The 57671-nt window shown below is 61.6% G+C and carries 44 protein-coding genes (1 of these 44 running past the window's edge); 14 read left to right on the top strand and 30 right to left on the bottom strand.

What is annotated here, in order from left to right:
- The 5 genes in view from carB to pyrR are tightly spaced (each overlapping or abutting the next) and all read right to left on the bottom strand, a layout consistent with a single transcriptional unit that may run on beyond the window.
- Positions 1–867: the start of a carbamoyl-phosphate synthase large subunit gene (gene carB, locus KEM60_RS10820; protein ID WP_219107629.1), read on the bottom strand. It extends 2514 nt beyond the left edge of the window; 867 of the gene's 3381 nt are visible here — the first part of the coding sequence; the start codon lies at positions 865–867; its stop codon lies off the left edge, out of view.
- Positions 867–2096, bottom strand: coding sequence for a glutamine-hydrolyzing carbamoyl-phosphate synthase small subunit (gene carA, locus KEM60_RS10815; protein WP_255574528.1), 1230 nt, complete (start codon positions 2094–2096; stop codon positions 867–869). The genes carB and carA overlap by 1 nt, the downstream gene beginning before the upstream one ends.
- Positions 2093–3382 (bottom strand): dihydroorotase, encoded by a 1290-nt coding sequence (locus KEM60_RS10810; RefSeq protein WP_219107628.1) that lies wholly within the window; start codon positions 3380–3382, stop codon positions 2093–2095. Before KEM60_RS10810 ends, carA begins: the two co-directional genes overlap by 4 nt.
- Positions 3379–4317 carry an aspartate carbamoyltransferase catalytic subunit gene (locus KEM60_RS10805; RefSeq protein WP_219107627.1) on the bottom strand — a complete coding sequence of 313 codons (939 nt, stop codon included), beginning with the start codon at positions 4315–4317 and terminating at the stop codon, positions 3379–3381. The genes KEM60_RS10810 and KEM60_RS10805 overlap by 4 nt, the downstream gene beginning before the upstream one ends.
- The gene (gene pyrR / locus KEM60_RS10800; RefSeq protein ID WP_219107626.1) at positions 4317–4985 is read right to left on the bottom strand and encodes a bifunctional pyr operon transcriptional regulator/uracil phosphoribosyltransferase PyrR; all 669 of its coding nucleotides are present in this window, start codon (positions 4983–4985) and stop codon (positions 4317–4319) included. Before pyrR ends, KEM60_RS10805 begins: the two co-directional genes overlap by 1 nt.
- 555 nt (positions 4986–5540) lie before the next feature.
- Here pyrR and pflB point away from each other — a divergent pair.
- From pflB to KEM60_RS10765, 7 genes are all read left to right on the top strand, one after another.
- Entirely contained in the window at positions 5541–7835 is a 2295-nt protein-coding gene (gene pflB / locus KEM60_RS10795; RefSeq protein WP_219107625.1) for a formate C-acetyltransferase, read from the top strand.
- Between the two features lies 1 nt (position 7836).
- A complete protein-coding gene (pflA, locus tag KEM60_RS10790) occupies positions 7837–8688 on the top strand; it encodes a pyruvate formate-lyase-activating protein (protein ID WP_370626370.1) in 852 nt (283 codons plus the stop codon).
- Between the two features lie 146 nt (positions 8689–8834).
- Positions 8835–10517 (top strand): glucose-6-phosphate isomerase, encoded by a 1683-nt coding sequence (gene pgi / locus KEM60_RS10785; protein WP_219107623.1) that lies wholly within the window; start codon positions 8835–8837, stop codon positions 10515–10517.
- A gap of 228 nt (positions 10518–10745) precedes the next feature.
- Entirely contained in the window at positions 10746–10907 is a 162-nt protein-coding gene (locus KEM60_RS10780) for a hypothetical protein (RefSeq protein WP_219107622.1), read from the top strand.
- 15 nt (positions 10908–10922) lie between these two features.
- The gene (locus KEM60_RS10775; RefSeq protein ID WP_219107621.1) at positions 10923–11522 is read left to right on the top strand and encodes an RNA polymerase sigma factor; all 600 of its coding nucleotides are present in this window, start codon (positions 10923–10925) and stop codon (positions 11520–11522) included.
- Complete coding sequence (locus KEM60_RS10770) at positions 11519–12016, top strand: hypothetical protein (RefSeq protein ID WP_219107620.1); 498 nt, start codon at positions 11519–11521, stop codon at positions 12014–12016. Before KEM60_RS10775 ends, KEM60_RS10770 begins: the two co-directional genes overlap by 4 nt.
- Before the next feature lie 49 nt (positions 12017–12065).
- Positions 12066–14822: a CHAT domain-containing protein gene (locus KEM60_RS10765; protein ID WP_219107619.1), complete on the top strand. Its 2757-nt coding sequence runs from the start codon at positions 12066–12068 to the stop codon at positions 14820–14822.
- Here KEM60_RS10765 and KEM60_RS10760 read toward each other — a convergent pair.
- The 4 genes from KEM60_RS10760 to efp all read right to left on the bottom strand — a co-directional run bounded on the left by KEM60_RS10760 (position 14710) and on the right by efp (position 18595).
- A complete protein-coding gene (locus tag KEM60_RS10760; RefSeq protein ID WP_219107618.1) occupies positions 14710–15729 on the bottom strand; it encodes an MvdC/MvdD family ATP grasp protein in 1020 nt (339 codons plus the stop codon). The two genes, KEM60_RS10765 and KEM60_RS10760, sit on opposite strands and share 113 nt — an antisense overlap.
- Positions 15726–17348, bottom strand: a complete 1623-nt coding sequence (locus KEM60_RS10755) for a serine protease (RefSeq protein ID WP_219107617.1) — start codon at positions 17346–17348, stop codon at positions 15726–15728. The genes KEM60_RS10760 and KEM60_RS10755 overlap by 4 nt, the downstream gene beginning before the upstream one ends.
- A 183-nt stretch (positions 17349–17531) precedes the next feature.
- Positions 17532–18035 (bottom strand): transcription antitermination factor NusB, encoded by a 504-nt coding sequence (gene nusB, locus KEM60_RS10750; RefSeq protein WP_219107616.1) that lies wholly within the window; start codon positions 18033–18035, stop codon positions 17532–17534.
- Complete coding sequence (efp, locus tag KEM60_RS10745; protein WP_219107615.1) at positions 18035–18595, bottom strand: elongation factor P; 561 nt, start codon at positions 18593–18595, stop codon at positions 18035–18037. The genes nusB and efp overlap by 1 nt, the downstream gene beginning before the upstream one ends.
- Before the next feature lie 188 nt (positions 18596–18783).
- On the opposite strand from efp, the gene KEM60_RS10740 reads away from it, so the two are divergent.
- Entirely contained in the window at positions 18784–20580 is a 1797-nt protein-coding gene (locus KEM60_RS10740) for an ABC transporter substrate-binding protein (protein ID WP_219107614.1), read from the top strand.
- A gap of 80 nt (positions 20581–20660) precedes the next feature.
- On the opposite strand, the gene KEM60_RS10735 is transcribed toward KEM60_RS10740, so the two are convergent.
- The 8 genes from KEM60_RS10735 to alaS form a co-directional block, all read right to left on the bottom strand.
- Entirely contained in the window at positions 20661–21449 is a 789-nt protein-coding gene (locus KEM60_RS10735) for an ABC transporter permease (RefSeq protein WP_219107613.1), read from the bottom strand.
- Positions 21446–22390, bottom strand: a complete 945-nt coding sequence (locus tag KEM60_RS10730) for an ABC transporter ATP-binding protein (RefSeq protein ID WP_255574527.1) — start codon at positions 22388–22390, stop codon at positions 21446–21448. Before KEM60_RS10730 ends, KEM60_RS10735 begins: the two co-directional genes overlap by 4 nt.
- Before the next feature lie 69 nt (positions 22391–22459).
- Positions 22460–24052: a 3-dehydroquinate synthase gene (gene aroB, locus KEM60_RS10725; protein ID WP_219108173.1), complete on the bottom strand. Its 1593-nt coding sequence runs from the start codon at positions 24050–24052 to the stop codon at positions 22460–22462.
- 26 nt (positions 24053–24078) lie between these two features.
- Positions 24079–25302, bottom strand: coding sequence for a chorismate synthase (gene aroC, locus KEM60_RS10720; protein ID WP_219108172.1), 1224 nt, complete (start codon positions 25300–25302; stop codon positions 24079–24081).
- A 41-nt stretch (positions 25303–25343) separates the two neighbouring features.
- Positions 25344–26273, bottom strand: a complete 930-nt coding sequence (locus KEM60_RS10715) for a shikimate dehydrogenase (RefSeq protein ID WP_219107612.1) — start codon at positions 26271–26273, stop codon at positions 25344–25346.
- On the bottom strand, positions 26267–27409 hold the full coding sequence (gene mltG, locus KEM60_RS10710) for an endolytic transglycosylase MltG (RefSeq protein ID WP_255574526.1): 1143 nt from the start codon (positions 27407–27409) through the stop codon (positions 26267–26269). The genes KEM60_RS10715 and mltG overlap by 7 nt, the downstream gene beginning before the upstream one ends.
- 10 nt (positions 27410–27419) lie before the next feature.
- The gene (gene ruvX, locus KEM60_RS10705) at positions 27420–27917 is read right to left on the bottom strand and encodes a Holliday junction resolvase RuvX (RefSeq protein WP_219107611.1); all 498 of its coding nucleotides are present in this window, start codon (positions 27915–27917) and stop codon (positions 27420–27422) included.
- A gap of 1 nt (position 27918) precedes the next feature.
- Complete coding sequence (gene alaS / locus KEM60_RS10700) at positions 27919–30621, bottom strand: alanine--tRNA ligase (protein WP_219107610.1); 2703 nt, start codon at positions 30619–30621, stop codon at positions 27919–27921.
- A gap of 443 nt (positions 30622–31064) precedes the next feature.
- Here alaS and KEM60_RS10695 point away from each other — a divergent pair, with 443 nt between their 5' ends.
- From KEM60_RS10695 to KEM60_RS10675, 5 genes are all read left to right on the top strand, one after another.
- Positions 31065–32675 (top strand): ABC transporter substrate-binding protein, encoded by a 1611-nt coding sequence (locus tag KEM60_RS10695; protein ID WP_219107609.1) that lies wholly within the window; start codon positions 31065–31067, stop codon positions 32673–32675.
- A 195-nt stretch (positions 32676–32870) separates the two neighbouring features.
- Positions 32871–33797: an ABC transporter permease gene (locus KEM60_RS10690; protein WP_219107608.1), complete on the top strand. Its 927-nt coding sequence runs from the start codon at positions 32871–32873 to the stop codon at positions 33795–33797.
- Positions 33751–34776 carry an ABC transporter permease gene (locus KEM60_RS10685; protein ID WP_255574524.1) on the top strand — a complete coding sequence of 342 codons (1026 nt, stop codon included), beginning with the start codon at positions 33751–33753 and terminating at the stop codon, positions 34774–34776. Before KEM60_RS10690 ends, KEM60_RS10685 begins: the two co-directional genes overlap by 47 nt.
- A gap of 13 nt (positions 34777–34789) precedes the next feature.
- Positions 34790–35833, top strand: coding sequence for an ABC transporter ATP-binding protein (locus tag KEM60_RS10680; protein WP_219107607.1), 1044 nt, complete (start codon positions 34790–34792; stop codon positions 35831–35833).
- Complete coding sequence (locus KEM60_RS10675) at positions 35826–36950, top strand: ABC transporter ATP-binding protein (protein ID WP_219107606.1); 1125 nt, start codon at positions 35826–35828, stop codon at positions 36948–36950. Before KEM60_RS10680 ends, KEM60_RS10675 begins: the two co-directional genes overlap by 8 nt.
- Before the next feature lie 331 nt (positions 36951–37281).
- Here the strand turns inward: KEM60_RS10675 and KEM60_RS10670 are convergent, their stop codons facing one another.
- The 5 genes from KEM60_RS10670 to KEM60_RS10650 form a co-directional block, all read right to left on the bottom strand.
- On the bottom strand, positions 37282–38997 hold the full coding sequence (locus KEM60_RS10670; RefSeq protein ID WP_219107605.1) for an ABC transporter family substrate-binding protein: 1716 nt from the start codon (positions 38995–38997) through the stop codon (positions 37282–37284).
- Positions 38994–41153 (bottom strand): ABC transporter ATP-binding protein, encoded by a 2160-nt coding sequence (locus KEM60_RS10665; protein ID WP_219107604.1) that lies wholly within the window; start codon positions 41151–41153, stop codon positions 38994–38996. The genes KEM60_RS10670 and KEM60_RS10665 overlap by 4 nt, the downstream gene beginning before the upstream one ends.
- Positions 41150–42241, bottom strand: a complete 1092-nt coding sequence (locus KEM60_RS10660) for an ABC transporter permease (RefSeq protein WP_255574522.1) — start codon at positions 42239–42241, stop codon at positions 41150–41152. Before KEM60_RS10660 ends, KEM60_RS10665 begins: the two co-directional genes overlap by 4 nt.
- A 1-nt stretch (position 42242) precedes the next feature.
- Complete coding sequence (locus KEM60_RS10655; protein WP_219107603.1) at positions 42243–43232, bottom strand: ABC transporter permease; 990 nt, start codon at positions 43230–43232, stop codon at positions 42243–42245.
- Positions 43233–43599: 367 nt separating this feature from the next.
- Positions 43600–45012, bottom strand: a complete 1413-nt coding sequence (locus KEM60_RS10650) for a replication-associated recombination protein A (protein WP_370626356.1) — start codon at positions 45010–45012, stop codon at positions 43600–43602.
- Between the two features lie 160 nt (positions 45013–45172).
- Here KEM60_RS10650 and KEM60_RS10645 point away from each other — a divergent pair, with 160 nt between their 5' ends.
- The gene (locus KEM60_RS10645) at positions 45173–47383 is read left to right on the top strand and encodes an MMPL family transporter (RefSeq protein WP_255574521.1); all 2211 of its coding nucleotides are present in this window, start codon (positions 45173–45175) and stop codon (positions 47381–47383) included.
- 52 nt (positions 47384–47435) lie between these two features.
- Here KEM60_RS10645 and KEM60_RS10640 read toward each other — a convergent pair whose 3' ends face one another.
- From KEM60_RS10640 to KEM60_RS10605, 8 genes are all read right to left on the bottom strand, one after another.
- Positions 47436–48665 (bottom strand): DUF480 domain-containing protein, encoded by a 1230-nt coding sequence (locus tag KEM60_RS10640; protein ID WP_255574520.1) that lies wholly within the window; start codon positions 48663–48665, stop codon positions 47436–47438.
- Between the two features lie 38 nt (positions 48666–48703).
- Complete coding sequence (locus tag KEM60_RS10635) at positions 48704–50170, bottom strand: hypothetical protein (RefSeq protein ID WP_219107602.1); 1467 nt, start codon at positions 50168–50170, stop codon at positions 48704–48706.
- 72 nt (positions 50171–50242) lie between these two features.
- Positions 50243–51640 (bottom strand): hypothetical protein, encoded by a 1398-nt coding sequence (locus KEM60_RS10630; RefSeq protein ID WP_219107601.1) that lies wholly within the window; start codon positions 51638–51640, stop codon positions 50243–50245.
- A 125-nt stretch (positions 51641–51765) separates the two neighbouring features.
- Positions 51766–52389 carry an HAD family hydrolase gene (locus KEM60_RS10625; protein ID WP_219107600.1) on the bottom strand — a complete coding sequence of 208 codons (624 nt, stop codon included), beginning with the start codon at positions 52387–52389 and terminating at the stop codon, positions 51766–51768.
- A 59-nt stretch (positions 52390–52448) separates the two neighbouring features.
- Entirely contained in the window at positions 52449–54260 is a 1812-nt protein-coding gene (aspS, locus tag KEM60_RS10620; protein ID WP_219107599.1) for an aspartate--tRNA ligase, read from the bottom strand.
- Positions 54261–54412: 152 nt separating this feature from the next.
- Entirely contained in the window at positions 54413–56431 is a 2019-nt protein-coding gene (locus KEM60_RS10615; RefSeq protein ID WP_219107598.1) for a PhoX family phosphatase, read from the bottom strand.
- Positions 56432–56597: 166 nt separating this feature from the next.
- Positions 56598–57032 (bottom strand): YchJ family metal-binding protein, encoded by a 435-nt coding sequence (locus tag KEM60_RS10610; RefSeq protein ID WP_219107597.1) that lies wholly within the window; start codon positions 57030–57032, stop codon positions 56598–56600.
- 4 nt (positions 57033–57036) lie between these two features.
- The coding region (locus tag KEM60_RS10605) for an NUDIX hydrolase (protein WP_219107596.1) at positions 57037–57671 on the bottom strand (635 nt) is incomplete at its 5' end.

Genomic DNA, 57671 nt, shown 5'->3' with positions numbered 1-57671 from the left:
GTCGACGGCGAACTGGATGTTGCAGCCGCCGGTGTCGACGCCAACCTCGCGGATGACAGCGAGGGCGATGTCACGTAACCGCTGGTATTCGCGGTCGGTGAGGGTCATCGCTGGGGCGACGGTGATGGAGTCACCGGTGTGCACCCCGCAGGGGTCGAGGTTTTCGATGGAGCAGACGACCACGACGTTGTCGGCGGTGTCGCGCATGACCTCGAGTTCGTATTCTTTCCAGCCGAGGATCGATTCTTCGAGGAGGACTTCACTGGTGGGGCTGTCGTGCAGGCCGGCACCGGCAATGCGCGCCAAGTCTTCTGGGGTGTAGGCGAATCCTGAGCCGAGCCCGCCCATGGTGAAGCTCGGCCGCACCACCAGCGGATAGCCGAGATCCTCCGCGGCCGCCCAGACCTCTTCCATGGTGTGGCAGATGTGGCTGCGGCAGGACTCGGCTCCGCAGCGTTCCACGACGCCTTTGAAGGCTTCGCGGTCTTCGCCGAGCTTGATGGCGTCGACATTCGCGCCGATCAGGGGGCAGTTGTAGCGGTCGAGGACGCCGTTCTCGTGCAGTGCCATGGCCGCATTCAGTGCGGTCTGTCCGCCGAGCGTGGCTAGGACGGCGTCGGGGCGTTCTGCGGCGATGATCGTCTCGATGACCGCCGGGGTGATCGGTTCGACGTAGGTCGCGTCGGCGATGTCCGGGTCGGTCATGATCGTTGCCGGGTTGGAATTGACGAGGATGACGCGCAGGCCTTCCTCGCGCAACACCCGGCAGGCTTGGGTGCCAGAGTAGTCAAATTCTGCGGCTTGGCCGATCACGATCGGTCCGGAGCCGATGACGAGGACGCTGGTGATGTCGTCTCTTCGAGGCATCAGGCTTCCCCCTCGGACGTCGTAGTGGTGCCATCAGTCATCTGGTGCATAAACCGGTCAAATAGGTGTGTCGAATCGTGTGGACCGGCGGCGGCTTCGGGGTGGTATTGCACGGAGAATGCCGGGATGTCCAGGCAGCGCAGTCCTTCGACGACCTGGTCGTTGAGGCCGATGTGGGAGACCTCGACCCGACCGTACGTCGTACCGTGCGCGGCGTCGCTCGGAGCGGCGACCGGCCCGTCCAGAGGCGCGTCCACGGCGAATCCGTGGTTTTGTGCCGTGATCTCGACTCGCCCGGTGGTGCGATCGAGGACGGGCTGGTTGATCCCTCGATGGCCGAAGGGCAATTTATAGGTTGTGAAGCCAAGGGCTCGCCCGATCAGTTGGTGACCGAAGCAGATCCCGAAGCCTGGGATGCCCGCATCGAGGACCGCTCGGACCAGGGCGACCTGGTCATCGGCGGTGGCGGGGTCACCTGGTCCGTTGGAGAAAAAGACCCCGTCAGGGCCTCCTGCGCGCGCGGCGGCGCCAGCGGTGACACCGGGAATGGTCCACAACTGCTGATATGTCGTCGCGGCGGGCAGGACATGCACTTCGACGCCTCGTGCCGCGAGCTGGCGGGGCGTGGTCGCTTTGATGCCAAGATCGATCGCGGCGACCACGGCGCGACATTCGCCGACCGCGGGGACGACGTACGGCTGCGAGGTGCTGACCTGCTCGGCGAGTCGAGCACCGGACATGCGAGGCACGGTCAGCACCTCGGCGGTCAGGTCGGTGAGGGGGCGGCGGGCGACGTCGCCCGTGAAGATCCCGGCTCGCATCGTCCCGGCGTCACGTAAGTGCCGGGTTAAGGCGCGGGTGTCGATGTCGCAGATCCCGACGATCTGGCTGTCACGCAGGTCGTCCTCGAGAGATCGACGGCTGCGCCAGTTGCTGGGTCGTGGGGCGGGGTCACGGACGACGAACCCGGCAGCCTGGATGGCCTCGCTCTCCTGATCCTCATCATTGATACCGGTGTTGCCGATGTGTGGGGCGGTCATCACCACGATCTGGCGGTGGTAGCTGGGGTCGGTGAGGGTCTCCTGGTAGCCGGTCATCGCGGTGCAGAAGACGATTTCGCCGAGGGTGGTGCCGGTGGCACCGAAGGCACGTCCGGTGAAAGTCCGGCCGTCCTCGAGAACGAGGACGGCCGGGCCCCGGACGATCCGCTGAGCGGGGATCGTCGTCACTGGAGTCGGCCCTCCAACAGGGTCGGGACGCCACGCAGCAGGGTAGTCATGACCCGGCCGTGCAGAGTACGGCCGTGATAAGGGTTGTTGCGGGACAACGACCGGGAAGCGTCTCGGTCAACGGTGATTTCTGCCTGCGGGTCGACCAGGGTGATATTGGCAGGTTCACCCGGTTCCAATGGACGCCCGTGATCAGTCAGTTGAGCAATCTCAGCCGGACGCACCGACATGGCATAGGCGACGTCTTCCCAGGTCATGCGGCCAGGACGGACCATCGTTTCGGTCACCACGGCCAGGGCCGTCTCCAAGCCCACCATCCCAAACGCTGCGACCTGGAAATCATGCTGTTTGTCGTTCAGGGCATGGGGGGCATGGTCGGTGGCGACGGCGTCGATGGTGCCATCGGCCAACCCTGCCCGGACCGCTTCGACGTCCTCAGCGGGACGTAGCGGCGGGTTGACCTTATAGACCGAGTCGTAACTAGCCACCAGATCAGTGGTCAACATCAAATGGTGTGGGGTGACCTCGGCAGTGACGTCAATCCCCTGCGACTTCGCCCATCGCACGATTTCCACGCTCCCCGCCGTGGACAGGTGGCACACGTGCAACCGTGATCCGGTCTGACGGGCCAGCATGACGTCACGAGCGATGATGGTCTCTTCCGCCACTGCAGGCCACCCGGGCAGCCCCAGCCGCCCGGAGATCGGACCTTCATGGCAGCACGCAGTGTGCGGCGCCAACCGGGGATCCTGGGCGTGTTGGGCGATGACCCCACCGAAGGTCTTGACGTATTCGAGGGCCCGCCGCATCACCTGCGGGTCGTGCACGCATTTACCGTCGTCGGAAAACATCGACACCTGCGCACGGCTGCGGTGCATCAGCCCCAGTTCAGCGAGCTGCTCACCGGCCAATCCTTTGGTCACAGCGCCGATCGGGTAGACATCGGCGTAGGCGCATCGACGCCCTTGTTCCCACACCCATTCCGCGAGAATCGCCGTGTCAGTGACAGGTTCAGTGTTGGCCATCGCCATCACCGCGGTATATCCGCCGACGGCCGCGGCCTGAGAGCCGCTCTCGATGGTTTCGGCGTCTTCCCGACCGGGTTCGCGTAGATGGGTGTGGATGTCAACGAGACCTGGCAATGCGACCAGACCGTCAGCGTCGATGACCTCAGTCCCAGCGGGCACGTCCAGTGCGGCACCGACAGCTTCGATCTTGCCATCCCGTACCAGCAGGTCAGCACGGCCACGGCCGAGCAGGTCGGCACCTTTCACGAGCAGGCTCATGCCGCGCTCCCTTCACCGGAGAAGACGTGGAACAGGACAGCCATGCGCGTGTAAACCCCGGCGGCAACCTGGTCGAGGATCAGACTGTTGGCAGCGTCGGCAGCTTCAGGAGCGATCTCAAGGCCGCGGTTCATCGGGCCGGGGTGACAGATCACGGTGTGTTTGCCGAGTTTGGCCAGTCGTTGCCTGGTCAGGCCAAACAGAGCGCTGTATTCAGCTTCGCTGGGAAAGAACCCTCCGTTCATGCGCTCGCGTTGGACGCGCAGCATCATGATGGCGTCAACATCCGAGATGACCTGGTCCAGGTCGTACGTCGTGGAAAAACCTTCGTGCGCTGCTCGCGTTTCGATACCTGGGGGCATCAATGTGGGCGGCGCGACCAGGGTGACGTGGGCGCCAAGGGTGGACAGACAGAAGATATTGGACCGGACGACCCGGCTATGCAAGAGGTCACCGACGATGGCGATGTGTTTGCCTGCGAGGTCGCCGAGGCGTTGCCGCATGGCATAGGCATCAAGCAGGGCTTGGGTGGGATGCTCGTGGGTGCCGTCGCCAGCGTTGACGACCGGTAGTCCGGTCCATTCCATCGCCAGTTGCGGTGCGCCTGAAGCTCCGTGTCGGATGACAAAGCCGTCGACGCCCATTGCGGCGATAGTCAGCACCGTGTCCCGCAGCGATTCGCCTTTGGAGGTGGAGGACCCCTTGCCAGAGAACCCCATGGTGTCAGCCGACAAGGATTTGGCAGCTAGGTCGAAGGAGTTCTTGGTGCGGGTGGAATCTTCGAAGAAGGCGTTGACGATGGTGATGCCGCGCAGCGCGGGGATCTTCTTGACCTCGCGTCGACGGACTTTTTCCATTTCTTCTGCGGTATCCAGAAGCTGGGTGATCTGGTCGCGGGTCAGCCCATCGGTGGACAGGAAATGTGGGAGCTTCATCAGCGGTCGCCTCCACTGATGCGGACCTCGTCCAACCCGTCGGACTCCGCGAGCAACACATGGACTCGCTCAGCGCTGGAGGTGGGCAGGTTCTTCCCAACGTGGTCGGCTCGAATGGGTAGTTCACGGTGACCTCGGTCGACGAGAACTGCGAGCCGGACGGCGCGAGGACGGCCAATGTCACCGAGTGCGTCAAGGGCGGCAGCGATGGTGCGCCCGGAATAGAGCACGTCGTCGACGAGAACGACGATTTTGTCGTCAATACCGCACGGCGGGATGACGGTGGGTTCGACCTTGCGGGTCGGTTGTCGTCGCAGGTCATCGCGGTACATCGTCACGTCGAGAGTGCCGACGGGAATGTCTGCTCCCTCGACCTCACCGAGTTGTCCGGCCAGACGGCGAGCCAGCGGCGCGCCTCGGCTGACGATGCCGAGCACGACAAGGTCGTGGGCGCCTTTATTGCGCTCCACGATTTCGTGAGCCATGCGGCGAAGCCCACGGGTGATGTCTTTGCTGCCCAGGACGACGCGGGCGTCGTCGGCGATGTCGGTGTTCTTCAGTCGATCCGAGCCCGGCGGTGGATTATCCGGTGGGATCGGATCGGGAACGGCGACCGCCGTCCCCTCAAGGTCGGTGGCTTGTGTCGTGGCCGAGTCGCGTCGCACCATGGCGCCGGACCTCCTTCCCCGCCTCACAGGACGGTGGTTAAAGGATGTCGAACGTCGAACGGGGCCCACCCTACCGTGTCGATGAGGCACTTGGGTGCATCACCATCGACGAGCCGATGCGAGGGGTATCGCGGCAGTCTTCCCGGGTCATAGCTGGGTCGGCGTACGGCTATCAGCCCCGCGACATGTGGCCGTGCGAAACCCACCTATTAATTCCCTCTTATTTCCGTAAAAATACCGCTGGCCTGCACACTTTTCCAGAATTGGTCTGACCATTGATCTCGCCTCGTTTCCTTGGCTGTTGACCTGCAAGGATGTGCCAAACGAGTAGGACCAAAGTCCTTCCTCCGCCCTGTTCAAGAGGCGTTCAGATCAGGTAGTAGACTCAAAAAAGAGGAGCCCCCAGGCTCCATAGGTACCGCGACAAAGCTGTCGTGATCGGGCTGGGACCCACCGGTTCCCCCGAGGGCCCTATCGGTACGACGCGACGGCGCGGCAATCCCTGACGCGCTCCTTCGCCGTACCCCGAGCGATGAGGAGAGTACGCCTGTGTCGATGACCGACGCCCCCTGCTCCGAGACCCAGAGCAGCGACCTGCCGCCCATTTCCGACCCTGCCGCCTCCGACGTCGCCTGGCGGAGCTTCGAACGCGGGCCCTGGTGCGAGCGCGTCGACGTCCGCGACTTCCTCCAGCGCAACTACACCCCGTACACCGGGGACGCTTCGTTCCTGGCTGGGGCCACCGAGCGCACCACTCAGATGTGGGCCCACCTGACCGCGATGTTCCCCCAGGAGCGCGAGAAGGGCATCTACGACGTCGACCCGCACACCCCGTCGACCATCACGTCTCACGCTCCGGGATATATCGCCAAGGACGACGAGCTAATCGTCGGGCTACAGACCGATGCCCCCCTGAAACGGGCCATCATGCCCAACGGGGGTTGGCGCATGGTCGAAGGTGCCCTCAAAACCTACGGGTACCCGGTCGACGAGCAGGTTAAGACGATCTTCACGGACTACCGCAAGACCCACAATGCTGGCGTCTTCGATGTGTACCCACCGGACGTTCGTGCTGCCCGGTCGGCACACATCGTGACTGGCCTGCCGGACGCCTACGGCCGTGGCCGCATCATCGGTGACTACCGTCGGGTGGCGCTCTACGGCGTAGACGCGCTGATCGAGTCCAAGCAGCACGAGCGGATCGAACTCGACGCGCAGCGTTCCATCGAGGACGTCATCCGCGATCGCGAAGAAAACGCTGAGCAGATCCGCGCGCTCGGTGAACTCAAGACCATGGCCGCAAGCTATGGCTGCGACATCTCCGGACCGGCCCGCACCGCCCGAGAGGCCATCCAGTGGCTGTACTTCGGCTACTTGGCTGCGGTGAAGGAGCAGAACGGCGCGGCGATGAGCCTGGGCCGTACGACTAGCTTCTTGGACGTCTTCATCGAGCGCGACCTGGTCGCCGGGGAGATCACTGAGGAGCAGGCGCAGGAGCTCATGGATGACTTCGTCATCAAGCTGCGCATCGTGCGGTTCCTGCGGACCCCGGAATACGACGCGTTGTTCTCCGGTGACCCGACCTGGGTGACCGAGTCCATCGGTGGCATGGGCGAGGACGGCCGCACCCTGGTCACGAAGAACTCGTTCCGCATGTTGCAGACCCTGTACAACCTGGGTCCGGCTCCGGAGCCCAACATCACCGTCTTCTGGAGCGAGGACCTGCCGCAGGGATTCAAGGACTTCTGCGCGAAGGTCTCCATCGACACGTCTGCCATTCAGTACGAGTCGGATCACCACATCCGGGGCAACTGGGGTGACGACGCCGGGATCGCTTGCTGTGTGTCAGCGATGGCTATCGGCAAGCAGATGCAGTTTTTTGGCGCCCGGGTCAACCTGGCCAAGGCCCTGCTGTACGCCATCAACGGCGGCCGGGATGAGCTGTCCGGCAAGCAGATCGGCCCGGCCCTGCCTGCTGCCACCGGGGACGTCCTGGACTATGACGATGTCCGGGCGAAGTTCGATGTCCTGCTCGACTGGCTCGCCCAGACCTACGTGGATGCCCTCAACTGCATTCACTACATGCACGACAAGTACGCCTACGAGCGCATTGAGATGGCGTTGCATGACCGTCAGATCCTGCGCACCATGGCCTGCGGCATCGCCGGCCTGTCGGTGGCCGCGGATTCTCTGTCTGCGATCAAATATGCGACGGTCCGTCCGGTGCGAGACGAGTCCGGGTTGGTCGTGGACTACGACGTTGACGGCGAGTTCCCGGCGTTCGGTAACGACGACGACCGGGTTGACTCCATCGCCGCGGAGCTGGTTGAGAGCTTCATGAGCAAGATCCGTCAGCTGCCGACGTATCGCAACAGCCTGCACACCCAGTCGGTGCTGACCATCACCAGCAACGTGGTGTATGGCAAGCACACCGGCAACACCCCCTGCGGTCGTCGAGCTGGCGCCCCGTTCGCGCCGGGCGCCAACCCGATGAACGGACGCGACACCCGAGGAATGCTCGCCTCGGCGCTATCGGTCGCCAAACTGCCCTATGCCGAAGCGCAGGATGGGATCTCGCTGACCAACACGGTCGTCCCCTCTGGTCTGGGTCGCACTGAGGATGAGCAGGTCGCCAACCTCGTCGGGATCCTCGACTCGTACATGGGCGCTGAGGGCTTCCACGTCAACGTCAACGTCCTCAACCGGGACACCCTGTACGACGCGATGGAAAACCCAGAGAAGTACCCGCAACTGACGATCCGGGTCTCCGGGTACGCCGTGAACTTCGTGCGGTTGACCCGTGAGCAGCAGCTCGACGTCATCTCCCGGACCTTCCACCAGAGCGCCTGACCTGGTGAAAGATTCATGCACGGGTGCTCCCGGCGCGGCGGTCGCCGCGCCGGGAGCACCCGCGTCTGCGCTTCCCATCGCCACACCACGCCGCCTGGAGCGGGTCCGTTCAGGGCAGCTGGGGTCGGTGCATTCCTGGGAATTGGTGACCGCCGTCGATGGTCCTGGCACCCGGTTGACGGTTTTTCTGTCCGGTTGTCCGCTGCGATGCGCCTACTGTCACAACCCGGACACCATGCGCTCCTTCGACGGTGAACCGACTGACAGCGAAGAGATCATCGCCCGGATCGCTCGCTACCGGGGGATCTTCGCCCGCACCGGTGGCGGGTTGACTGTCTCCGGCGGTGAGCCCCTGCAACAGCCGGCTTTCCTGCACCGGATTCTGCGCGGCGCTAAGGAACTCGGCGTGCACACTGCGGTGGACACGTCCGGTTTTCTCGGCGCCAAAGCCCACGACGACGTACTTGACGACGTGGACTTGGTCCTTCTCGACGTCAAATCCGGACTACCGGACACTTACCGCGAGGTCACCGGCCGTGAACTCGCACCGACTCTTGACTTCGGAGCTCGCCTAGCCCGACGCCGTACCGCCGTGTGGATCCGGTTTGTCCTCGTCCCTGGTCTGACCGATGCGCCCGACAATGTCGCCGCAGTCGCCGACCATGTCGCCGGATGGCATAGCGACGGCGGACACATTCAGCGGGTCGAAGTGTTGCCTTTCCACCAGATGGGTCGGGATAAGTGGCAACGACTCGGCATGACCTATCGGCTGGACGACGTCCGGCCACCGCACGCCGATGAGATCGAAACAGCCCGGGAGGTCTTCCGCTCCCGCGGTCTGACCACCTACTGAACTCTGAAGGGTCGTGACGGCCCCGTCCCCTGCCCGGGGTCGGGGCCGTCTACGCATCCGAGCAGCGAAGACCAGCAGGTCATTAGGATGAGGTCAGGGCCGATTCCTTCAGCCACGGCCCGTCCCACGACGAGAGGTAAAACATCATGCGCGCTCCGGTGGACCCGACCACCACCCTCGCCTGGGCGAAGCTGACCACGCTCGCAGCCGAGGCGGTGCCTGATCTGCGGCAGGCTTTCGCCGAGGATGCCCAACGCGCCACACGTTTCACCGCGACTGCCGGTGACCTGCATGTCGACCTGTCCAAAAACCTCCTCACCGACGACATTCGCGAGGCGTTGCTGGAATTGGCCGCCGAGGTTGGGGTGGAAGAACGACGTCAGGCGATGTATGCCGGGGAGCACATCAACATCACTGAGGACCGTGCCGTGTTGCACACCGCGTTGCGTCGACCACGCGGCATCACCGGTGAGCCGCTGACCGTGGACGGTCAGAATGTCGATTCTGATGTTCACGCCACTTTGCAACGGGTGTATGCCTTCGCTGAGCGGGTACGCGGCGGGGACTGGACCGGAGTGAGTGGCCAGCAGATCCGCACTGTCGTCAATATCGGCATTGGCGGTTCCGATTTGGGGCCGGTCATGGCCTATGAAGCCCTTAAGCCGTATGTGCAAGCTGGGCTGGAGTGTCGTTTCGTCTCCAATATCGACCCGAGCGATATCGCCGAAAAAACCGCTGACCTGGACCCGCAGACCACGTTGTTCATCGTGGCGAGCAAGACGTTCACCACGCTGGAGACGCTCACTAATGCCCGCTTGGCTCGGGCTTGGTTGGTGTCATCGCTGCGAGACGCCGGGGTGATCGACGGGTCAGCAGAGCAGGATGCTCAGGCGGTGGCGCAGCATTTTGTGGCGGTGTCCACGGCCTTGGACAAGGTCGCTGCGTTCGGGATCGACCCGGCCAACGCCTTCGGGTTCTGGGACTGGGTGGGCGGACGGTATTCCGTGGATTCCGCGGTGGGTACGGCGCTGGCGGTGGCGATCGGCCCGCAGGGTTTCCAAGATTTCCTCGGTGGTTTTCACACCATGGACGCTCACTTTGCGCAGAGCGCACCTCAAGACAACGTCCCGTTGCTGATGGGGTTGCTCAACGTGTGGTATGTGAATTTCTTAGGCGCCCACACCCATGCCGTCCTGCCCTACACGCAATACCTGCACCGATTCCCGGCGTACCTGCAGCAGCTGACCATGGAATCCAATGGGAAATCGGTCCGCTGGGACGGCACCCCCGTGACCTGCGACACCGGTGAGGTGTTCTGGGGCGAGCCTGGCACCAACGGACAACACGCTTTCTACCAGCTCATCCACCAAGGCACCCGGCTCATTCCGGTTGACTTCATTGCGGTGGCCAATCCGGCCCATCCGTTGCGAGATGGGAATGCCGACGTCCACGAACTGTTCTTGGCCAACTTCTTCGCCCAAACCGCTGCGCTGGCATTCGGTAAGACCGCTGACGAAGTCCGCGCCGAAGGCACCGCTGAGGCGATCGTCCCAGCGCGGGTCTTCACCGGGAACCGCCCGACGACCTCGATCATGGCCCCGGAGCTCACCCCGGCCGTCCTCGGTCAACTGATCGCGCTCTACGAACACATCACCTTTGTCCAGGGCATCGTGTGGGGCATCGATAGCTTCGATCAGTGGGGCGTTGAACTCGGCAAGCAGCTCGCCCAGCAACTGACCCCGGCCGTAGCAGGAGACAATGGCGCTGTGACCGCGCACGACTCCTCCACCCAGGCCCTGATCGGTTACTACCGCGAGCACCGTCGCTGAGAGACCACTGCTTCGTCTGATGACACGGCGCCGCCACCGGGACCACCTCGGTGGCGGCGTCTTCATGTCCCCAGCTGCGAGCGCCACGATGCCCGGAAATGCCCGCCCGGCTCCTCCCTCTTGCCAATACCCACCAAGGCAGGCCAATGATGTATCAAGACCGTCGTTGCACGCTCCCGCGGAGGTGTGGAGGCATCCTAGCTCCCGCCCGGACAGAAAGGACCCGTCATGGCCGCGACGCGACGTTCCCTCGAGACCTTCGACCCTGAAGACACTCTCCCCGCTGACCTGGAGGATGCCCCTCTCGATGGTGATCGGCCGGTGTGGGTTTACGACACCTTAGGCGACCCAGCTGACGTGTCAGTCGATCCCGACGATCCCCCTGCCTGATCCAGGAGTGCCCAGATGCCCGCCGCGGCAACGACCCTGGGACAACGCGCTGGTGCCATCCTGCGGGATGTGCGCGCCGGGGACGGTGAACGCATGATCGACCTGGTGGAGTTAGTGACGCCACTGTTGTGGCAGGTCGCGCGTTCCGCCGGTCTGGACGCGGCCACCGCTGAGGACGCCGTACAACAGGCGTGGCTCCACCTCGTGGAGCACCAAGACGACGTGCACGACCCTGACGCCGTGGTGGGCTGGCTGCTCACCACGGTACGTCGAGAATCGTGGCGGTTGATGCACCGTTGCCGCCGTACCCTCAGCAGCGACGACTCGGCGCTGTCCCTCGATGGCAGGCCCGTCATCACCGGCAGCATCCCGGTCGACCCTCAGGAACGGGCAGTAGCAAACGTCCAGGCCGACCGACTGTGGATGCACGTTCGTCAACTCAGCCCCCGCTGTCAGGCGCTCCTGCGGGTGATTTGCTTCGCTGACCGCCCCGACTACGCCTCGATATCTCAATCATTGGGTATGCCGGTCGGCTCGATCGGTCCCACCCGGGGACGCTGCCTGGCCACGTTGAGGTCAGCGCTCCTGGCCGACCCCACGTGGAGCGCCCCATGACCCACTCCCACCGTGAATCCGACCTTCTCGACCAGACTGACACTGCGATCCTGGACGCTCTCCGGCATAGCTGCGAACGCGGGGACCCGTTGCCACGGGGAATGACCACCCGGATCGCCTATCGGATGACCCTGGCAGGACTCCATGCCGAACTAGCCGAACTGCAAGAGGGCACCTTGTCGAGCCTCCGCAGCTCCGGCAGCGACAACCCCACCTGCACCGACACGGCAACTTTCCGGGGCAGTGCAGTCAGTCTCATGATCCGGGTCCGACGACAGGACCTGCTCGACGACGATCTCCGACTCGATGTGGAATGCTGGGTCAGCATCCCCGGGACCCGGGTGGAGCTGTGGTTGGACGACAGCCATCCCCGGGCCCTCGACGCCGACCCCGACGGCCGCCTCACCTTCACCAACGTCCTGCCGGGAGCAGCCCGGTTTGTCATCAGGCCTGACAACTCCCCTCCCGTCACGACCCCGACGGTGCAGCTGTGAACCCACGGACCCGGTCAACACCACCACAGTGCACCCGCCGTTTCCCAGAGTGACGGAGGACCCCCCTCTCCTTGCCGAGCAGGTCAACGACCTCCTCGACCAAGCTCGTATCGCTTTCAACGGATATCACCTCGACGACGGGCATCGCTGCCTGCTGCACGCCCAAGAGTTGGCCACCACGTCGAGAACGTCTTTGCCCCACGACCTGCTGATGCGCCTCCGTCTCACTGCGACCTGGGTGACCTTCGACCGGGAAGGACCCGCTGCCGCCTTAGCTGAACTCGACCGAATCAGTGAAGAATCCACCGAAGCCACTCGCACAGATCTGATCGCCGCCAGCGACGTCCAACGAGGCATCCTGCGTGCTCGCTGCGGCGATATCACTGGAGCTCTGGACGCCCTGCGCCGAGCTGAGGAATACCGACTGGATATGCCCCTGGCCGACCAGGTCCGCCTGGTCATGCATCGCGGCATCCTCCACCACCAATGCCACGATATCGCCGCCGCTCGCACTGATTTCGACACCGCGGCGACACTCGCTGACGAGGCAGGACTGACCACCTTGTGGTTCAAAGCCCGACACAACCAAGGATGCGCCGCTTTCATCCAAGGTGACCTGCCCGAAGCGCTTCGGCTCATGGATGACGCCGCCCGCACCGGCATCGCGATGAACTGCGGGATCACCCTGCTCGACCGGGCCCGAGTCCTCTGCGAAGCAGGACTAATCCGGGAAGCCGCTGAAGCCTTCCACGAATCCGCAGCCGCATTCACCGCCGACGGCGTCCATCGGGAGGTCACCGAAATCGACGTCGATCTCGCCCGATGCGAACTCCTCCTCGGCGACCCTCTCCGCGCCGCCCGACGCGCCGAACACGCCGTCCATCAATTCCACCGACGTCACGAACCATGGTGGGAAAACCGGGCCCGACTCGTCCAACTCCAAGCCGCCGCCTACGCGGCGGACCTCGCGGCCACTCCCCCTGACCTCAGCTGCGCAGCCCGCGCCCAGAGCGCACACCACCTGATCAACGCGGCAACAGCGATTGGCGACAGTGACACCGCTGCCGCTGCCCGTCTCGAACTGGCCGAAGCCCTCTGCGACGGATCCGACAATAGTCACGACCCGATACACGCAGCTCACATCGCAGCGCGTGTCCTCGACGACGCCCGATCACTGACGCAATCCCCCCACGTGACCGCACGGCTGGGATACGCCCACGCCCGCATCCGGGTCGACCTCGCCCGAGGACGGATCCGCGCCGCCCGAGCCCGGCTCGCCCGAGCCGCAGACGACCTCGCCAACACCCAATCTCGCATCGCAGGTCTAGATGCCCGTACCGCGCTCGCTGTCCACGCCCGTAGGCTCGCCGACCTCGATCTAGGACTGGCCTACAACTCCGGACGACCCTGGAGCGTGCTTCACCGACTGGAACGGTGGCGACGCGCCATCGACCCTCTCGTTCCCGTCCATCCTCCACCGGACGCTGAAGAGGCCTTTCTGCTCAGTAGGTTGCGCCAAGCCCGCGATGACCTCGCTCACGCTGATTCGACGACGACCGCGCAAGCCCGAGCCGACGTACGACGGCTGGAACGCGCCACCGCCGCCACCCGGTGGCGAGCCCGATGCCGCCTCGACAACGTCACCGCACACGGCCCGTCCCACGCTGAGATCGTCGATGCCGTCACCACGACACACCGACACGGTACGACGGTCCTGGCGCTCCTCCACCTGCACCACCATGTCATGGCTGTGATCTCGCCCCCGACGGGGAACACCCAGATGGTCGATCTTGGTCCCGCCGATCAGCTATGGCGACAGATCGACCGGGTCAGCAACGACATCGACGCTGTCGTACGCGTCGCTGATGACCCCTTCCTCACTCACCTCGTCAGCGATGCCACCCGGCGTTCTCTCAGCGCACTGGATGAGCTCCTCGTCCCCGCCATACAGTTGGCAGGAAGCTCGTCGTTGGTCGTCCTCGGTGGGGATCTGTTCGGCGTCATCCCTTGGGGGATGCTCCCCAGTCGTCGTGGCTACCCCACCACCCTCGCGCCGTCCCTGCTCAGCTGGTCTCGACAACTCAATCGAGAAGAGCAGCAACAACCTCGACCACCCCGGATCGTGTCCCTCCACGGCCCTGGCCTGCCGCACGCGCCAGCAGAGATCCGGCGTGTCCTGACCGTATGGACCGGTCAGGACACGCCGCCCCCATCCCCCGCCACCCGTGACGATCTGCTCGCTGGGCTGTCGACTGCCGATATTGTCCACATCGCCGCTCATGGCGACCATCACCGGCGCAGCCCCCTGTTCAGCTCGCTCCGGCTAGCTGACGGCCCTTTCTTCGCTCACGAATTGGAGAGCCGCACCATCCGAGCGTCCTTGGTGGTCTTGTCCGCCTGCGACACCGGACGGGGCACCGCACGCCCCGGTGAGGAGCCACTCGGGTGGCCGTCCGCGCTTCTCGCACTCGGCGTGCACACCGTGATCGCCCCGTTAACTCCGGTCCGCGACGAACAGACCGCAGCAGTGATGGTCCAACTGCATCAAGGCCTGGCCGATGGGTCACCAGCCGATCAGGCCTTGGCTCTTGCTGCCTCGACACTTCCGCTGGGCACCCCGTTCACCTGCTTCGGGGGCCCTTGGCAGCGGCATCTCCCCCCGCCACGCAATGACACACCAGGACCTGCGCCCATCACCCGACCTGGCATCTATTCGCCATCTCACCTCGCGTCCCACCACGATCAAAGAACACCAACAGATCCGCCAACGCAGCGGAGATCTCCAAGCCCGTCGGCAACTCAGTGAACAACCATTGCCCTGCCGGGTTGACCTCTAAGAAGACATACCGACCCTGAGGGGTCAACCGCAGGTCCACCGCGCCGTACCAAATCCCGAGTGCACGGTGCAACCCCAATAGCGCCGCGGCCACGGGCTCCGGCAACTGGTGCACCGACCAGGTCCGATCCGGATCGACCCGGAAATCGTAGGGATAACCGCCCTCGTCGCACCTCGTGGCAGCCGCAAACACCTGCTCTCCCACCACGGTGACCCTGACATCCGCCCCACCGACATACTCCTGAAAGATCACTGGGGCGCAACGCACCCCGTCCAATAATGCGAGGTCACCAGTGCGAACCGGGCGGGTTTCCCGCCATGTCGCCTCAGTGGCCGAAAACGGTTTGAAGATCACCGCTGACTCGCCAACCAGAGAACCATCGTCGCGGGCGACCCCACCGAAGACGTCGATAAACTCGCGGGCCACCGCCGGATCGCTGGTCATGCAAGTCCGGGGAATATCCAGCCCCAAAGATGCTGCGACCTTCAGCTGGCGCATCTTCCGACTCGCTGCCTCATCAGCGTCCGGATCATTGACCCACCGGGCGTCCAAGCAGGACCACAGCCCTGTCAAGAATGCCGCACACTCACCGCGAGCGAAATCCCGATCAATGGGCTCGGACACCTCCACCGGAATGTCAAACGGTTGCGGTCGACGCCACCACATCGCGTGCAGATCCGTGACATCGACCCGCCCCCCAAAGGTTCCACGATCCCACATCGCCGACCAGGTGTCGTCATGCTGGGTGACAGTCACACTGGTGACCGCTGGAAGTGACCCTGTATCAATCAGGACGTGCTCTGCCCCACGAGCGTCCAGCTCATCCCGGACGACCTGGGCATGCAAGTCATCTGGGGAGGAGACGATACCGATCATGACCGCATCAGCTCCTCCATCGCAGCGTCGAGAGCCTGAGCTGCCTGGGACAACAACCCGAGCAACTCTTCCCGGTCGACGACTACGACGGAGTCGTCCTGCGAGTCGATCGGCACCTCTGACATGTCGCCGTACTGCTGAACTGGACTGAGTACGCGGAAAGCTCCCGCTTGGACAAATGGGCGCAACCGGGTCGTCCTACTGACAGGGTTGACGATCGGATCATGCAGGACCGCCCCCGGGTTCCATGCACCCTCGCAGAAGGTATTCGCGTTTTCGTTCCACGTGTGTGGATCGTCGTCGGAGTAGAACGTGTTCGTGGTGTCACCGGCACGACTGGTGTGACCATGCTGCAGGATGTCCTTGCCACGGCTGGTGTAGGTCCGGTGTAGTACGTCGTCGACATTCGTTCCTTCCTCCTGCAGAACGGTGTACACGCCCTCCCGTGGAGCCGCAGCATGGGCGACGTCACGCCAACCAGTGTTCAGGTCATACGACAGGTGGGTATCCCGTGCCAACGGCGTATCCGCAACGAGATGGGTGTCCTTGGACAGCAGCGTGTCCTGAGCGAGCTGGGAATCCTTGCCTAACCCGGTGTCTTGAGCCAGAAGGGTGTCCTGGGCGAGGTGGGAGTCCCACGCACGAATGGTGTCTCGCTGGAGCAATGTTCCGTTGACATCCTGCGCCAACACGGTGCGCTGACTCAGCTTCGTCACCGTGGGAGACACCGCCAGCACCGCACCGATGGTGACCCCAGAGTTGGCGCCGCCTTGCGCAGCGCACCCTCCGTTGGTGTGCACGCCAACCAGTCTGCCGGTGGTCGCTTGCAGGATGCCCGACCCGGAGTTACCACCGAGGGTGTCAATGTCGCTGTAGGAAATTCGACCTTCACCGATCGCTACTGCCGGGCCCGCTTCGACCCGTTTAGGCTGCCCTGCCGGATGACCGATGATCGCCAACATGTCGCCGACAACAGCATCTGCCGTAGCAACTCTGGTCACCCCGTAGGTCACCCCAGGCGTCCCTGCGAGACGACAGACTGCCATGTCAATTCCGCCGAGACGGTACTCCACGAGCTCGATGATCGGGAAACGCACCTCCGCTCGCAGGTTTCCCGTGGGGTCGATCTGGTAGTCGACGTTGATGTGCATGTTGCTGGCGATCTCGGTGGGGCTGATCGCGGTGGTGGTGCCGTTCTGACGTGGCACCCGCCATCCATGAGGATCCTGGTCAAAGAGGTGCCCACAGGTCAGCATCACGTCAGGAGCAATCAAAGTGCCGCTGCCCCATCTCACTCCAGCGACATCACCGGGATCGGTGTAACGACTGCCAAGGTCGTCGTTCCACTGCACCTGCACCACTGGACGCTGATGGGAAGCGACGAAATCCACACTGACGCCGAGAGTCCCGTCATACTGTTCGACCGGTTGGCTGTCGTCAGTGGAACCGCAGATCGATTCGAGGATGGTCGCGTAGGCAGGTCCTGCGCCGGTGGCTTCGGCCAGCGCGAGGACGTCCAGTCGAGGTGGGAAGAGCACGTTTTCGGCGTTCGGGGGTGGGCATTTTCCTTCGCCCTCTGCTGCCTTCCGGGACGATGACCCGGTGTTCCTGGCGTTCATGGCTGGCTCCCTCCGGGAAGAACGGCGGAGAATATCGCCGTCACCCAGGGGAGGCTGTGACCCGCCGTGGTGATACACCCCTGTCGCAGAGGCCCATCAGACCAGTCGCCGCCACTGTGGAGTGTGGGCCCGAGGAATTTTCCTCGGGCCCACACTCCACACCGCACGATCTCGTCGTACCGGTCAACTGCGGTCGATGGTGTCCTTCACCTCGGACAGCCGAGACAGCAAACCGTTGACGAAGTTGGGTGATTCATCGGTCGACAAGGCCGTCGCCAACTCCACCGCCTGCTGGGTTGCCACGGCGTCCGGGACGTCGTCGTTGAAGAGGATCTCCCAAGCTCCGACTCGCAGGATGGCTCGGTCCACCGCCGGCATCCTGCTGACCGGCCAGCCCTGACTGTAGGTGCCGAGGGCTTCCTCGATGACCCGCCAGCGGTGGATCACTCCTTCGACGAGGGTCACGGTGTAGGGGCGTAACCGTTTGTCGTCGACCGGCCGAGCAGTGCGCTCGGCCAGCAAAGTCCTGGCGTTCAGGCCACGCTGCTCGGCTTCGAACAGCAGGTCTAATGCGGCTCGTCGAGCTTTGGTGCGAGCACCACTGAGGGGTTCTCGCCCACCTCGCCCGCGCGCGGCGGCGCCGCGAGCGCCGGAGGTCTCCTCATGCGGCCCGGACGAGGTCGACATCAGTTGACGCGACCCAGGTAGCTGCCGTCGCGGGTGTCAACCTTGACCTTAGTGCCCTGCTCCAGGAACAGCGGCACCTGGATCTCCGCGCCCGTTTCCAACGTCGCAGGCTTGGTGCCGCCAGTGGAGCGGTCACCTTGCAGGCCCGGCTCGGTGTAAGTGATGACCAACTCGACGGAGGCTGGGAGTTCGACGAACAGCGGCGAACCGTCGTGCGTGGCGACGATGGCGTCCTGGTTTTCCAGCATGTATTTCTCGGCGTCGCCGACGACAGCGCTGCTGACATACAGCTGGTCGAAGGTCTTGCCGTCCATGAAGACGAAGTCGTCGCCGTCCTTGTAGAGGTACTGCATGGTGCGCTTGTCGACGTTGCTGGTCTCGACCTTGGTGCCGGCGTTGAACGTCTTGTCGACGACCTTGCCTGAGAGCACGTTCTTCAGCTTGGTGCGCACGAAGGCACCGCCCTTGCCGGGCTTGACGTGCTGGAACTCGATGACGGTCCACAGCTGACCGTCAATGTTGAGGACCAAGCCGTTTTTCAGGTCGTTCGTGGTTGCCACGTGGTCGTCTCTCTTCTCGACACAAAGGGATCGCCACGATTCTACCGGTGACGACGCTCTGCCCCGGCCTCGATGGGGCTGGACCCGCCGTGGCGGACCAGTTGACGTTCAGCAGTATCGCGTAGGGTCGTGCCATACCCATCCTGTCCCTCGTCAACCAGCGGCCGCCGGTGCCGCAGGGAGGTCGTATGTCGCGTCGACGTTTCGCCGTTCCTTGGGTGGCGACGGTGACGACCGGCATCCTGGTGATCGGTCTGGCCGGATGCAGCAGTGACAACCAGGACCAGCCGTCTCAGCGGGGAGCGGCTGCCTCCTCGCCGTTGAGTCCGGACAAGATCCCGGTCGTGGTGAATGCGGTCGAACCATCCCGGGAGCTGCTTCCTGCTGACGTCAGCGGGGATTTTGGCACCAGGATCGCTTCGTTGATTTATCGAGGTTTGTTGCGCTATGACCCGAAAGGGCGGCTGGTCAACGAGGTGGCCGAGGATGTGTCACAGAGCAGCCCCACCTTGTACACGGTCAAGGTGCGTAAGGGATGGGTGTTTGGTAACGGGCAGCCGGTGACTGCGGCGTCCTTCGTCGACGCCTGGAATTACGCAGCGAACCCTGCCCATAAGCAACTCCACGCTGACCATTTCAGCCCGATCTCGGGGTATCGGGCCATGCGTGGACTACCAGAGCCCGATCCCGAGGTCCCCCCTGGTGGGACGCCCGGATCGTCACCGACAAGTTCTCGTCCGTCGGCTTCCCCGGCACACAGCGCGCCGAGCAGTCCGGCGCCGACTCCTTCCGGTGGGGGCAAGTCCGGACCGGGCACGGTGGATCCCGCGAAGCGCCCGACGGTGCTCACCGGGTTGACCTTGGTCAATGATCTGGAGTTCACGATCCAGTTAGCTGTCCCGGATGCCACCTTCCGGGACCGGTTAGCGCTGCTCTCCTACTCCCCGTTGCCATCGGCGGCGCTGAAGGACCCGGCGACATACGCTGCCGCGCCAGTGGGTAATGGGCCGTACCAGCTCGCCGGAGGCTGGGCCCCTGGCAAGGAAGCTCGCCTCATCCCCAATGCGTCGTACTCCGGGGGCGAACCAACTCACAACGGCGGGTTGACCTTCAGGTTCTTCCCGGATCCGGCGATGACGTATCCGCAGTTGCGCTCCGGCCGGTTGGACGCTTTGGATGCGATGCCGCTGCCTGACGTGGGTCGCTATAAATCGGACTTGGGCTTCCGTGCGCTCAACCAGAGCGTCGGCGCGACCACATCGCTGGTGTTCCCCATGTCGGCTAAGCCATGGTCGACACCGGATGGACTGGCCTTGCGCAAAGCTATTTCTCGGTCCATCGACCGGGCGTCGTTGGCCGGTGGCTTGTACGCCGGGACCCGCGCACCAGCCTCTGATCTGGCGGCACCAGTGGTCGCTGGCTACTCCCCTGACCTGTGTGGGGATACCTGCCGTTTCGACGCCGCTGCAGCCAAAGAGATGGTCGGCAAACTCAAGGATCCGCCCACCTCACTACAAATCGCATACGCCGCTGACGCTGGCGGACTGCCGGTAGTGGAGGCGTTGTGTTCTCAGATCACCCAGGCGACGGGGATCGAATGCACCGGGCATCCTTTCCCCAGCGCTGCCACCTTGGCCAGGGTCGTGGCCAAACACGAACTCGCCATGCCGTTGTTAGATACCCGTCGGATGGTGCGTCCTGACCTGGGTGGTTTCCTCGATCCACGTTTCCGGGCTGACGCATCTGACAACCCAAGTGGGTACGACGGCGCAGCGGCGCAGACTTGGCTCGAAAAAGCCTCGGCCACGAAGGATTCTGAAGGGCGTCGGCAGGCTTACAAGGAAGCAGAGAAAGCCATCCTGGAAGACCTCCCGGAGATCCCACTGTGGTATGTCAATTCGACGGTGGGATGGGGCGAGCGGATGCAGCCCGTCAAGATCGATGTTTTTGGGGCACCGATTTACAGCGAGTTGTCTCGATCCTGAGCGACAGACCTTAGAGATGGCCCTGCCCTGCCCCCAGTGGGGGCAGGGCAGGGCGATGACCGGACTACTTCCTCTGCTTTTTATTTCACCTCACGACGCAATGTGACGATCGTGCCGATGATCATTGGCACGATCAGCCAGACCACCATTGAGCACATCGCCTGCTGCCACTGCTGCGTGGTCACTGAATCCGCATTCCACGGAGCAGACATCACCGAGGGCCCAGCCCATTCAAGGAGCTTGCGGGTCTTCTCAAAAAGCAACAGCGATGAGGCCATCATGGGCAGGACAAAATACAAAGTGATGGCCAACGCGCTATTGGAGAGTAACAGCCCGAAGGCCATCCCCATCAGCACCGACAGCACCAGAGGCACCTGCTGTTTCCCCATCGTGGCAGCATCAATCTTCCACGTCTGGCTGCCAGTGCTAAACAGTGCCGCGCACAGCGCAGCCAGTAGCGCGGTGATCACAAGGAGGATCGCGATCACCCCGAAAGTTGCCAATGCCTTCGCCAGGAGGACCCGGCCCCGACGTGGCTCCAGGGTGAAGGTCACCATGGCGGTACGTTGTTGCCACTCACTGGTCATCGTGAGGATCCCCAACACGGGGACCAAGATCTTTAAGACCTCGCTCGCTGGCGTAAAGAAACCAGTGAAGGTCACCGGATTCGCGTCTTTGGCCGTCAGCTTCAGTACAGTCAAGACGAGGAGGACGAGGGCAAGCAGCACCCCGAGGAACCACCGGCCGGATCGGGTGTCGACGATTTTGCGGGCTTCAACCTGCACCAACCGGGCAAAAGACACCCCGGTGATCTCTTCCTGCACCGCAGCCACTGGTTCCGCCTGCCTCTGAGTCATGTCCTGAGTCATGCCGCCGCCCCTTCCCGAGAGGTTTGCGAGGTGACCTGGAAGAAGAGTTCTTCCAGGCCCGCAGAATGCGCCGGATGGAGCGCGGTCAATGCCACCTGACGATCCCGAGCGATGATGCCGATCGTGGCTGCATCCGCATCGACGATCAATGCGTGATGCTCATCCTGGCGGACACTGAAACCCGCCTGAGCCAGCCCCTCTGTCAGTGACGTTTTATCTTGACCGTCAGCGCAATTCACCACAGTTCCCGTGCCGCCGAGAAGCATCTCTTTCGTGCCTTGCGCCACGATCCGCCCCCGCCCGATGACGATCAGTTCATCGGCGATGGTCTCCACCTCGTTCAACAGATGGCTGGAGAGCAACACGGCTCCGCCCTGGTCGGCGAATCCTCGCAGCAGGTCACGCATCCACCGGATCCCACTCGGGTCCAGACCGTTTGCTGGCTCATCAAGGATGAGGATCTTCGGGTCTCCCAGCAGCGCGTGTGCGATCCCCAGGCGCTGGCGCATCCCCAACGAATAGTTTTTGATCCGCCGTTTGATTTCTTTATCGGATAGGCCCACCATCGCGGCTATTTCTCGGACCCGCCCTCGTGATATCCCCATTGTCATCGCACCCAGGGTTAACACCTCCAGCCCGGTGCGGCCACCATGCTGGGCGGACGCGTCCAGCAACACCCCCACGTGTCGTCCAGGGTTGGGCAGCTGGGCAAACGGTCTCCCACACACGCTCACCGCCCCGGATGTCGGGAGGGTCAACCCCGTGAGGCAGCGCATCGCCGTGGACTTGCCCGCGCCGTTGGGCCCCAGGAACCCGACAACTTTCCCGGCCGGGATGCGAAAGGACACATCGTCCACCGCCCGCACCGCACCGTAATGCTTACTCAGATGACTCGCTTCGATCATGCCCCCAGCTTTCCCTAGCTCAGCAGCGCCCGTCATCCCAGTTCCATGGAATGCCGGGCACGCTCAGGTAACACTCAGCGGACAGTCAGGAGAAGTCTGAAAAGTTCAGGATGGGCCCTGACAGATCGCGTCGTACGCCGCGCGCAGCGATCCCTCATCCGGCCCATCCCACCGCCCCGGCACACCAATCCCATCCAATACCACAAACCGCAGCAACGACCCGCGAGCCTTCTTGTCGCGACGCATCACCGCCAGCAGGTCATCCCACCGACCAGATCGGTACGACGTAGGCAAGCCCACTGCCTGCAGGATCCGTCGGTGTCGGTCAACGTCCTCTGGGGATAGCCGACCTGCGAGTCGGGCGAGCTCCGCGGCATACACCATGCCCACCGCCACGGCGTCGCCATGGCGCCAGGTATACCCTTCTACCTGCTCCACCGCGTGCGCGAACGTATGACCGTAGTTGAGGATTTCCCGCAGCGACGACTCCTTCAGATCGGCCGTCACCACGTCTGCTTTCACCTGAATCTTGCGCCGGACCAACTCCGGCAACACCTCACCCGACGGGTCGATCGCCGCCTGCGGATCCTGCTCGATCAGGTCAAGGATCGTCGGATCCGCAATGAACCCGCCCTTGATCACCTCGGCCAGGCCCGCCACCAGATCAGCGTGCGGCAGCGTCGACAGCAGGTCCAAGTCAGCCAGCACCCCCACCGGCGGATAAAAAGCCCCGACGAGGTTTTTCCCCTCAGCGGTGTTAATCCCGCTCTTGCCTCCGATCGCGGCGTCCACCATGCCCAAGAGCGTCGTTGGCACATGCGCCACTGCGACTCCGCGCAGCCAGGTCGCTGCGACGAACCCACCTAGATCAGTGACCGAACCACCCCCCACAGTGACGACAGCATCACTGCGGGTCACCCCCCTCTGACCCAATACCGCCCATAATCTGGCAGCGACCTGCGCCGTCTTCGCTTGCTCCGCATCAGGCAGCGTCTCCTCATGCACCTGCAAACCAGCACTGCTCAGGGCCTCACGCACCGGCACCGCCACCTGAGGCAACGACTCCGGCCGCACCAGCACGACTTGCTGCACCGCCGACCCCAACATGGCAGGTAGCTGCTCAGCCAATCCTCGACCGACGACCACGTCGTACGCCTCCGGACCCGCACCCACCGAGATCCGCACTGAAGACGCCGCGGCTTGGGGCAGCCCCAACTCAGCCACGATCTGCTCAGCAACCTGCGCCGGGGTGCGCTCACTGGTGTCAATCCGGCACCGGGCCAATCGTTCATACACCGGTCGACGATCCTCCATCAACCGCAACCACGCCGACCTCGGATTCAGTGCCAACAGCGGGCGCCCATGATCCATGCCAGTTCGACGTACGGCTTCCCGTAAGGAAACATCCAAAAACACCACCGGTCGACCCATCAGCGCCTGCTGAGTGTGCGCCGCAAGGATCGCACCACCCCCCAGAGCAAGCACCCCCCGATGCGTGCGGAGTTCCTCGGCAACCACATGGCGTTCCCACTGGCGAAACTGATCTTCGCCGTGGTCGACAAAGATGTCAGCGATCGACATCCCCGCGTGTTGCTCAATGCGCTGGTCAGTGTCGACAACGTCCACCCCGAGAAGCTCCGCGAGCGCCGCAGCAACGGTGCTCTTCCCCGCGCCGGGAGGTCCAATCAGGACCACCATCGGACCATCGCAGTGCGGGTCAGAGGTCACCATGAACGCATTCCTTCCGGGATCGACTCGAGATACCCCTGATGAGCAGCCCGAGTCTGCGCGATCGAGTCACCACCGAATTTGTCCAGGACCGCTTCCGCAAGGACCAACGCGACCATGGCTTCGGCGACCACCCCTGCTGCGGGGACAGCGCACACATCAGAGCGTTGATGGATAGCACTGGCGGGAGCATCTCCGGTGATGTCGACGGTGTCCAAGGCGCGTGGCACGGTGCTGATGGGTTTCATCGCGGCACGAACCCGCAGGATCTCCCCGGTGGTCATCCCCCCTTCAAGGCCCCCAGCTCGTCCGGTACGACGACGGATACGTCCGCTGCTGTCACGTTCCATCTCATCGTGAGCGGCTGAGCCTCGCCGAGTGGCACTGTCGAATCCATCACCAACAGCAACGCCCTTGATCGCTGGGATCCCCATCAGCGCCGCCGCTAACCGAGCGTCGAGCCGGCGGTCCCAGTGCACATAGCTACCCACTCCAGGTGGACAGCCATACACCAGGACCTCGACCACCCCGCCCAGGGTGTCGCCGTCTCGACGCGCAGCGTCGATCTCAGCGACCATCGCCGTCGAAGCCTGCGGGTCATGCGCTCGCACTGGGTCAGCGTCCAGAGCGGCCACATCCTGAGGAGTAGGCCAGGGCGAACCATCAGCGACCGCGGCAGTCCCAATAGCGACCGTGTGCGACACCATAGTGATGCCGCAACTCTGCTCCAGGAAAGCTGCCGCGATCGCACCAAGTGCCACCCGGGCAGCGGTTTCTCGTGCCGAAGCTCGTTCCAGGATCGGTCGCGCATCGGTGAAACCATATTTCTGCATTCCAGCGAGATCGGCATGCCCTGGTCGCGGGCGGGTCAATGGTCGGTTGCGGGCGATCTCCTGGGGCGCGTTGATGTCATTCGCCGCGGCGTACGCGGCATCATCCACCGGATCAGGACTCATCACAGTGGCCCATTTAGGCCACTCGCTGTTGCCGATCTGCACCGCGATCGGTGACCCCAGGGTCAGTCCGTGTCGGATTCCGCCGAGGATTTCCAGGGTGTCCTGCTCAAATTTTTGTCGGGCGCCACGGCCATGTCCCAAACGCCGCCGAGCGAGGCACTGCTGGATCTGGGTGCTGCCCACGTGCACCCCGGCTGGCATCCCCTCCAGGATCGCGACGAGAGCGGGTCCATGTGATTCTCCAGCGGTCAACCATCGCATGATGATCATGCTGCCAGACGACCGAATGTCGGACCGCACCCGTCTCAGGCTGTAGGGCCGCGATCATCGTGGATCAGGTCCACTGCCACGCTCTGCGACTGAGGGGAAGACACTCCGGTCGCCGACTCCAGCGCTGAACGCATCACCCCCGTCGGCGGCCGCATTCCCGTCATCAAAGCCACCTGCTCCACTGCCTGATGCAGCAGCATCTCCGTACCCGGGACCACCAACGCACCATGAGAGCCCGCCCAGCGCGCCACCGGGGTGGGCCAGTGACCGTAGCCCACATCCATCACCACCGATCCCGGAGCGAGAGCGCCCTGCGTGCCCAGCCCCAGATCGGTGCCGGTCGGCAAGGTACTGATCATCACCGGGAAATCGACAGCGTACGTCGTGAGGTCACTCACCGATCGTTGGTGACAGCTCAGCCCGAGGCGTTCGACGAGCTCGACGGTCTGAGCTCGGGCACGACCCCGGACGGCCAAACACACTCCCTCAGCCCCCAACCGAGACACCGCCACACAAGCAGCTCTTGCCGTGGCCCCGGAGCCCAACAGCAGCACGTCCCGCCCCTGCAAGGGGCGTTCGCCACCGAGAACTGATCGGACGGCCTCGACCAGACCGACAATGTCGGTGTTATCGGCGTACCAGCCGTCCACGTGGCGGATCAGCGTGTTCGCGGCACCGGTGAGGGTCACTCCTGCCGAGCAGGAATTGGCGAGCACGGCCGCAGCTTCTTTCCCCGGCATGGTCACTGACAGCCCCACCCATTGCGGACCGAGCCCAGACACGAACTCTTCGACGCTAGGTTCTCCGGCTCCCCCGACTGCGATGGCGTCGTACCGCCACTCAGTCAATCCGAGCGCGGCGTAGGCCGCACGATGCAACACCGGAGATGCAGAATGCCCAATGGGGGAGCCGATCACCGCAGCGCGCCGCAGTGATCGCTCCTCTCCAAACTGGGGTGTCAGCACTTCCCTGGATGCGACTGGCACCACTTCTGGAACAGCAACACGTTCCGGTTGTGCTCCTCCATGGTGGTCGCGAAGTTGGTCTCACCGGTCTCGGGATTAACCGCCACGAAATACAGCCACGGGCCGGACGCCGGCGACACCGCGGCCTTGACCGAGGCCGTCCCAGGGTTGCCGATGGGACCGGCAGGCAGACCGGGGTTGGCGTAGGTGTTGTATCCGTTCTTCGCGGCCCGTTCCTGATCGGTCGTGGTGATCGATCGCCGCTGGACGCCGTATGAGACCGTCGAGTCCATTTGCAGCGGCATCGGCTTGGCCAACCGGTTGAGGATGACCCGGGCGACCTTGGGGCGGTCCGGATCGAAACGCGACTCGGCTTCGATGATGCTCGCGATGGTGAGGATCCGCTCCGACTGGTCGTCATTGACGCCCAGACCGGTCAGCTCTTCCTTGGTCTTACCGATGAGCTCTTTGAGCTGGTTGGCTGCCGACGACTTCTTGTCAAACGAGTACGTCGCCGGGAACAGCCACCCTTCCGGGTTGCCCTTGGACGACGCCGGAAGCCCCAACGACCCGGGATCTGAGGCCGCGGCCTTTTCCGCAGCCTCATACTCCCCCTTGGGGATGCCCGTGGCTTTGGACAGTGCCGCGTAGACATCGGACTTCCACAAGCCTTCACGGATCGTCACTTTGACGACTTCACGACCGGTGCCACGCAGCATCGACAGCGCTGTGCTGGCCTTCATCTCTTTGCGCAGCGTGTACGTGCCCGGCTGCACCTCGTCGCCCGGGTTGGCCTCCAGGGCAGCAGTGAACGCCGCCGGGGTCTTGATCACCCCCGCATCGACCAATGTCTTGGCGATTTGGGTCCCGGAGTCACCCGGATTGACCACGATGCTCACCGACTCGCCGCCTTCACCCTCAAAATCTTTGGGTGCAGACAGTGAGTCATACAACGGTTTGAAGTTCGCAACGGCAAACCAGCCCGCCAGGGCCAGCACCATCATGACAGCGATCCAGGTGAGAACACCATGGCCTTTGCGGCGGGAGCGATGCCCACCACGACGACTTTCGCGGCGTTGCCTGCGCGTCGGCGGTTCTGGTTCACCGAAGATCGACTCGTGTAGGGGGTCGGTCATCTCAGCTTTCCTACGTCCGGCGCCGCGGTGCCCGCGGCTTCCGCGAGTCTAGCCTCTCCCCCGGAGGCGCCCCGGTCGCTCGCTCCTGATCCAGTGCAGATTGAAGGATCAACACCGCCGCGACTTGATCCACGACAGCCCTGTGACCTCGGGTTTCACGGCCACTATCGCGGAGGGCTCGGTGAGCGTCAACCGTGCTGAGCCGTTCGTCGAGAAGTCTCACCGGCACCCCAGACGACGCCAACCGCTTCCCTAATAACCGCGCATAATCCCGGGCTTTGACAGCTGCGGGACCCTGCGCCCCGGACAGGTTCAGCGGTAACCCAACGACAATTTCACAGATCTCGAACTCCTGTGCGAGAGCTACGATCCGGTCCAGATCGCTCTGGCCCTCATGGTCACGTGGCACCGATTCCACCGGGGTGGCGAGGAGCCCACCGGGGTCGCAGATCGCGACCCCGACCCGGGCTTCCCCGACGTCAATCCCCAACCGTCGTCCCGGCCGCACGTCAGCCGGTCACCGCGGCCGCAACGGCCTGATCCACGCCATCAAGAGCAGCCCCGACCTTAGTGACATCGCTGCCACCGCCCTGCGCGACATCTGGCTTGCCACCTCCGCCGCCACCGAGCACCTGGGCTGCGCGTTTGACCAGGTCGCCAGCACGCACCCCAAGGCTCCGGGCACCATCATTGGTCGCTACGACGACCAGCGGTCGCCCACCGGAGACCGCGGCGGCAGCCACCACGACCGGGCGCTCATCGCCCAGCCGGGAACGAAGGTCAAGCACCAGACCACGCAGGTCATCAGCACCGACACCCTCACCGAGATCGTGGGTCAACACGGTTACCCCGGAGACATCGTGCGCCTGGGCCACCAATCCCGCTGCTTGAGCCAGGACTTGTTGCTGACGCATCGCTGTAATTTCTTTTTCAGCATCTTTGAGCTTGCCCAGGATGCTGTTGAGTCGGTCCGGCAGGTCTTCCGGTCGCGCTTTGAGGACATCGGTCAGCTGCCCCACGATGACGCTTTCACGCGCCAAGTAAGAATAGGCATCTGCACCGACCAAAGCCTCAACTCGGCGTACCCCAGAAGCCACTGATGCTTCAGAGAGCAGCTTGACGATGCCCAACTGACCAGAGCGTTGTGCGTGAGTGCCACCACATAGCTCCCGCGACCAGTCCCCCACAGACACGACTCGCACCTGGGCGCCGTACTTCTCGCCGAACAACGCCATCGCCCCGGAGTCAATGGCTTCCTGTTGGGTCATGACCTCAGCATGGACCGGGAGGTCCTCTAGCAAATGCGCATTGACCTCGGCCTCGACATCACGCAACACGGTGGCGGGCACCGGTGAGCCCGCATTGAAGTCAAACCGGAAACTTCCTGGACGGTTTAACGAACCAGCCTGGGTCGCAGTCTCCCCCAGTGCTTCTCGCATCGCCTTGTGCACCATGTGCGTCGCGGTGTGGGCACGGCTGATCCCACGTCGGCGCACGATATCGACCGCGCCTTGCGCTGATTCCCCAAGAACGACCTCTCCGGAGAGGACCCGAGCCCGGTGCACGATCACCCCAGTGACCGGAGACTGGACATCATCGACTTCCACGATTGCGCCACCGGCCAACGTGATCAACCCGCCGTCAGCGAGCTGTCCGCCGCCTTCGGCGTAGAACGGCGTCCGATCCAGGACCAGCTCAATCTGGTCGCCTTCCCGCGCTGAACGTGCTCCAGACCCGTTGACCACCAGACCGGCAACGGTGCCTTCAGAGACGACCTCCGTATAACCGGTGAATTCCACCGGTCGGCCCAAGCTGTCGGCGATCTCCCGGTAGACGGCGACATCGCCGTGCCCTTGTTTCTTGGCCTTCGCGTCAGCCTTGGCCCGCTCCCGCTGCTCCTGCATCAACCGCCGGAAACCGTCCTCATCAACGCTGAGACCCTGCTCGGACGCCATCTCCAAGGTCAAGTCGATCGGGAAGCCGTAGGTGTCATGAAGCTTGAACGCGTCGCCACCAGAGAGTTGGGTGCCACCGTCGGATTTCGTCCGATTCACCGCCGTGTCCAGGATGGTAGTGCCCGACGTAAGGGTGCGCCGGAAGGCCTCTTCCTCGGCGTACGCCACCTGACTGATCCGGCCGAAGTCGCGCCGCAATTCAGGGTAGGAGTTGCTCATCCGTTCCATGGACACCGGCAGCAGCTCAGGGAGCGCAGGGTCATGCACACCCAGCAGCCGCATCGACCGTACGGCGCGGCGTAGCAGACGACGCAGCACGTATCCACGTCCCTCATTGCCTGGGGTCACCCCATCGCCGATGAGCATCATGGAGCTGCGGACGTGGTCCGCGACCACCCGGAAACGGACATCGTCGGGCACAGCTGCGCCATATCGGCGTCCACTGATCTGCTCGGCCCGCTCGATGACAGGGTAGACCTCGTCGATCTCGTAGAGGTTGTCCACGCCCTGAAGCAGGTACGCAGTGCGCTCCAGCCCCATGCCGGTGTCAATGTTTTTTGCTGGGAGCATCCCTGCGATGTCGAAGTCATCCTTCGCACGAACGGCAGCGAGCTCCTCGGTCTGGAAGACGAGGTTCCAGATTTCCAGGAACCGGTCCTCGTCCACCGCCGGGCCACCGTCCGGGCCGAACTCCGCTCCCCGGTCGATGTAAATCTCGGAGCACGGGCCTCCTGGGCCAGGAACACCCATGTGCCAGTAGTTGTCCTTCAGACTGCGGCCCTGGATGCGCTCCTCGGGAATGCCCACTGACTTCCACATCTCGCGAGCTTCGACATCGCCGTCGGGATAGTCGGGGTGGAAGCCCGGGCCAAGCACGGTCACCCAGACCTTGTCGCCATCAAAGCCCAGCCCACCGCACTCCTGGCTGCCGGTGACCAGGTCCCAAGCGAAACGGATCGCATCGTCTTTGAAGTAGTCACCAAAGGAGAAATTGCCGTTCATTTGGAAGAACGTGCCATGCCGAGTGGTCTTGCCGACCTCGTCGATGTCGCCGGTCCGCACGCACTTTTGCACCGAGGTCGCGCGAGCGTACGGCGGCGCCTCCTGCCCGAGGAAGTACGGCTTGAAGGGCACCATCCCGGCGTTGACGAACAACAGGTTGGGGTCGTCGTAGAGCAGGGGGGCGCTGGGCACCACCGTGTGCCCGTGGTTGGAGAAGAACTGCAGCCAACGGCGCCTGATCTCGGCGGTTTCCATGCGGGTGTCCTTGCAAGAGACGACGGTATGCGCACCGGACCTTCTCCGGTGCGATGAGACTTACTAGCCTACTGGGCAGGCCGTGGCAGGCCGCCGCTGGGAGGGCGACGCCACGTGAGACTCCAGCCCACAGCGGCGGAAAGAATCCGGCATTATACATTATTGATCGATCAACGCCGAGATCTATGTATATGTATGCGCTAGGTGGTATACATGGTGCCGTCCGGCTCGCCACCCAGTCACATTTTCGTCTCAACACGCCTACTTCAGCGCAAAAAAGTTCTAAGTTGGCGCACAGCCCGTACGTATGCCTCACCTATGTACGGGGTTCCGCCAGTCATGCCTCACATGTCAGCGGGACGCCGACGAACTCGGGTAGGTCGGCTCACAGCTCAAGAGTCCATTGCCACCCGGGCAAGGACGCGTGCAGGAGGTTCTCACCCATGCGAGCAAAGACCCGTGCGGCCATCGTGGTCGGCCTCTGCGCCACATCTCTTGTTGCAGCTTCCTGCGGCGGCGGAGACAGCTCAGGTGGCAGCTTGGGAAACGCCATCACCGTCCATGGTTGCAACCCACAAAACGATCTCATCCCGGCCAACACCAATGAAACCTGCGCCGGGAACGTGTTGACCACCACGGTCGCCGGCCTCGTCCGCTACAACAAAGAGACCGCCAAACCTGAGAATGACATTGCCGAGAAGATTGAGACCTCGGACAGCAAGACCTTCAACGTCACGTTGAAGAAGGGCTATAAGTTCTCCGACGGCACCGAAGTCAAGGCAGACAACTTCATCAAGGCATGGAATTACGCCGCCTACGGCCCCAACGCCATGGTCGCCGGCACCTTCCTGGAACCCGTTGAAGGGTATGCAGAAGTCTCCAAGAGCGGCGCAACCGTCAAAGAGATGAGTGGCCTCAAGAAGGTTGACGACTATTCCTTCTCGATCACTCTGGCCAACCCGGTCTCCGACTTCCCGTTGCGGCTGGGCTACACTGCGTTCGCGCCGATGCCAGATGCTTTCTTCGCGGACCCCAAGGGTGGTTTCGGTAAAAAACCCATCAGCGCCGGGCCATACATGGTCACCAAATGGGATGCCAACCAGCAAATCGTGGTGGAGAAGAACCCGCACTACTCCGGCGCTTTCAAAGGCAACTCTGACAAGATCACTTTCCGGATCTATCAGGACATCGGGGCGGCTTACAAGGATCTGCTCGCCAACAACCTGGATGTCATCGATGACATGCCCGCTGACGCCATTAACGGCTTGAAATACCATAAGGACCTTCCTGATCGCTGGGCCATGCGTAACGATGTTGGCGTGGTTCAAATGGTCGATTTTGCCGCTCCCAAAGCCGACCCTGCCGTACAGAACCCCAAGTTCAAGAAGGCGATCTCCATGGCGATTGACCGACAGACGATCGTCGACAAAGTCTTCGCCGGCGAACGCCGGCCCCTGGATAGCTGGGTCGCTCCCAAGGTCGTCGGTGACTACCCAGAGGGCACCTGCGGCGACTTCTGCAAATACAACCCAGACAAGGCGCGCGAACTCCTCAAGGAAGCAGGCGGCTTCTCGGGCACCCTCACCATTGGATTTAACGGCGACTCCGCGCACCGATCCTGGGCAGAGCCCGCTTGCCAGTCGATCACCAACACCCTCGGCATCAAATGTGAAGCTGACGCGAAGGTGGACTTCAAGACCTTCCGTAACGCCGTCAAGAACCGCGAAATTAAGGGTATGTTCCGGGCCGGATGGCAGATGGACTACCCCTCCCCTGAAACATTCCTCGCACCCCTCTACGGCACTGGTGGATCAAGCAATGACAACGACTACAGCAATGCTGCGTTCGATGCCAAGCTGAAAGAAGCTGCAGCAGCAAAGTCGACCGCCGAAGGGTTCAAGCTCTACCACGAGGCCGAGCAAATGCTGACCGAGCAAATGCCGTCAGTTCCGCTCTGGACGATGAGTCAGCACGCTGGTTGGTCCACCAAAGTCACCAACGTCAAGATCACGCCGTTCGGCATCGTCGACTACGCCTCGATCAAGCAGAAGTAATCCCCAGGCCTTAGCGACCTGGAACAGGATTCAGCCCTGACGGATCATCGCCAGCGGCCTGCGCACCCCGTGCAGGCCGCTGGCATGCTTCACCGGTGCCCTGCAACGGCAAGGTGCCATGTCGTCGTCGTCCCTGAGCTGAAACAGCCCGTCCTGGCCTGACCCCTACCCGCATGATATGACCTAGGAGGTGCCATGGGAAAGTATGTGGTCCGACGACTGTTGCAAATGATACCCGTCCTTATTGGGGCAACATTCCTCATTTTTGCAATGGTCTTCGCCCTTCCCGGAGATCCCACTGATGGCAAATGCGGCGAGCGTCCATGCTCTGCCGAATATGTAGCGCAATATCGGAAGGATCATCATCTCGACGATCCACTTCTCGTTCAATATGGGAAGTACGTGACTAATCTGGCCCAAGGAGACTTTGGGACCAACTATTTCAACAACACAGTGAGCAGTGAACTACTTCAACGCTACCCAAACACGGTAAAATTAGCGTCAGTAGCCATCCTTTTCGAAATCGTGATCGGCATCGGCGTGGGAGTTCTTGCTGGTACCCGTAAGGGAGGTATCGTCGATACGGCGGTGATGCTAGCAACTCTGATTTTCATCTCCATCCCGATTATCGTGCTAGGCCCCATGGCGCAAATCATCTTTGGCATCAAACTCGGCTGGTTCAAACCGACGGTTTCATCAGGAGCTCCTCTCCAGGAGTTGTTGCTTCCCGGGCTGGTTCTGGCGACTTTATCGGTGGCCTATGTGGCCCGACTCACCCGGACAAACCTGGTAGAAAACCTCCGCGCTGATTACGCCAGGACAGCCATTGCTAAAGGTCTGACTCATCGACGGGCTATTGGCGTCCACACCCTCCGCAACTCCCTCATTCCAGTGGTGACCTTCATCGGAGCTGACTTTGGGGCTCTGCTCGGCGGGGCCATCGTGACCGAGAGGATCTTCAACATTCAAGGCGTCGGAAGCATGATCTTCACTGGCATCGCCAACCGCGACGGAATGTCGGTAGTCGGAGCGGTGACGATGCTCGTCTTAGTGTTCCTGATCATGAATCTCCTCGTTGATCTCCTCTACGGTTTGCTGGACCCAAGGATTAGCCATGACTGACCCGAAAACATTGAAGGTCGAACCGACACCTCTGCACCCACAGGAGATACCGACAGCAAGCGGAGAATCATCCACGCCACAACAGCTGACAGACGGCGGTGCTGCTGCCCCTGGTCGATCCCTGACTCAGGATGCATGGCGTCAGCTTCGCCGCCGTCCGTTGTTTTGGATGGCCGCTTCAGTCATCCTCATCTTCTTGTTGATGGCAATTGCCCCGCAGCTGTTCACTAGAGTCGATCCGACGTACGGTCAGTTGGCTCGGTCAAACAACCCGCCCGGTGACCAAGGAGCAATTTTTGGCTTTGACCGCCTGGGCCGGGACACCTTTGCCCGATGTGTCTACGGCGCTCGGGCTTCGCTGATGGTCGGCTTGCTCACCACTATCGCTACATCTGTGGTCGGTGGGACGCTCGGAATGATAGCCGGATTTTATGGCGGCTGGCTCGACTCGCTCCTTTCCCGGCTCACTGACATGGTATTCGCTATTCCAATGCTGCTGGGCGGCATCCTTTTTATGACGACATGGCCTAGTCGCCCTGGCGATTCCTACCTGCTGATCGTGGTTAAGGTCGTATTCGTCTTGATGATCTTCGGTTGGCCTGCGATCACTCGGCTGATGCGCAGTTCAGTCATTCAAGTGAAACAAAACGAGTATGTGCTGGCGGCTAAGGCTCTCGGCGCTTCACCGTGGCGCATCATCATTCGTCACATTTTGCCAAACTCGCTGGCCCCAGTGATCGTAGTGGCCACCATCAACTTGGGCGCATACATCGCCGCAGAGGCGACACTGTCATTCCTAGGAATCGGGCTTCGCGAGCCTGCTATTTCCTGGGGCAGCGCTATCAATGAATCACTGGACTACATCTATCAGGCCCCTTATGGCCTGCTGTTCCCCTCGCTCTTCCTGAGCCTGTGCGTCTTGGCGTTCATGACGCTGGGAGATGTGGTCCGTGATGCTTTTGATCCCAAGCAGCGATGAGGACGGCACAACGATGACGACCACCACACATCCCGCGGCAGGGGCGCGAGACAGCTCACAGTTCGCCCGGATTGGGGACGCGCCCCTCCTTGATGTCCAGGACCTGTACGTCGACTTCCACACCGACGAAGGTGTAGCCCATGCGATCAATGGAGTCAGTTTTCAACTGCAGCCCGGGGAGACTTTAGCAATCCTCGGAGAATCTGGCTCCGGAAAATCAGTCACTGCCCAGGCAGTCATGGGTATCTTGGATATGCCACCCGCAAAGATTCCCAGCGGGTCCGTGAAATACAATGGTCACGAACTATTGGGGATGCCCGAAGACCGCCGACGTAAAGTCCGTGGCCCCGAGATCTCCATGATTTTCCAAGATGCGTTGAGCTCTCTAAACCCGGTCTTCCCAGTGGGTTGGCAGATCGCCGAGATGTTTCGACAGCACCGCGGAATGAATAAAAGCGATGCCATGGCACGCGCAGTCCAGCTCATGGAGCGAGTCAAAATTCCGGCAGCAAAACAACGTGTCCGTGCGTTTCCGCACCAGTTCTCTGGTGGGATGCGTCAACGCATCATGATCGCGATGGCCATCGCCCTTGATCCGGCAGTACTGATCGCTGACGAGCCCACGACCGCTCTCGACGTCACCGTCCAAGCCCAGATCATGCAGCTGCTGAAAGATCTGCAGGAAGAGCACCAGATGGGGCTGATTCTGATCACGCACGACTTGGGTGTTGTCGCCGATGTTGCCGATCGGATCGCTGTGATGTATGCCGGCCGACTCATGGAGACCGCTGACGTTTACGAGCTGTATCGGCGTCCCGCGCACCCCTACACCAAGGGTTTGCTTGACTCGATCCCACGACTCGATCAGAAAGGTCAAACTCTTGCCGCAATCGGTGGTCTCCCACCGAACTTGTTACGCATGCCTGAAGGTTGTCCTTTTAACCCTCGTTGCCGGTACAAGAACGATACGTGCATGTCTCAGTTGCCTGAGCTGCGTGAAATTGCTCCGGGCCGCATGACCGCATGCCATCTTGCCGAGGAGGTTTACGATGCCTGAGCCTATTCTCGTCGCCACAGACTTAGTCAAGCATTACCCGATTAAAGGCGGTGTGCTTCGACGTACTGTTGGTCATGTCAAGGCTGTCGACGGGGTGAGTTTCACTCTCAACAAGGGCGAAACCCTAGGAATCGTGGGTGAGTCCGGCTGCGGTAAATCGACTCTGGGTCGCCTTCTCATGCGATTGGAGGAACCTACCAGTGGAACAGTGACCTTTGATGGCGCTGACATGTACGCCCAGCGAGGCGCAGCAATGCGCCATATCAGGCGTAACATCCAGATTGTCTTCCAGGATCCCTATACGTCATTGAATCCTCGAATGACTGTTGGCGACATCATTGGTGAGCCTTTCAGAATCCACCGTGATGCCATTCCCGCGGGGGGCTATGACAAAGCGGTGCGAAATCTTCTGGACATGGTCGGGTTAAACCCAGAACACATTAACAGGTATCCGCACCAGTTCTCCGGCGGCCAGCGTCAACGAATTGGCATTGCTCGCGGGATCGCCTTGAATCCTAAAGTGTTGATTTGTGACGAACCAGTGTCGGCATTGGACGTTTCGGTCCAAGCTCAGGTCGTCAACCTCATGGAACGCCTTCAGGATGAGCTAGGCCTTAGTTATGTCTTCATTGCCCATGACCTGTCGGTGGTCAGGCACATTTCTGACCGGGTCGGGGTGATGTATCTAGGAAAGATGGCTGAGCTGGGTGAGGAAGACCAGATCTACGGCCACCCGACACATCCCTATACCCAGGCATTGCTGTCGGCGGTGCCAGTGCCTGACCCGACGTTGCGCGGCAAACGAGAGCAGATTGTCCTAGTCGGTGACGTGCCCTCCCCTGCCAACCCACCCTCAGGATGTCGATTCCACACCCGATGCTGGAAAGCCCAGGAACGCTGCTCTACCGAAGAGCCCATCTTGTCGATGCGGCCAGATGGTGTCAGCGAACATGAGTCTGCGTGCCATTTTGCCGAGCCGCGCACCGTGGTGGAGACCGTCGATGTCACTGACATTGCCGCACCCACTGGCACCATCACCAGTGAAGATGTGCAGGACGGTCACGTGACTGCAGCAGCCGTTGCTGCCGTCGAGGACAACAGCTCCTCGCCCACCTAATCCCTGCGTATGACATGGCTGTGGGTCCGGGAGCGACGCTCTCGGACCCACAGCCATGTCATGGGCCACTGCGCTGGGATGTCGAAGCAACCAGGTGCCTTCGTCGTGATGGATCCATAGCTTATGAGTCCGCTTTAGCTCCAGGGTGCGCAACGATGATGCCTATGGCCACTAGCCAGGAATGATCACTCCCGCCCCCCAAACACGATAGATGATGGCAAAGGGAACCGTGCCTACGGCGCAGTGGGACAGCGCATCCGTCGCAAAAGGAGAGGACCGGACAGAGTCCGATCCTCTCCTCTCTCCTGACATGAGTTTGCCAAAGACTAACTCACTTGTGGTTGCTGCCCTTCTCCCAACCCACATCCTGCCAACGCGGATGCATTCCCGCAAAGGCCGCAGGCCCCCAGTTAGCCAATCCCTTCCGCACCGCCATAATCATTGGCGCTGTCGACATCGGGATCTGACCGTATTCCTTGTTCCACTCGCGCTCGATGGCATTCATCTCCTTGGCTTGTTCTTTCATGTCCGAGATGGATCCGAGCTTCCGCATCCGCTCATCGAGTTCCTTGGAACCGGTGGACGAGTAATTGCTGGCACTGTCGGTACACATCGTCTGACAAAGATTAGTGATCGGCCATGCCGTTGTTGCGCTCCACGCCATTGCTATAACACCAAATTCGTGCTTGCTGACAGTTTCACTGAAGGATGCGGATGGGCGTTGGTCAATTTGGAGATCAATTCCAGCTTTCTTCATCTGGGACTGGGTCGTTTGGGCCAACGCCCTCGCCAGCGGGTCATCTCCAAATGTCGTGTATTTCAAGGTGAGCTTCTTGCCATCCTTGGCGAAGTAGTTGTCAGCTCCCATTTTATACCCAGCGGACTCCAGAGTCTTTTTGGCTTCCGCGGCTCCAAATGCCAGTGAAATAGTTTCTTCATATTCCGGCTGGAATGTAAAGAAGAGACCTGAATTGGTAGGCTTCTCGGTCCAATTCAGTCCATCAAAGCGAACTTTCTTCCATTCTTCGCGATCAAGAGCTTGCCAGTAGGCTTTCCTGACGTTGAGGTCACCCAAGCCTTCAGCTTTAGAGTTGAGGATATTCACGTTAGTGACAAGCCGCTGGCTACGACGCAAATCAAGATCTTTCGCCCCCTGAATCTGCTGGTAGCGCGCCTTGTTGCCCACTGAAGTCGCGTCTACCTCACCGTTTTTGAAAGCAGGTATGGTGGCAGAATCTTCCATTTGCCGATAAATCAACTTATCCAGCAATGGCTTATCCCCCCACCAATTATCGTTCCGCTTAAGGACAATCGTTTTGGCTTGCTGATCAATTTTATCAAGGGTAAATGGCCCAGAGCGCCATTCAGGATGGAAGTCACTCTTCATGGCAGTATTGAAGGTCTTCGCGTCAATGGCGAGCTTGGGATGAATGAGAACCTGAAAGAGCTCCACAGCTGGATAGAATTCTTGCTTCATGGTGACGACGACTTTATTGTCCGCATCGCCTTTCTTCACTGACTCGATGTCTTCGAAGCCAGTGGTGGCTACGTTTCCATATTCGCCTTTATCGACCGGGAGGCGGTAGGCCTTCCAGAATGCCTCGAATGCCGTCCAATCGATCGGGGTGCCATCATTCCACTTAGCCTTAGGGTTGAGCGTATAAGTAATAACCTGCTTACCTCCTTCCTTCTTGTCAACAGGCATTTCTTCCAAAAAATCTTTGTTGGGTTTAATCTTGCCGTCGGCTTCCCACTCAAACAACATTGGGTCAGTGGCGTTGATCACATATCCATACTCAGTGCTGTTGCCGTCGATGTGGTTCTTGTTAAAATTGGAGGGCCAGTCACCAATTTCCTGAGTGAAAGTCCCCCCTTCACTGAGTTCTGCTCTGGGTTTAGGATTATTAGCAACCAGCTTAGAGGCGCCGACAATATCCTGCGTTTCGGGAGCTTTCGATGACTTATCACCCCCGGAAGAACACCCTGCGAGGACGAGGCTGGCACAGGCGATAAGCATGAAGGCGCTGCGTGGGGCGCGTGAGGTCATGATGGTCTCCTTGCGGTGTGAGGCACCGACGAGGTGTCGGCGCGAGGGATGACGCCGGAGGTCGCGAGGACCGGTGACTCGGAGAAAAAGCAGGCTTGACGATGATCTAAGCGATCAACCTGTTCCAGAGATGGCTCTTCGGCGCGGCACCGTTGCTGGTCACGCTCCGGCAGCATGGCGAGCAATGGACAGCGGGAGACGAAGTCGCAGCCGACTGGACGGTCGAGCGGGCTCGGGAGATCTCCGGTGAGGAGAATACGCTGACGTGATTTTTCTAGGGCCGGGTCTGGCACCGGAATTGCGGAGAGTAATGCCCGAGTATAAGGATGCCGCGGATGATCGAAGACTTCATCAACCTGCCCGATCTCGACAATCTTCCCAAGATACATCACTGCAACGCGGTCACTGATGTGTCGCACAACCGCCAGATCATGAGCGACAAAGAGATAAGAGATCCCTAAATCTGCACGCAACCGATCAAGCAGATTAATGATACCGGCTTGGATCGATACATCCAGAGCTGATACCGGCTCGTCAAGGATGAGCAATTTCGGATTAAGCGCCAATGCTCGAGCAATGCCGATGCGTTGTCTTTGTCCGCCAGAGAACTGAGTGGGAAATCTGTTGAGGTGATCAGGCTCCAACCCTACAGTCCGCATTAATGCTCGGACTCGGGACTCTTGCTCTGCTCCTGTGATGCCATAAGCTCGTAAAGGCTCAGCAATGATTTCAAAAACAGTGAAACGGGGGTCGAGCGCACCCATGGGATCCTGGAAAACCAGCTGAATGTTACGACGTAGCGCAGTCACTTCAGATTTTTTTCTGAGATCTTTTACTGAAGTGCCCAGGACACTGATGTCTCCATGCGTTTGAGGAGACAACTCCATAATCTGCTGCAGCGTAGTGGTCTTACCGCACCCCGATTCGCCAACCAACGCCAAACATTCTCCCTCACGGATATCAAGGTCGATTCCATCGACGGCTTTCACGTCCCCCACCTTCTTTTTAAGGAAGGCGCCTTTAAGGAGTGGAAAATGCTTGTGTAAAGCTGAGACTTGAAGAACTTCACTCCGCTCTTGTCGGGGCACAGCTGCCAACGCCATGTCCGGAACTTTCGGGACCGGGAAGACAGCTGATGCGTCGATTACCCCTACAAGATCAGCGTGTCGCCGACAGGCTGATCGATGATCCCCTCCGAGAACAACCAAATCAGGCTCACCATCGAGGCACGAAGATTCCGCCATCGGGCAGCGAGGGGAAAAAGGACATCCAGTAGGGTCGGCTAAGAGGTTCGGAGGGTTCCCTTCAATGGGCACCAGGCTAGCCTTCTCCCGACGGTCTACTCGAGGTATCGCGCCCAACAATCCCAAGGTGTAGGGCATCCGTGGCCGGGTAAAAAGTTCGTTGACACTTCCCTTTTCTACAGCTCGTCCGGCGTACATCACCATGACTTCATCGGCGATGCCAGCGACGACTCCAAGATCATGAGTAATCATGATGACAGCCGCGCCAGTTTCTTTTTGCGCTACCTTAAGTACATCAAGGATTTGTGCCTGAATCGTGACGTCCAGCGCGGTAGTTGGTTCGTCAGCAATGATCACTCGTGGATTGTTGGCGATAGCTATAGCGATGACCACCCGTTGCCGCATCCCGCCTGAGAACTCATGCGGGTAGCAGTCGACGCGGGTTTTCGCACTGGGGATGCCTACGATTTCAAGCAGCTCGATTGCGCGGGCTCGAGCTGCCTCCTTCTCGAGTGTTCCGTGCGCTTGTAATGCTTCGATAATCTGGTCACCGACGGTAAAAACAGGCGTCAGCGAGCTCAACGGGTCTTGAAAAATCATGGCGATGTCGCTCCCTCGATGAGTCGACATCTCTCGGTCAGAAAGGCCAAGGAGTTCTTTGCCACCATATGTGATTGACCCGGTGATCTTCGCGGTATCAGGGAGCAACCCCATCACTGCCAGCGAGGTGACGGATTTACCAGAGCCAGACTCACCGACGATCCCCAGCACTCGTCCCGGGTAGAGATCGAAGTCAATTCCTCGGACGGCATGCACCGAACCAGCTTCGGAACCAAACCGAACATGTAAGTCTCGAACCGACAAGACTGGGGTCGTCCCGGTAGAGAACTCGGCGGTCGACTGGGCGTTCATGCACGGCCTCCGGACTTGCTATTGGGGTCAAGTGCGTCACGCAGACCGTCACCCACGAGAGAAAGGGACAAGGTGATCCACAGCAGACAGCTGACCGGACCCCAAAACAGCCAGGGGTACGCCGACAGTTGGCTACTGGCCTGGCCGATGAGCTGGCCTAGGGACACATCCGGCGGGCGTACTCCCACACCCAAGAAGGACAACGCTGTTTCCGAGATGATCGCGCCGAAGGTTCCAATCACCACATTGAGGATGAGGTAGGAACCGATGTTGGGAATAATGTGTCGGCGAATGATCTCCCAGTCAGAGACACCCAAATAGCGAGCGGAAATCACGAATTCCCGTTCCCGCAGTGACTGAGTGGTTGCTCGGACTACACGGGCAAGTCCCATCCATTGGAACATGGTGAGGAAAATCGCTAAATGGATGGCGCTACCACCGGTAGAGCCCATGAAGACTGCGATGAGCAAGAAGTATGGCATGAGCAAAAGCATGTCTAGGATCCACATCCCCAGACGCTCTCTCGTCCCACCCCAGAATGCGATGGCGGTGCCATATGCAGCACCGATCATCGGAGCGCACAAGCCTACGACCACGGCAATCATCAAAGATTTGCCGGTGCCCCGCACCAGCATCGCCCACAGGTCGACGCCGCCACTATTAGTGCCTAGGCGATGACCACCCTCTCCAGGTCCGACACCAATATTGAGAAGGTCCTGCGTGGTGTAGTCGAATTCGTTTCCGGCATTACCTACAAGCGTGAAGGCCACTGCGACCGTCAACATTGCTAGACCCAGCACGGCGCCCTTGTTACGCAGTAATCGCCTGATGATGAGAGCAGATTTTGACGTCACTGCTACCGAATCATCGTCGCTCTGCGTCTCAGCAGAAGGCATCTGCTGCACTACGGCGGCGGTGGTGATCTGTCCAACCAGTCCTGAGGGTTCGCTCCCGGCGACCCCTTCTGCGGTCGCCATGTCCGGGGTCTTCCCGCCGTCCACGCCATCGAGGGAAGTGGCTTCGATGGGGACTACCTCGGAGATCTCCGGCAGGACCGCGCCATCTGTGCGCGTCTCTTTGTCGGGCATGTCAGCTCACCCTCACTCGCGGGTCGACTACGGCGACAGACAAGTCGGCCAGGATCGCACCAATGGCAAACATGACTCCGCCAAAGGCCACTCCTGCGACGGCGGCATTGACGCTTTGTGTCATCGTGATTGCGTCCAGGGTGTAACGCCCCAGCCCTTGCCAGGCGAAGACGGTTTCGATGATAAACGTGCCAGTGAAGATTAGCGGAATCTGAAAGGCAATTGATTGGGCGACAGGGATAAATGATGTGCGCAGTGCATGTTTACGCACAGCTTGGGATTTGGTTAGCCCCTTAGCTCGAGCAGTGCGGACGTAATCTGCATTGATGTTGTCCAAAAGAAGCGTGCGTTGCAACATCTGATAGCTGACATATCCAACAATCGTTAATGCGATGGTTGGCAGAATGAGGTGTTGCAGCTCATCCACCATGTGCGCACCGGTCCCTTCCGGGGGAATCGGCGATCGCATGCCAGTGACGTAAACAACAGTTCCACCGCTACGTTCATTGAGGCCGATCCCAGTCATCTGCACCATGAGATAGGTCACCGGAGCAGGGATGCAGCTAATGATATAGCTCAGGGTAGTGACCACTCGGTCGGACAACTTGTACTGCCGGGAGGCTGCGAAAACGCCCAGCGAGATGCCTAGCACGATAGAAAGCAATGTAGCCAGGAGTACTAGACGACCAGAGATCAACGCTCGCATGAAGAACTCATCATTGATTCTGCTGCCATCCGGCCCCATCCCCCAGTCGAAGTGCAGGACCACCCCCTTGAGCCAGTCAAGGTACCTCTGTGTCGCACTGAGTTCGGGATCCAACCCGTTGGCCCGTAACTGGGCCTTCACCTGTTCAAACGTAGGCCGAGGAGTGCGCTCTAGCAGCCTGTTCTCCGGCCTCATGAAATTCACAGCGGCGAAATAGGCGATCGAGGTCGCGACGAAGATCATCACGACATAATTCGCCAACCGCCGGAGGATGTACTTAATCATGGTGTCGTCCTCGGACCCCGTCTCGTGTCGCGCTGTCGTGCGGGCGGTGTCGCCGACCTGGCAGGACGTTTCCTGGACCCGGAGGAGTCGACGACGGTGTCGGATCAGCGTCCGAGGGGGGCCGTGACCGTCACGACCCCCCGAGGACCTTGCATGACCTACTGGATCGAAAAGCTAGCACCGACACGCTGACACTCGAGTGCGAATCGCAGGGTTTGCCGAGCTTACCTGTCAACTGTTTTGAGGAAACGGCTGATCACCCTGAATCTCGGAATAAAAAGGAGCAGTCAACGCACCCAGAAGCTGGTGCTGATGTGATAACAGCAGCACCATAAGCCACACACGTCACACCTGGAGTGCGCTCCGATCAATGACTCCGCGTCCCCCCGGACAGCCTCCGCCGTAACCACGCCCACCGCTCCACCAGTCGCCCCTCAAAACCGCGATCTTTCGGTCGGTAATAATCCGCAACCCCGACCAGATCATCCGGCAAATACTGCTGGGCAGCCACCGAATCCACCTCGTCATGGGCATAGACATACCCCACCCCATGACCCAGCCGCGCCGCACCGCCATATCCCCCATCACGCAGATGGACCGGCACGGCACCACCACGGCCGGCTCGAACATCAGCGAGCGCCGCATCCACAGCGAGATACACCGCATTAGATTTCGGAGCCAAACAGTTGTGCACCACTGCCTGCGCTAACACCAGTCGCGCCTCCGGCATCCCAATCTGCGCGACAGCGTGCATCGCTGCGACCGCCGTCTGCAGCGCAGTCGGATCGGCCATAGCGATCTCCTCGCTCGCCGAGATCACAATGCGACGTGCAATGAAACGCGGATCCTCCCCTGCCTCCAGCATCCGCGCCAAATAGTGCAACGCCGCATCTACGTCGGACCCGCGCATGGACTTAATAAATGCGCTTGCCACGTCGTAATGCTGATCACCGGCCCGGTCATACCGCACCACGGCCTGAGCCACCGCTTGCTCGACCTGCTCGACAGTCACGATGACAGGGTTCTCCCGGTCAGGAAGACCCCGCCCACCCGGCATCGCATCCATCGCAACCCCGGCAGCTGCCTCCAATGACGTCAGCGCCCGCCGGGCGTCTCCACCTGCCATCCGCACCAGATGGTCCCGAGCCTGTGGTTCCACCACGAACGCCCCGGACAGACCTCGATCATCCGTCAGGGCCGCATCAATCACTTCGCCGACTTGCTCATCGGTCAAGGACTCCAACCGGATCAGCATCGACCGAGACAACAAGGGGGCAATCACCGAAAACGACGGGTTCTCCGTGGTCGCCGCCACCAGCAAGACGGTGCGATCTTCCACCCCAGGCAGCAAAGCGTCTTGTTGGGCTTTGCTGAACCGGTGGATTTCATCGAGGAACAACACGGTCTGACGACCGTGCAAACTGCGGGTACGACGTGCTGCCTCCATCACGGCACGCACGTCCTTCACCCCGGCAGTGACCGCAGATAACTCGACGAACTCACGGCCCGCCGCTTGAGCAACCAGATGCGCCAATGTGGTTTTACCGGTCCCGGGAGGGCCCCACAGGATGGCACTGAGCGGACCGGCAGCCCCCCCGTGCCCCTCAATGAGCCGCCGCAGTGGGCTACCGGGACGCAACACCGATGATTGGCCTCTGACCTCGTTCACATTCCTCGGCCGCATCCGAACCGCCAACGGCCGCACCCCGGCACCTGAGCTATCGCCGAACGAATTCGTCTCCGGAGGAGGCGTGTCAGAGAACAGATCGACAGAGTCCACAGGTCCAGTCTCGCAGGGCCTGCCGCAAGGACGACCTGCCCCACCAGAAGGTCTGCGTCACCGGCATATCAGCTCTGATCCACCACTACGGCATAGCCACGTGATCACCATCCAGCCCACCGATGTCACGGCCTTTCCGTGCAGATGAGACAGTGGTCACGTGAGCGTCACACATCCGCCTCGACCTGCCCGAACACCATTGCTGCACCGATTCGGAGCAGTCATGGCCCGCCGGGCCCGCATCGTCGTCATCGCCTGGCTGATCATCGCTGCGCTCTGCTACGGCGGAGCCACCGGGGCCTTTGGTACACCCTCCCTCTTCACACGACTCCATCAAGCAGAACCCTTCGTCCCCAGCGAATCTCACGACGCGGCCGACATCCTCGCTCATGCGCCAGATGCCGGCCCGTCCATCCTGCTTCGCGTCGACGGCGTTCGCGCCCAAGACCCCGCCGTCCTGACTGCCGGCAAAGATCTCCAACAGAAACTCGCCGCCACCCCCGACGTCCACCTGGTGCGCTCACCCTTCCTGGCGCCGCAAGCCGCGAAAACACCCCAGACAGCCGCTCTGTTCGCGCAGAACCGGGAGGACTCCTTCCTCATCGTCGCCACGATCAAGGACGATCTGCCCCAAAGCCGCCGGATGGACATCGCCCGCGACCTGGAAAACACCACCAAAACCGCGTTCAGCTCAATCCCGGCCGCGCAGGTCTCCCTCGGCGGCAGCGTGACCTTCCTGCATGACATCACCGCCCAAATCCAACGTGACCTCGCCATCGGTGAGGGGTTGGCCCTCCCGCTATCCCTGGTCGTGATGGTCTTTGTCTTCGGCGGTTTCCTCGCCGCAGGTATCCCTATTATCGGCGCGCTCGCTGCGATCGCTGGTGGATTGGCCAGTCTGTGGGGTTTCTCTTATGTCACTGAGCTGGACGCCACCGTCGTCAACATCACCACTCTCCTTGGGTTGGCTTTGTGTATCGACTACGGGCTGTTAATCGTCAGCCGTTATCGGGAGGAAATCCGGCGGATCGCCCCGGACGTGGCGCATGACGACATTGACCATGACCATCTCGTTGAAGCCGCTGCACATACCGTCGCCACCGCTGGACGCACCGTGTTGTTCTCCGCGGTGATTGTCGCCATCTCCTTAGCTGGGTTGACCGTTTTTCCCGCTCCGGTCATCCGCGCGGTAGGACTGGCTGGGGTCACCGTTGTCCTGGTCGCTTTGGTAGTGGCATTGACGTTAGTGCCCGCCCTGTGCATGCTCGGCGGGCGGCGCTTAGTGCGTCGTCGTACCGATGACTCCCCCGACGACGGGATGTTCGCTCGCCTTGCCCGCGCTGTGGGGAAGTCGTTCATCGCGGTTGTCGTGGTGACGACCGCAGTGCTGCTGGCTGCGGCTTGGCCGTTGATGTCGATGCGGCAGGTTTCTTCCAGTTCTGACCTGTTGCCCGCAGAAAACACCCAGCGACAATTCTTTGATGCGCTGGGACGGGATTACCCGCTGGTCCTCGAACCCACAGCGGTCGTCTTGGCTCGCGCCACCCCGGAGCAGCTGACCGCGTACGGCGCCGAAACTGTGGCGAAGCTTCCCGGCGTCACCAGTATCGATCCGGTACGGCGGGTCGACGACCAGCATGTCGCTTTGGGGGTACGCGCCAAGGACGCCAACGTTGACAACGGTCAAGGTCGTCGCCTTGTCGAAGAGTTACGTGCGCACCGGCCGGCGTACCAGACCTGGGTCTCCGGTGGAGACGCCCGACTTCTCGACTATCTCGAGGCCATCGAATCGCGGGCACCGTTGGCTGCTGGCATCGTGGCGTTAGCGACGATCATCCTGATGTTCTTGATGACCGGGTCGTTGGCTTTACCCATCAAAGCCTTGTTGTTTAACGTCCTATCGCTGGGCGCCAGTCTCGGCATCCTGACCTGGATTTTCCAGGGGGGACATCTGGAAAGCATGTTGGGTTTCACCTCGGCTGGTGGAGTCGAATCAGTGACACCAGTGATCATGTTGGCCTTTGGGTTTGGCTTGGCAATGGACTACGAGTTGTTCCTGCTGTCACGGGTGGTGGAATTGCATGAACAGGGGTACGACGATGCCCGCGCCGTGGAATTAGGTGTGCAACGCTCCGGGCGGATCATCACGTCGGCGGCATTGTTAATCCTCATCGTTCTGGCCGGTTTGGGGATCGCGAAAATGCTGATCGTCAAACAAATCGGCATTGGCCTCGCTGTCTCCGTGGTGTTGGATGCCACCTTGGTGCGGATGCTGTTGGTGCCAGCGACGATGCATCTCTTAGGCCGGTGGAACTGGTGGGCTCCCGCGCCGATGCGCCGCTGGTATGAACGGCACGGCATCACGCACTGACGTCGTGGATGGCCCAGGTGACTGACTATTCTGGGCCATCCACTCCCCCATGTCAGGTGTGGGCTACCCGGGCGAGGACATACAACCGGTCACTCGGATATTCATCGTCTACCGGGCCCCGCAGATACCACTCCACCACCTGCAATCCAGCAGCTTCGACGGTCCCCCGGAACACCACCGGGTCGTGCAAGACCAGATCCAGGTCGACCAAGACACCAGCCAGTTCACTCTCGTGGTGCACCTCTGTGCCAGCGTGCACCGCCAACAACAGCAGGCCGCCAGGCTGTACCACTCTCGCGAGAGCCTGGAGCGCGGCGGGTAATTCTGAGGGTGCGAGATAGACCAGGGAATACCAGGATGTGACCGCCGCCCACCCTGCAGCGGTCGAGGGGCGCAGCAGGCGCCGTAAATCCCCCACCGCGAAGGGTACGTCGGGGAAACGCCGCTGAGCCTGCTCAATCATCGCCGGCGAGAGGTCATATCCGCTGACCTGCACCCCTTGGCTGGCCAGGAAACCGGCCACCTTTCCGACTCCGCAACCCACGTCCGCGACCGGACCGACACCCACTTCATCGGCGAGGCGACTCAATAACCAGGCATCAAAAGGTCTTCCCGTCAGATCATGTGCTTGCCCGTCGGCGTAGGCAGCAGCGGCGGCGTCGTACGACGTCCGAACCTTGGCGTCCCTGGCGTCGTGGCCTGCAGCGAGGACCATCTCACGGTCGATATGCGCAGTCGATGATGCTCCATCATCGTGCCCCCATGCGTCGACCGGCCCCAAGGTATGCACCCATCGGGAATCATGCTGTCCGGGACGTCGCGCCAACTCGCACACGAGCCCACGGTCACGCAATTCATGCAAGGCGTCCTCGACCACAGCCCGGTCAGGGAACTGATGCAACCGTTCACTGCGGGTGCGCAGTTCACCTGCGGTTTGCGGCCCACGGAGCAGCAGCACGGTCAGTAAGGCACGTCCGGGATCGTTCAGTCCGAGCCGCTCATCAAGTCGCTGATGATATTTCAAGGTGCGTTGTCCCCGGTCCGCGACCACAACTCGCAGCAGTTCACGATGTTTGAGGTCACGCGTGCACCGCTCCAGGTCTGCACTCTCGTACGTCGTGACGGGGTCTCGGCTGGAAGTCTGATTACAGGCGGTGCGCAATGCGTTCAGCGTGAGGGGATAACTGGCGGGCACCGTGATCTGTTTCTCCATCAAACAACCCAAGATGCGTTGCTGCATCGCGTCGAGTGGTTCGCCGAGGTCCACCGGTACGTGCGACATGCCCTGAATCTACCTGCCCGGGATCCGTCCGTTGTGGCTCACTGCGGAGTACGTCGATAGTCGATGATGATCACCTTCACGCAGTCCTGTCGGTGCTCTCGTACAAAACCACGTGCTGCCAAAACTGTCTCGAGGTCGCTGTGCCCGGTGCGGGCATGCTCCCGGTTCAACAACACCAACCTGACCCGCTGCGCTTGGTCCGGCACCGCGTTGTTATCCAGAGACCATTCGTCCAGACCCGCTGGATCGGCTTGCGGATATCGCGGCATGTCCACTGCCCGTAGATCAAAAGCGGTGCTCAAGAAATGGCTAGGCGTGGCCAGGACATCTCCGTCGTGGCGAGTCGCCTGGAGGTAGCTTTGTGCTTCTTCGAAACCATCCTGGTGGATCGGCGCCGACAACGCGCCCACTCCTACCACTCCTGACAACCCAGCTACCACTGCGATCCCCGCCCTGGCGATCTGCGAGGGCAGGTCGGCGACACATAATGCAGCGAGGACCCCTACTGCTGGCACTGAACCAATCACGTAACGGGCGTTGAAGACTGGCGTGCGCATACTCACGAGAGTCAGGACCGCCGCTGGCACCAGCAGCCAGGACAGGACGGCCAGATACTGACCCCGATCCCGATGCCCTCGCTGGAGCACTATGCCGACGCCTGCCGCGATGAGCAGATCGACGGCCACAGCGGCCCAAGCCCATCCCCCTGAGGGGACCCAGAGTCCGCCTGCTGGTGCCAAGACATCATCCAGGATCGCCCAGCCGCGAGGTGGCTCGATCCACGGAACCTGTCTGGTGCGTTGCGGTGCACTCACGATGGCCAGGGCAGCCACCACGGCTGTCAGAAGTATCGCCGCAGGCCATGACCCGCGCGGCAGAGGTCGCTGTCGTCGACGCATCGACAGCCACCCAGCGATCGCGAGGACCCCAACCACCAGCGCGGCAAACACATGAAGCACTATTGCCGCTGCCGCGAGTGTTGCGGCGGCACGCACCGCCCGCCGCCGCAACATCAGATTGACTGCAGCAACGAGACACGCCGCTACCAGCGCGTACGGTCGAGCCTCCATACTTTGATGGATCATCATCGGGTTGGTAGCGACCAGGATTCCGGCCGCCAGCGCCCCACCAGCCCCGCCGACGTACTGACCGATCGATGAGCTCAGCGCCACGGTCACTCCGAAAGCGAGTACCGAGAGCAGCCGTAATCCGATCAACGGATCAGGTGAGAGAGCCGCGACCCCCCGAGCGAGGGAGTAGTACCCAGCAAAGACGGCATCATTGTGGCTGAACAAAGCCACGAACTGATTCCAGGAAGTGGTCGCCGCGTAGATCGTCGCCGCCTCATCCCGAAATAATCCATGCCGCACCGTGAAGGGCAGCAGAATCATCGCTGATGCCAGGCCACCCAGGTGACACCATCGTTGAAGAGCACGGTCTGAGATAGGGGGGTCAGCGGTGACGACACCTGCGGCTATGGCGCGGGAATGGGCCGACCAGTTCATGCGAGCAGCATAGAAAGTCAGGCCACCGCATGGAGGGGAAGGACGCCGCTCCAGCGCTGAAATGGCACCTGATCACGACGAAGGGGCCGCGTCCCAGGCCGCCATCAGTTCTCGCTGATCGATATCGTGATCGCAATAGTCAAATTTCGTTAAACTAGGTTCAGCGCGGAATCTGCACTGTTTGTCCTTGTTCGTCAAGGTAAGCTTCACTCCCGTGGGGACACGTGGTTTGAGCGATCGAACGAGGTCGATAAATGATCCGCTGGTAGTGATCTTCGCGCTGATGCCTTTCACGACAGGATCTGTGACAGATACAGTGGCTCCAGCGGGGACATCCTGGAATCTTGTGTCGCGCATGTCGACTTGGGTGACAGTCGGCAGGTCACGGATTCTCCGATAAATGGTGATCCCAGCGTCAACGGTGGCGGCGTTCACGGCGATCCCATCGTTCGTGTCGTGGGTTGAACAATCACGGTACAGAGATTGTGGATAGCAGGAACCCAGCTGGCCTATGACTCTCACTGCGTCTTTCCCCAGTGGGATCTGGACTCCGACGCGAAGTCCCTGCAGCATCGCTGTGCGAGAGGTCGCAGTAAACTTAATTGTCTCTGAGTCCACGCTGACCCATCTAACGCCGCCGACCTCGTGCATGCGGTCGGCGGCGCCAGCGAGCGCCAGGATGGAATCGGCTTGGGATTTCGGCCTGATCCAGTGCCCAATCACGACCTTGAGAGCCGGGCCGGCCGTAGCTGCCGCTGCCGTGCGCAGTGATCCCAGCCCCTGGGGTTCCACCAGCACCTTCAAGAGAGGTCCGTAGATTTCGATCTGACGCATGACCGCTGACTCATCGATCTTTTCCAGGGTTGCGCCTACGGTGGCCGGGATGGTGCCCCACTGTCCGTTAGTGGTGAAGCTACCATCGACTTCCTTGGCAGGAATGAGGTTGATGTCTATTCCGGAAGGAGCGACTTCATGGAAGGTGGTCGTGTCGGCTCCAAACATCTGCGCTGTTCCGCTATAGGCATATCCCGACTGTGCTGGTCCATAGCATGTCAGCCGCCCTTGAAACTGCCGGTGGGCGGCACGGAGCCGTCGACGTAACTCTTTGGCTTGTTCTTGGGGCCCATCATTGGGGCAGACCACCACTCCGTTGGACCATAGTCCAGTCCGAGTGTAGCTTACTGAGACCGTCGGGACGTATTGTTCAAACTCTCTCTGGATTGCTTCCAGGGCCTCGTCACTGGCTTCCGGTTTGGCGATGATTCCCGCCTTAAGAGCCCCCGCTCCGGGAAGAGTGTTATCCCCTGACGTCTCAGCCTTTTCGATGTCATGGGGAAATTTTTGGGTGAAATGCTCTGTGAATTCTTTCGCCGCATCTGTCCCCGCGTTGAGATGGCAGCCCGACACGCCAAGGGTGAGGCCCATCATGGCGGCGGTAACCGCCGACCACATCGCGCGTCTTCTCTTCATGATCATCCCCCCAAAATCTGTGATTCCAGGAGATCCTAGAGCAGCCCACCCTCGTCGAGATCACGGTCTATCTCGTTCATCCCGCAGCGCAGCTGTCTCGATAGAGGATGCCCTGGTAATGCACGTCACACCCCGAGCAGACCGTACGCCGTGAAAATCTCTCGAAGAGAAGCGAGATGGCCCTGCGGAGGGATCACCTCAGCCGCAAGTCCGACCGCTCGAGCAGCAGCGACATTGTCAGGTCGGTCATCCACAAATAACAGTTCTTCTGCTCGCAATGCGAGACGGGCTGCGATGCGCCGGAAGTATTCGGGGTCGGGTTTGGCCACACCCAGCTCATAGCTGTAGAAGCATCCATCCAGGACATCCTCATAGCGGAGGGTGGCGCGCATATGAGCAGCTCGCACAGCCTGTTGATTCGTGGCCAGGTAGCACGGGGTGCCCTGCTCTCTGACCTGTACGACGATGTGGAGTGCCTCCGGGTCAGGCCGAATGGTTAACCAGGGCGCGAGGACATCGTCGACAGTGCAACTGAGCTGATGTTGACGGAGGTAGTCCTCCAGGTGCGCGCGAAAATCGCCGTCCCCTCTCAGGGAGCGCTGCTCCACCTCGAAGCAGTCGGTGACAAATTGAGGCCCGCCCAGCGCGTGGAGTTGTTCCTGCCAGTCGGTAGGGGGGAATTGGATGACACCGTCGGCATCAACGAGTACGGCGGCGGGACGGGTGATCCGGTCGTGGCCTGTGGTCATAGTTGTCACGATCGGCGGCGGGGCCCCACGTCCGGGGCCCCGCAGCCGATGTCGCATTCTCAGGCCTGAGAGCCCTCGATGACAGCGTCCTTAGCGGGCGCCGGTTTCGCGTCGACCCCTGCTTCCTTGCGCTGTTCTGGGGTGATCGGTGCGGGCGCCTCAGTGAGTGGGTCGAATCCGCCACCAGATTTGGGGAAGGCGATGACGTCGCGGATCGAGTCGTAGCCTCCGAGGAGCATGACGATGCGGTCCCAACCGAAAGCGACTCCACCATGCGGCGGGGCGCCGTACGCGAAGGCGTCGAGCAAGAATCCGAATTTCTCTTGGGCTTGTTCTTCGCTCAATCCCATCACCGTGAAGACGCGCTCCTGGACGTCCCGTCGGTGGATACGGATAGATCCTCCACCGATCTCGTTGCCGTTGCAGACCATGTCGTAGGCGTAGGCGAGCGCTGGTCCGGGGTCAGTGTCGAAGGTGTCGAGGTATTCGGCTTTGGGTGAAGTGAACGCGTGGTGCACTGCTGTCCAGGCTCCTGCGCCAACGGCGACGTCACCGGCTGCGACGGCTTCAGAGGTGGGCTCGAAGAGGGGTGCGTCGTTGACCCAGAGGAAACTCCAGGCGTCTTCGTCGATCAGGCCACAGCGTTTGCCGATCTCCAACCGGGCAGCGCCGAGGAGAGCGCGACTGGGTTTGGTGGCACCGGCGGCGAAGAAGATGCAGTCCCCGGGCTGGGCTCCGGTGTGCGCTGGTAGCGCTGCGAGTTCAGCTTCGGAGAGGTTCTTGGCGACCGGTCCGGCCAAGGTGCCGTCTTCACCGACGGTGATGTACGCCAGGCCTTTAGCGCCGCGCTGCTTAGCCCATTCTTGCCAGGCGTCGAATTGGCGCCGTGGCTGGCTGCCGCCACCGGGCATGACGACGGCGCCGACGTACTCGGCTTGGAACACCCGGAAGCTGGTGTCTTTGAACAGTTCCGTGCAGTCGACGAGTTCCTGTCCAAACCGCAGGTCCGGCTTGTCGCTCCCGAAGCGCGCCATCGCTTCGGCGTACGCCATCCGGGGGAACGGCGTCGGCAGGTCCACCCCGATGAGTTTCCAGATTTCTCGGACGATGGCTTCGCCGACCTCGATGACGTCGTCCTCGGTCACGAAGCTCATTTCGATGTCGAGCTGGGTGAACTCGGGCTGCCGGTCGGCGCGGAAGTCCTCGTCGCGGTAGCACCGGGCGATTTGGTAGTAACGCTCCATGCCCGCGACCATCAACAACTGTTTGAAGAGCTGTGGGGACTGCGGGAGGGCATACCAGCTACCCGGCGACAGTCGCGCGGGCACCAGGAAGTCACGGGCGCCTTCGGGCGTGGAGCGGGTCAGCGTCGGCGTTTCGATCTCGACGAAGTCGCGGGCATCGAGGACTCGGCGCGCGGCCTGGGAAACCTTGGAGCGCAGCCGGATCGCATGCCCGGCGTTGTGGATGCCGGGGCGACGCAGGTCGAGGTAGCGGTGGCGCAGGCGGGCTTCTTCACCGACGGTGGTGCGCTCGTCGATCTGGAAGGGCAGAGGCGCTGCTTCGGAGAGGACCTCAATGTCTGCGGCAACGACTTCGACCTGGCCGGTGGGCAGGTCGGAGTTGATGTTTTCGGCGCCGCGCAGGGTGACGTCACCGGTGATCTTGACGCAGTATTCGTTGCGCAGACCGTGGGCAGCGCCGGTGAGCACCTCGTCCCGGGCGACGACTTGGACGACTCCGCTGGCATCCCGCAGGTCAATGAATTCCACTCCCCCATGGTCGCGGCGGCTGGCGACCCAGCCGGTGAGGGTGACGGTCAGGCCGACATGCTCGGCCCGTAGTGATCCTGCGGTGTGGGTGCGCAGCATGCGCTCTTCCTTTCGTATGTCCCCTGCATAGACGGTGCGGGAACGGGGCACGACAACGGATGCGCCCACCACTGTACGGCGTTGTGGCTGGATGCCGACAACGCCTTATTCGTCCGGTCATCGGCGTGACCGTCCGGGACGCGCGGTGGAGGTCAGCGATCCCGGTGCACTTGGATGACGGCGGGGCGAGGCTGGCGGACACCGGTATAAGGAAAAAGGCTGGCGGGGGCCTGCGGGCTGGCTCCGTCGATCTCGCCGGGATGTTGGACGGCCACCAAGACGGTGCGGTCGTCGAAGGAGATGACGGGGCCGCAGGTTTCGGCGCCGACCGGAACGGAAAGGAACTGGCGGAGTTGTCCGCGGGTTGGCCCCTCGACGGGCATCATGTAGAGCCCGTCGCAGTGCCCGAGGGTGGAAGGTTGCCCATCGGTGGCGATCCACAGGTTGCCACGCGAGTCGAAGGTGATGTTGTCCGGGCAGGAGATGGGGGTGACGAGTCGGGGGTCGACGCCTGCGAAGGAGGTGTCCGGGTCGGTGGGATCCCCGGCGAGCAGGACGATATCCCAGGTGAAGGTGTCGCTGCGGTGCTTGAAGCGGTCTGGAGTGATTTCGATGATGTGTCCGTGTTTGTTGGCGGGTCGCGGGTTGGCAGCGTCGACTTGGGCGGGGGTACGACGAGTGTTGTTGGTGCACACCATGTAGACCCGCCCGGTAACGGGGCTGGGTTCGACGTCCTCGGGCCGGTCCATTTTGGTGGCCCCCACTCGGTCCGCGGCAGCTCTGGTGAAGATCAACACCTCTGGGACAGTCATGTCGGGGATGCAGGATCGGCCGTCACGCACGAGCGGGATCCATCGTCCGGTGCCGCTGTGGTGTCCGTCACGGGCGTTCTCCCCGGTGAAGGCGGCGACGTAGAGGTCTCCTGATTCGAGGATGCGGGCGTTGTGGGATCTCGCCGAGGGCGACCATCCTCGACGTAGAGAGCGGTGGGAGACGAACTTGTAAAGGTACTCAAATCGTTCGTCGTCGCCGGTGTAGACCACGACAGTGCCGTCGAGGTCTACGGCGACAGTGGCACCTTCGTGTTTGACCCGGCCCAAGGCGGTGTGTTTGCGCGGCGAGGAGCGCGGGTCATGGGGGTCGATCTCCACGACCCAGCCAAACCGGTGGGGTTCGTGGGGTTCCGCGCCGATATCGAAGCGGGGGTCGACACGTTCCCATCCTCGGCCTGAGGAAGTGATGCCATACCGCTCAAGGAGTGGTTTCGCATCGGCAGGGGCACGATCTGCGGTGAAGTACTGGTTGAAGTTCTCCTCACCGGAGAGGACTGTCCCCCAGGGGGTGACTCCGCCGGAGCAGTTGTTGAGGGTTCCCAAAACCCGCCGTCCGGTGGGGTCGGCCCGGGTACGCAGCAGCGGGTCCCCAGCCGCTGGCCCGGTCAACTGGCAGGGGGTCGTCGCCGTGACTCGTCGGTTACGACGCCCAGTGGGCACGGCTTCCCAAGGTGCACGGGAGTTGCGCCGTCGTACGTCGACTACCGACATGCCGTGGGCGGCCATGATGATGCGCAGCTGTTCCTGGCTGAGGTCCTTCGATGAGGTGATCCCACGAAACATCAGTTCGTCGTTGGTGTATTCGTGGTTGACGACGAGGATGGCATCGTGGCGTCCCTGCCGTAGCAGGGCCACAAAGTCGTTGCCGTAACCGAATTGTTTTTCTTGGGCGGCGCTGCTCTGACGGTCAAAATCGAATCGGGGTGCCCCAGCGACAACGGGATCTCCCCACGTCATCAGAGGTGACCAACGCCATCCGGTGGGGACCACCACCGCGTCACGTCCCGCTGGTTGCGCGGAAATCGCCGTGAAACCGAAGAGTCCGCACTGCCTAGCATCCTCGGCGGCCACGGAGTCCTCACCAGCTGGGTGAGGCGCAGCGACAGCGATACGGGTCCCAGCAGTGCTCGCCAGCCCGATACTGGCGGTGGCTAGAGCACTAGAGCGCAAAAATCCTCGGCGACTCATCGCGGCTGCGGCGATATCCGTGAAGCGAGGATTGTCCCCTGTGTTGGAAATGTCCTGGCTGCAGGCGTCACCACACCGGTATCGACAGGTGGACCGCGACCGTCCACCTGGGTGTGCGTGGCTGGGGTAGGGAAGCGGAATCGGAGACATATCGCGTCCTTCGGGCAGAGGGGCGCGTGGCCGACGAGAGCCTCACCACGCTGGGGCCACTGCCATCGTCGGTAAGTCACCGTGTCCCTTGGGCAACGACGACGTGTCTCCTGAATGAACGGTCGGTAACAACGAATGAATGGTGATTAATCCTGATATGTCCAGGTCAGTCGATCATGTCACCGTCGACATAAACCCACTTCCCCGCGCGTCGCATAAAACGGCTGCGCTCAGTCATCGCGCGTTCCTGGCCATCCCGACCTCGAGAATGCGCCCGATAGGTGACCGTACCCACCTGGTGATGCGCTTGGCCGTCCTCGCTCGCCAGGATCTCTAAGCCGACCCACTGATGCTCTGGGTCGAGATGGAGATCTTCAGGGCGGGTACGGGCATGCCAGGTCCGTAACAGGTAGGCCGGATCACCGACCGCGAAAGCGCTATACCGGGAACGCATCAACGCCTCAGCGGTGAGGGCTCGCCGACTCCCGTCATGCAGGGCACCGCAGCACTCGCCGTACGTCGTCCCCGGTGCTGGCCATCCTCCACACGGACAGATGCGATTGGTGCTAAGGATGTCCCCGAAACTGGCCCCGCTCACCATGGTGTCATTCCGTATCTTGCCGGTACGCCGGGTGCGCATGGAACGGAATGTCGACAGGTCGCAGCGTCTGCCAATGCCGGTCACGGGCGGCGGCGGTAGCTAAGACCCCGAGTTGCGCGAGAGCATTCGTGAGCCGGCCGGAGAGCACTGCGGTCACAGCGTCATCCAGATCGATCCAGGCCAGCGGCATCCCGAGCTCTTCGCCGTCTCGCTGATGCCGCTGTTCTGGAGGCACATCATGCAGGTCGCGGGCGAGGTAGACCCGGATTGCCTCGCCGAGCCCTCCGGGAGAGGGAAACACATCGGTGAGGTGATGCCAGCGGTCGGCATGGAGGTCTACTTCCTCCGCCAGTTCCCGCTCAGCGGCTCGGTGCGGGGCCTCCCCCGCGACATCCAGGAGACCCGCTGGCAGTTCCCATTCGGTGGCTTTGACGGGATGGCGGTATTGCTTGATGAGGATGAGTTCGTCGCGCCCCTGGTGTTGGCGCAGTGCCACCACTGCGACAGCGCCCGGATGTTCGATGTATTCGCGGGTGACTTCTCCAGCTTCGCCGAGGTCAACCCGGTCTCGACGGACATCCCAGATGGCGCCGCGGAAGGCCACTTCGGAGGCTCGGACGGGCTGGGCGACGAATTCGT

The organism is Austwickia sp. TVS 96-490-7B, assembly GCF_019331795.1.
GTDB lineage: Bacteria > Actinomycetota > Actinomycetes > Actinomycetales > Dermatophilaceae > Austwickia.
This window is presented reverse-complemented; position numbering and strand designations above follow the sequence as displayed.

Bases quoted from the DNA above. Each gene is read 5' to 3' on its own strand.
- KEM60_RS10675 (WP_219107606.1), top strand. From the start codon at position 35,826: ATGCCTGAGCCTATTCTCGTCGCCACAGACTTAGTCAAGCATTACCCG.
- KEM60_RS10810 (WP_219107628.1), bottom strand. From the start codon at position 3,382: ATGAGCCTGCTCGTGAAAGGTGCCGACCTGCTCGGCCGTGGCCGTGCT.
- KEM60_RS10805 (WP_219107627.1), bottom strand. From the start codon at position 4,317: ATGAAGCTCCCACATTTCCTGTCCACCGATGGGCTGACCCGCGACCAG.
- KEM60_RS10695 (WP_219107609.1), top strand. From the start codon at position 31,065: ATGCGAGCAAAGACCCGTGCGGCCATCGTGGTCGGCCTCTGCGCCACA.
- aspS (WP_219107599.1), bottom strand. From the start codon at position 54,260: ATGCTGCGCACCCACACCGCAGGATCACTACGGGCCGAGCATGTCGGC.
- KEM60_RS10630 (WP_219107601.1), bottom strand. From the start codon at position 51,640: ATGAAGAGAAGACGCGCGATGTGGTCGGCGGTTACCGCCGCCATGATG.
- KEM60_RS10760 (WP_219107618.1), bottom strand. From the start codon at position 15,729: ATGATCGGTATCGTCTCCTCCCCAGATGACTTGCATGCCCAGGTCGTC.
- KEM60_RS10610 (WP_219107597.1), bottom strand. From the start codon at position 57,032: ATGGTGAGCGGGGCCAGTTTCGGGGACATCCTTAGCACCAATCGCATC.
- KEM60_RS10755 (WP_219107617.1), bottom strand. From the start codon at position 17,348: ATGAACGCCAGGAACACCGGGTCATCGTCCCGGAAGGCAGCAGAGGGC.
- nusB (WP_219107616.1), bottom strand. From the start codon at position 18,035: ATGTCGACCTCGTCCGGGCCGCATGAGGAGACCTCCGGCGCTCGCGGC.
- KEM60_RS10625 (WP_219107600.1), bottom strand. From the start codon at position 52,389: ATGACCACAGGCCACGACCGGATCACCCGTCCCGCCGCCGTACTCGTT.
- KEM60_RS10690 (WP_219107608.1), top strand. From the start codon at position 32,871: ATGGGAAAGTATGTGGTCCGACGACTGTTGCAAATGATACCCGTCCTT.
- KEM60_RS10670 (WP_219107605.1), bottom strand. From the start codon at position 38,997: ATGACCTCACGCGCCCCACGCAGCGCCTTCATGCTTATCGCCTGTGCC.
- KEM60_RS10655 (WP_219107603.1), bottom strand. From the start codon at position 43,232: ATGATTAAGTACATCCTCCGGCGGTTGGCGAATTATGTCGTGATGATC.
- KEM60_RS10680 (WP_219107607.1), top strand. From the start codon at position 34,790: ATGACGACCACCACACATCCCGCGGCAGGGGCGCGAGACAGCTCACAG.
- KEM60_RS10770 (WP_219107620.1), top strand. From the start codon at position 11,519: ATGACCCACTCCCACCGTGAATCCGACCTTCTCGACCAGACTGACACT.
- KEM60_RS10775 (WP_219107621.1), top strand. From the start codon at position 10,923: ATGCCCGCCGCGGCAACGACCCTGGGACAACGCGCTGGTGCCATCCTG.
- KEM60_RS10615 (WP_219107598.1), bottom strand. From the start codon at position 56,431: ATGTCTCCGATTCCGCTTCCCTACCCCAGCCACGCACACCCAGGTGGA.
- KEM60_RS10780 (WP_219107622.1), top strand. From the start codon at position 10,746: ATGGCCGCGACGCGACGTTCCCTCGAGACCTTCGACCCTGAAGACACT.
- pflB (WP_219107625.1), top strand. From the start codon at position 5,541: ATGACCGACGCCCCCTGCTCCGAGACCCAGAGCAGCGACCTGCCGCCC.
- pgi (WP_219107623.1), top strand. From the start codon at position 8,835: ATGCGCGCTCCGGTGGACCCGACCACCACCCTCGCCTGGGCGAAGCTG.
- KEM60_RS10660 (WP_255574522.1), bottom strand. From the start codon at position 42,241: ATGCCCGACAAAGAGACGCGCACAGATGGCGCGGTCCTGCCGGAGATC.
- pyrR (WP_219107626.1), bottom strand. From the start codon at position 4,985: ATGGTGCGACGCGACTCGGCCACGACACAAGCCACCGACCTTGAGGGG.
- KEM60_RS10735 (WP_219107613.1), bottom strand. From the start codon at position 21,449: ATGACTCAGGACATGACTCAGAGGCAGGCGGAACCAGTGGCTGCGGTG.
- alaS (WP_219107610.1), bottom strand. From the start codon at position 30,621: ATGGAAACCGCCGAGATCAGGCGCCGTTGGCTGCAGTTCTTCTCCAAC.
- KEM60_RS10635 (WP_219107602.1), bottom strand. From the start codon at position 50,170: ATGAACTGGTCGGCCCATTCCCGCGCCATAGCCGCAGGTGTCGTCACC.
- KEM60_RS10740 (WP_219107614.1), top strand. From the start codon at position 18,784: ATGTCGCGTCGACGTTTCGCCGTTCCTTGGGTGGCGACGGTGACGACC.
- KEM60_RS10640 (WP_255574520.1), bottom strand. From the start codon at position 48,665: ATGTCGCACGTACCGGTGGACCTCGGCGAACCACTCGACGCGATGCAG.
- KEM60_RS10665 (WP_219107604.1), bottom strand. From the start codon at position 41,153: ATGAACGCCCAGTCGACCGCCGAGTTCTCTACCGGGACGACCCCAGTC.
- mltG (WP_255574526.1), bottom strand. From the start codon at position 27,409: ATGACCGACCCCCTACACGAGTCGATCTTCGGTGAACCAGAACCGCCG.
- aroB (WP_219108173.1), bottom strand. From the start codon at position 24,052: ATGGTGGTCCTGATTGGACCTCCCGGCGCGGGGAAGAGCACCGTTGCT.
- KEM60_RS10730 (WP_255574527.1), bottom strand. From the start codon at position 22,390: ATGACGGGCGCTGCTGAGCTAGGGAAAGCTGGGGGCATGATCGAAGCG.